Raw genomic sequence first — 57,671 nt, forward strand, 5'->3', positions numbered from 1 at the left:
CCTATCAAGAATGCTATGGTTATCCACCCTTATGTCCGCGTTAATTGGACTTGGTTCTATTCTGACTATTTCCTCCAGTAACACTGTAATTCAAACTATTGTTGAAGATGATAAACGCGGACGAGTCATGAGTTTATTTACCATGTCCTTTTTAGGAATGGTTCCATTTGGTAACTTATTTGCTGGATTTTCTGCCGATCGTATTGGTGCTACCAATACTTTACTTATTGGTGGAAGTTTTTGTATTATCGGCTCGCTATTATTTGCCAGACAGTTACCTAAACTCAGACAAGCAGCCCGTCCAGTTTTGCAACAAAGAGGTATATTATCCCAGACAAACACGTAGAGACGCTCGCGGGAACGTCTCTATTTCAAACTATGAATTTACGTCCTTTGCCATGTCCATGTAATCAGCCGGATTTCCGGTTGACTTGGAGTCTTTGTTGATTTCCTGCGCAGGAGAATTCACATCCTTTGCCATATCCATATAGTCAGCAGGATCTCCCGTTGGCTTGGCTACTGTTTGCTGTTCGTCTGACTCGGAAACTTGAAATTCAGGTTGAGTCACCTTTTCAGCTGCCATCGCACCTTCACCCTGACGATCGATTTCGCTGACGCTGTATTGCTGGGCAGCGGCATAATCTGCATCAAAATCTACTGTAGGTGCTTTTTCGACTCCAGTAGCTATATTCTCAGCTGCTAGCTGAGCATCTTGTGTAGGAGTTTCATTAGGGTTCGATTTAATTTCTTCTGGCATGGGTCACTCCTATTGAAATTATTTTATGTTGTAAGGCAATCCTATCAATGCGATCGCCTACTCTCATAACCCCACTAAGATAGATTTTTCTCTCATCCTTCTCTTACTAATGTCTCTGCTGTCTCTGCTACTAAAGATATAAATTCCCACTAATTAAAACTATCTCTCTCGGAGGGCGAATTGCGTCCCCCAACTCTGATAACCCTAAGCTTGAGAGTTTAAATTAACTGGGATATCAGCAATGACATCAAGCTTCAATCCAGATCGGTCTCAAGCGCTTTCTGCCGAGACTCAAAACATCATAAAAGCTTTTGATGCCTTAGACACCGACGCTAAGTTGGCTTGGTTTTATTTGGTTTACAAAAAGATGGGAGATTCAATCACTCCAGCTGCACCAACTGCTGCCGAACCTGAACTAGCACCAAGACTACTAGGAGACTTTTACGAATTGTCAGACGACGAGCAGCTTGCAATTATGCGGCAAATTGTCAACAAAGAAAATACAGACTATTCTCACGCCTACGGTGCGTTGAAAGAAAATAATCAATTGATGGTTTGGTATGCTTGGGCTCAAGCTATGGGCGATACTGTTGTCGGAATGCCTTCAAGCTATCAAGCATCTGAACCAATTAAAAATTTACTTTCCCAAACTGAAGGACTTGAATTTGAAGATCAGATTTCTATCTTCCGCACAATTTCAAGTAATATGGGTTACACAGATATTAAGCCTATAGAAACACAAGCTCAAACAGGCAAAACTTCTAGTCTTTAAGTTGTCATTTGTCATTTGTCCTTCGTCATTTGTTGTTGGTAAGACGTTTCTTATTTACGACTGTTCCTCCCTTTTTTAAGGGGAGCTAGGGGGAATCTTTTGATGAGTAGCACATGTTCCTCCCTTTTTTAAGGGGGGCTAGGAGAGATCTTTTGGTGAGTGGCACATGTTCCCCCCTTTTTAAGGGGGGCTAGGGGAGATCTTTTGGTGAGTAGCACATGTTCCCCCCTTTTTAAGGGGGGCTAGGGGGGATCTTTTGATGAGTAGCACAGTTTTTCGATCCCCCAACCCCCTTAAAAAGGGGGCTAAAAAAAAGCACACATGGAGCTATTAGCAAATTTGACGTAGCAAAAACAATTGGCAATTTGCATTTGTGCAATTGCGATCGCCACCCGCTAATGCGGGTTTTTTTCATGCAACAAAGTTCAATAAATTCCTCAAGATTGTCTACTAAGAAGCTGCAACTTGACCGATATCATCGGGAGTCAGGTGCGAGTGGATAACTTGACCGTCGCGAAACCAAACAATTCGGTGAGTTTGCTTTGCTACCTCTGGTTCGTGCGTCACCATAATAATTGTGATCCCACTAGCATTGAGTTCGCCAAATATCTGCAAGACTTCTTGAGTCGTGCGCGAGTCGAGAGCGCCAGTCGGTTCGTCTGCTAGGAGCAAAACTGGTTGATTCACAATCGCCCTAGCAATTGCTACCCTTTGTTGTTGTCCGCCAGAAAGTTGATTGGGCTTATTGTGAAGGCGATTTTCCAAACCAACACGCTTGAGTGCAACCGTAGCGCGATCGCGACGTTCGGCTGGTTTGATCCCAGCGTAAACCATCGGTAGCATCACATTTTCTAAAGCGCTGAGTTGGGGCAAAAGGTGAAACTGTTGGAAGACAAAGCCAATTTTGAGATTGCGAATATGTGCTAAGTCAGCATCATCTAACTGAGCAACATCCAAATTATCTAAATAGTAGTGTCCGCTGGTTGGGCGATCGAGACAACCAATCATATTCATAGCTGTAGACTTACCAGAACCAGACGCACCCATAATCGAACAATATTCGCCTTGTTCCACAATTAAATTGACATCTACTAGCGCCCGCACCTCTGTTTCTCCAAAACCATAAATCTTAGAGATATTTTCCAAGCGGACGATAACTGGTTTAGTAATACTTTTTAGATTAGTCATTTTTCAGTTAACAGTGGCTAGTGGCTAGTGGCTAGAACTACTCCTTTGTCTCCCTGGTCTCCCTTGTCCTCCTTGTCCCAAATCTTAACTATTTTTCAGGGCGATAATCGGGTCGAGTTGAGCGGCGCGACGGGCGGGAACTACGCCAAAGATTAATCCAACACCACCAGAAATCCCTACAGCTAGGGCGATCGCGGCAATGGGAACGCTGGGTTGGAGAGGGGTTAATACACCAACGATCGCCACACCACTGATGCCGATCGCCGTACCGATTAAGCCCCCCGAGACTGAGAGAATAATTGATTCGACTAAAAATTGTGCCAAAATTGCTTGGGGAGTTGCTCCAATTGCTTTGCGCAAGCCAATTTCTGGCGTGCGTTCGGTGACTGACACCAGCATGATATTCATGATGCCTACGCCGCCAACAAACAGCGATACACCTGCGATCGCTCCCAGCATCAGCGATAGCACTCCTGTCACCTGCGAGACTAATTCTTGAAAAGATTTGTTGGCAACCACTACAAAGTCTTTTCTACCGTGCAATCGCGTTAGTAAGTTAGTAATTTGAAAAGCTGCAACTCGCACGTTGTGTTTATCTTTTGCCGCAACTTGAATGTGGCTGATTGGTGTTCCAAACGCCGATCTTCTGCCATCAATTTGAGTTGCCATTGTCGTAATGGGAATGTAGGCAACATTATCTTCATTTTCTCCGGCAAAAGAACCCTTAGCTGTCATGACTGCAATCACCTGAAAGCTAGTGTTTTTGATTTGGATATCTTTGCCAATTGGGTTTTCGCGATCGAATAGTTTTTCTGCTAATTCTGCACCCAGAACGACCACGGGAGAACTTTGACGCATTAAAGAAGCATCAAAGAACCGACCGCGATCGACCATGAGATTTCTAATCTCTCGTAGTGCTGGTGTTGTTCCTTTGACTTGGGTATAAGTTTGATTGTTACGGTAAGAAATTAATAAGTTATTTTCAATGACTGGAGCCGCTGACTTAACCGCTGATGCTTGTTTTTTCACTGCTTCTGCATCCGATAGCACTAGCCCTCGTTGTTCGGAAATAAATCCTTCCGAATCGTCGCGACTAGAAAAAACCAACAGTCGATTTGGTCCGAAAGAATCGAGTTTGTTAAGAGTGTAGTTCTGCGCTCCCTGCCCTATACCTACCATTGCAATCACAGAAGCATTACCGATGACAATTCCTAACATAGTTAAGCTACTCCGAAGCTTATCAGCCGTCAGAGTAGCAACTGCCATTTTGATACATTCAATGGGATTCATGAAGAATTGGTAATTGGTAATTGGTAATTGGTAATTGGTAATTGGTAGTAGGGTGGACAACACCCACCACAGCTTACTCCTAGCTCCTAGACTCTTCATCCACGCCAGGAATGGCTTGACCGGGGGGAGGGGTAATCAGGACGCGATCGCCTCGATTCACGCCTTCGAGAACTTGAGCGTGAGTGCTGCTACTCGCGCCTAGAGCAACTTCGCGAAATCGGATGTGTCCTTCTCGATCTGGCATAAATACCCCTGTTTGACCGTTTTTCTTGGTGACAACTGCTGTCAGGGGTACGACAACTGCATCTTTAATTTTGTCGCTAAGGAAGGTGAGTTTGATATTCATGCCTGATTTGAGCTGGTTTTGCCCTGTTTGCAGGCTCACTTTGACGCGAAAGGAGGTGACATTATCTTCCCTGATTGCTCTGGGTGCGATTGTGCGGACGCGACCTTTGAAGGTTTTATTGTAGGCATCGGAACGGATTTCTACTGGCTGATTGGGGGTAATCCGCGCAATGCTGGATTCTGGGATTTTGGCTTCTACTTCTAAACCGCTGGAGAGTTCGGCGATCGATGCGGAAGTAGCGCCATCCGAGGAAGAAGCGGATGTTGTGGGAGTCACGAAGTCGCCTTGTTGAGCGTAGCGGCGCGTGATCGTGCCTGCAAAAGGTGCGCGGACTAAAGTGTTTGATAGTTGAGTTTGGTAGTACTTCAGTTGGGCTTCGGCTTGAGCGACTTCGGCTTCAGCTTGGGTAATTTCTTCGCTACGATACCCCTTCATTCGCAGTGTCAGCTCGTGTTTGGCAACTGCTAAACTCGCGATCGCCCGGTCGAGGTTTTCTCTGGCTGTACGTTCTTCTGTCAAAGCTTGGTCTAAATCGTCGCGAGAAATTGCTCCTTCTTTCGCTGGTCTGAGTTTGCGCTGCACTTGTTCCCGACGTAGCGTTAACTGCGATTTCGCTTCTCGGACTTGGGCTTCGTTTTCTGCTAATTCAGCTTTAGCCTGCTCGATTTCTTCGGGACGATTGCCAGTCTGCTTTTTCGCTAGTTCTGCCTTAGCTTTTGCTAAGCCTGCTTGATATTGTTTAACTTGTGCCTGAAATTCTTCGTTGTCCATCCGGGCGATGAGCGTACCCTTTTTCACCTGAGAGCCTTCATCGACATACAATTGCTCAATTCGCCCTGCATCTTTAGGACTGAGATTAATTTTTCTGACTGCCTGAACTATACCATTGGCTTTGATTTGAACTTTTAAGTCTTGAGATTCGACCATTACTGTTTGGAGATTGGCAAGGTCGATTTCAGGGGTTTGGGTACGGGCGATCGCAAAAGTAACGGCAGCACTGCCCAGCAATCCCAATGTGATGAATCCTGCCAGCCACGACTTACGGCGCTTAGCTTTTCCGAATGGTAAGGATACGGCTTTATTTGGCGCTTCAGGGTTAATCATAGATAAATAGTTTAGGTTTATGGTCTATGAATTTAGTTTTTATATTCAGTAAATATTCAGTTTTCTATTGTCCGCTTGCAGCACGCAACCTCATGACAAAATAAAAGGCTACGGGCAGGCGGGTCAGATTTACAGAATTAGCACAACAACTTTTGCCAAGGGTTGGTACGTACTCCCAAACTTTAGCAGTTGGGCGATCGCAGCCATCAGTGACAGACACGCCTCTACCTTACCTCAAGCTTCAAGTTCTATCTACTCCTTGAGGAGAAAGTTCGCTCTCGCAAAACAACGTGTATTTAATACCAAACTGATTCCGATCGCCACGCGATCGCGCCTTTTCACTTGGTGTTATTCGCTATGTTATTCGCTCTCAACAGCCTGTTTCACCTCGCTACAGTCATCTTTACTATTGACTACAGCCATAATTCCAGGGATTTGTCAGAGGCAGCATCAAGCTGTCGTTTATTTTAGAAAATTTTAATCAACGCTCAAATTTTTTATTATTTTTTGCGATCGAACTTCAACAAAACTACAGCCAATCTCACAATTATTAACATGACAACCCGATTTGAGTCGGGAAATATTCGTTGGGTTGTCATTGGTCATTGGTCATTGGTCATTTATTATTGGTGGTACATTAATGACCGCTCGATCGAGTTGCTGCGTCTTGGCTAATCTAGATCGCTAACCTATCGGACACCAACGACGGAGCGAGCAGAAAAAGTGTTCCCAACGAAAACCACTCCCTTATCCCCCTTGTCCCCCTTGTCCCCCTTGTCCCCCTTGTCCCCCTTGTCCCCCTTGTCTCCCTTGTCCCAATTTTGAATTTTAAACCTTCGCCTCCCCAATCAAGCGCTTCTCAAAGCAACAATCGGATCGAGTTGGGCAGCGCGACGGGCAGGAACGACACCAAAGACAACGCCAATACCCCCGGAGATACTGACAGCTAATGCAATTGCCACAGGTGAAATACCCGCTTGAAAGGGAGTAAACGCACTAATTAGTAAGATACCACCTACACCCAGGGCAGTTCCCACGATGCCACCAGCTGCCGACAACATGACAGCTTCAATCAGAAATTGAATCAAAACGTCGTGCTGGGTAGCGCCCAAAGCTTTACGCAAACCGATTTCTTGCGTGCGTTCGGTAACGGAAACGAGCATGATATTCATGACCCCGATGCCACCCACGAGTAAAGAAATACCTGCGATCGCTGCTAGCATGACCGTTAAAGCACTCGTGACAGTTCCCGCAATTTCTAGTACATCTTTTTGACTTTGAACGCTAAAATCGTCTTCTCTTGTGATTTTGTGCCGCAATCGCAGCAGGTTTTGAATTTGAAATTGAGCTGCTTCTACACTGGCATCGCTTTTAGCTGAAATCGAAATAAAAGTTAGACTCACTCCATAGGGAGAATTTTCGCCGACAATCCGGCTTGCCATAGTGGTAATTGGCAGCAACGCGCTATCGTCGTAATTGGTTCCTAAGACAGATCCCTTTGATTCCATCACGCCAATCACTAAAAAGCGCACGTCTTTAATGCGGACGTATTTACCAATTGGATCTTGGTTGATAAACAATCGTTTTGCTAAATCCGAACCCAAAGCAACAACTTGATTATTTCGCTTCACATCAAGCTGGGTAAAAAATCGTCCTTCTTCTGGATTGAAGTTACGAACAGCAGTATATTCTGGAGTCGTACCGACAACTGAACTATAGGTATTTTTGTTGCGATACGTGACTAATTCTCTTGATTGAAGCTGAGGCGCGACTTTAGCCACTGTCGGTACTTGGGTAGCGATCGCCTTGGCATCTTCTAAAACTAAAGTTTTTGGCAAATCTACCGTCGTTCTTTGAGCGTCCCGATTACCTGGGATGACAAATAAAACATTAGTTCCTAAAGATTCAAATTGTTCGGCAACAAATCTTTGCGCCCCCTGTCCGATTCCCACCATCGCAATCACTGAAGCATTGCCGATGACGATTCCTAACATGGTTAAGGCACTACGCAACTTATTAGATAGCAGCGTTTTCGTTGCCATCTTGCCACTTTCTAAAACATCCATTGTCAGTTATTGGTTATCTAATTATCAGCGATCAGTAGCTAGTGGCTAGTGACTAGTGGCTATAAAAGAGCCTAGCCACTAGTCACTAATCCTACTCACTTTCTTGTTCTGGTTGTTGGTCTTTTGGTAGGTCGAGAAAAACGCGATCGCCTTGTTTTAAACCTTGTAAAATTTGCGTTTGGTCTTGAATACTAGAGCCAATTGTGACCGGACGAAATTCGGGTTTGTTCTTTTCTCCTGGGACTAAAACCCCAGTTTTACCTTCTTGAGTCACGATCGATACTGTGGGTACGACTAAGGCATCGTTGAGATTTTGACCCAAGAATGTTAAGTCTACATTCATGCCAGATAGTAATTTATCTGTACCAGAATCAAGCGCTACTCGAACTTGAAAAGAAGTGACGTTTTGATCGACAACGGCTTCGGGAGCAACTAAACGGACGTGACCTTTAAAAATGCGATCGGGATAAGAATCAGCTACAATTTCAACTTGCTGTCCCGATTTAATTTGTCCAACATCAACTTCTGGAACTTCTGCCAAAACTTCCAAACCTTTCGCCAGCACGACAATCGAAGTTGAGTTGGCTAGCGATGAATTCGAGCTAGACGTGCCGCTAGATGCCGAAGTTGTGGGGGTTACAAAGGCTCCTTCTGAAGCATTCTTTTGCGTCACCAAACCCGTAAAGGGAGCGCGAATAATTGTATCGTTGAGCTTAACTTGAAGAGCTTGTAACTCACCTTGAGCTGCTTGCACGACTGCTTGGCGTTGGGCGATCTCTTCTGGACGACTACCGCTTTTTAGCAGCGATAGCTGGCGTTGTGCTTCCCGTAGGTTAGCTTGAGCGCTTTGGCTTTCACTGACATATTGATCTAACTCGTTTTGGGCGATCGCACCTTGTTGCGTTAATCTCCGATAACGTTCTAGTTTTTCCCGTGCGAAGTTTGCCCTAGCTTGGGCTGCATCTACCTGAGCTTGAGCGCGATCGATTTCTTGTATGCGATTTCCCGCACGGGCTTGCGCTAATTCAGCTTGGGCTTGAGCAAGTTTGGCACGTACTTGGATCAGTTGCGCTTGCAAGTCAGCATCATCCATTTTGGCAATAATCTGTCCGGCTTGGACGCGATCGCCTTGTTCTACTAATAAATTCTTTAGCACTCCTGCTACTTTAGGGCTGACATTGACGCTTTGGATCGGTACGACTTTGCCACTAGCATTAATCCGCAGCGTTAAGTCTTTAGCTTCAACTGGTACGGTTAACTTAGCCAAGTCGATCTTAGGTGTCGATCGATCTACGATGACGTAAGTTGCAGAACCAGCCACTACGACACCAGCAGCCACTAGCCTAACTAACCAACGCGCTGGATGCTTAATTTTACCAATCAGGGGAAGTTCTATAGGCTGGGTAGCGGTCATATTAGGAGCGAGGGATAAGGAGTGAGGGATAAGGGAAGAAGCAAAATTTATTAGGTGCAAGTCATAAATCATTTATACGCCTGCGCATTTGCCGCACGATCTTGCTGATATTGTTCCCAGTAATAAAGAAGCATTAATAACTAAAATGTTTCGTACACTTATTATCGTAACGACTGTTACCGTGTAATCATCTCTAGCAAAAGGGCGATCGCTCCCAATCAAGATTAGGGTTATCCGCTCTTTTTTGAGAGACAAGGGGGAGAAGAGAGCTGAGGAGGCTGAGGAGGCTGAGGAGCAGAGGGGCAAGAACTGTCAACCGTTAACCATCGACTGTCAACTGTTCACCAATTACCAACTACCAACTACCCATTACCAACTACCCTACACCTCACACCCTTTCTTTACTGACAACTGATAACTGACAACTGATAACTGACAACTGGTCACTGTCACTACTATGGTTTAAGCTAGCTGAAGGTTATGTTGCAAGATAATTGAGGCGTGTACCGTGCCAAGTCGTAAATCCTGGCTGTCTTTACTGGTGATTTTGGGTTTAGGGAGTGTAGCTCCCCCTGCACTGGGGCAGGCACTCGTTCCACATACGCTACAACTCGATTCAGCTCAGTTGGAGCGACAGGGATTGAGTTTGGCGCAGGAGGCTGCTCAGTTAGCGCAGTTTCAACAGTTTGAAATGGCTGTACCGAGGGCGCGACTGGCGACTCAGTTAGCTCCTAAAAACTATATGGCTTGGTTTCTCTTAGGGGGTTTGTACTTACAGACAAACAAATATAACGAGTCGATCGCAGCCCTGAATAAAGCGCAGGCGTTAGCCCCCCAAAACCCTTCCGTGTTGTTTGCAATGGGTTCGGCACACTTTCAAAAAGGCAATTACAAAGCAGCGATCGATAGTTTGCAAGCTGGTTTGAAACTCAAACCAAACGATAAAGAAGCATTATTTGATTTAGGTAATTCTTATTACAAAGTCGGGCAATTACCAGATGCGATCGCTCAATATGACAAAGCGATCGCCTTAGATAAAAAGTTTTGGCCCGCCATCAATAATATTGGACTAATTCAATACGAACAAGGCAATATAGACGAGGCAATGGAGCAATGGCAAGCAGCTTTAGCTGTTGACAAGCAAGCGGCAGAACCCCAACTGGCAATGGCAGTTGCTTTATATAGTCAAGGCGAACAAACAAGAGGATTGCAATTAGGAACAGCAGCCCTCAAAATTGACAGTCGTTATGGTGACTTAGAATTTCTCAGACAGAATTTGTGGGGCGATCGCTTGTTAGCTGATACGAAAAAACTGTTAGCTAATCCTAAAATTCAAGCCACAATTGAGGAACGCCAAGAGCAACAGCAGCAAGAAACTTCTCCGATTCAGATTTCTCCGCAGTAATTGCTGTTGTAGAGACGTTTCACGAAACGTCTCTACAATTCTTCTGTTTAATAGCGATCGACCGTCAAACTAGAATCCAAAATCAGATCTAAGTCGGTGTCAGGGTTAATGACAACTACATCAGCTTTTTTACGTCCTAGCACTGCTCCACCCGCAGCACCGACTCCCGTACCGATTAATACCTCTCCGGTAGAAATACGGCGATTGCCTGTCAGTCCACCTAAAGCTGCGCCAGCGGCAGCTCCCACGACTGCACCTTTGAGAATCGATCCCGTACTTACTCCCCTACGCAACTGGGTAGTTTCAATCACATCAGAGGAAGCATCAATTGATTGCCGTCTGCCATCATCAATAATTAGATTTCTGGCAATAAATTGAGAACCACCATCAGCAGGAACGAGTTCGCCTTCAATTAGACTTCCGGCAGGAACTAATACTGTGCCGTTGCGGTTAGTAATGTTGGCAGCTACCGTAAGAGTTAAGCGCATCCTCTCTTTCGGACTGATAACGATCTTTTCGGCTTCATCATAGCGCACGGGAATTCTTGCCCCAGCCCGAATAGTCGTGCGATCGCTAATCCTACTACTTCCTGGCGACGATGGGAACACCTGAGCCGTTGCTGGAGCTGTCATTACCATTGGTAGGGTAGCACTAGTACCAATAGTTAAAGCCATAAGAAAAGCTGTCCCTGTCTGCCAGGGTTTAAAAGTAAGCATATACTTATTCCTCTCCGCTATATATTGCTAAACCTGTTAAATCACAAGACTTGCGGAAGAATCATAAGGTTCCAAAGTCAGTTATCAATTATCAGTTATCAGTTATCGGTTATCCGTAACTTTTGACTTTTAACTTTTGACTTTTACTTATGGTTTTTCAAATCCCAGTACCCGTGCTTCAATTTGTTCTACGGTGCGAGGATCGGTTTGAAATGTTACCCAGCCTCGACGAGTTGAATGGCGAGGAAGGAAAGCAATTTCAAATTCGGCAGTTTCTTCTTCTCTACCATCACTGTTGAGCGTCACTTCAATTTGTACGGTTTCTGCTGTTTCATCGCCGCGATTTGTAGCAGTGACGGGAACGATAAAGCGATCGCTTTGCGGTTGAGGTTGACCGAGTTGTAGTTCGATATTTGGTGGAGTTTCACCTAGAGTTGCACCGTCATAAACTATGTAACCCAGCGTAAATAATACGAGAATGAGACTAATACCAAAAACAATCCACTCTAACCAATTTTTTTCTAGTTTTTTCATTGCAATAATAGCCTCCCAGCAGAAGCCCCCAAAGTAGAAGCGACTCCTAAAACAACGGTTTGAGCTAGACAAATGAAGAGAGTCGTATCGTCAAAGCGTCCGAAAAACCAGAGGATAGCCGCAGCTGCAAATAGAGCGATCGCGTAAGTGATAACCGCACCAAATAAAATATTTTTAATTCCCCTGATCTGGCTGAAGCGCTGGGAACCAGTAAAGTCACTATAAAATAGAATTAGCACGGCAAATAAGATTGAGAGTAAGGCAAGTCCTAGCAGTCGTGCTGTAGAAACCTCAATTGCAATAACAATAATTTCTTCTGTAGGAGCGAGATTGGCAGCAAATAATACTGCTCCACATAAGGCGATCGCAATTTGTCCGCCAAAGTCGCCTTCACCATCTGCCAAGAAGGGTACGGGACTAGAACTAGGTTGGGAATCTTCTCCTTTCATTCCCGTATCGCTTTCTTGCTTGCCTCCTCCTCCTAATTGGGCTGTACCGATAGATACACCAATAGCAACAGTCATAGCTTCTACAACGATTTTCCCACCAATCTCTGTCAGATTCATATCGGTATTAATTTGTCCTAACAGCCACAGCATGACGGCAGCAACAACCAATCCTATACCCATTTCCTCCACGGAATCGATCGCGACTTCTAACGCACCAGCAGATCTGCGCAAACCTGCATAGCGGTTGTATGCCAAGAGCAGCGTAAAAGTAGCCAGCACGTAAATTAACAAGCGTACGGGATGGACGATAAAGCCAGCCCACCAAACTTCCATCGTGTACAACAGGGGCAAACTAAACAACAGTCCCCCAGTAATGCCTCTGAGGTATTCTTGTAGCGACTTAGCAAGCGATCGCTCTAGTTTTAGCCGACGATTCATACTTATCGGGCTAATCAGCCTTTTTGGTGTTCTACAGCACAATTCTCTCAGTTATTTAGATACTTCATGAGAGCTGAAAGTTAGATTTTTGACCGAGAATTATATTTGTAGGAGCGCACAGCCGTGCGCCTCTATTGCTGTCCGCCCCAGATGTGCGCCCTCAAGAACGTTATTACTGCACCACTTCTCGCATATAACTGCCCCACAAACGCGCCGCCTGCACGCCATAACCAGACACAGGCGCATTATTATCGTTACCCAGCCATACCCCCGTAACGAGTTTTTCTCTGGTCAGAAACCCAATAAACCAAAGGTCAAAGTTTTGATTTCTGGCTGCTAAACCACTCGTACCTGTTTTCCCAGCCTCCTCTCCTATTCCGATATTTGCTGCCGTACCAGTGCCGCGTTCTACGACTCCGCGTAGCATGGAAGTTACCGTCTGGGCTACTCCTGGGCTAAGTATCCGCCGATTTGTGGTTTGGGTGCGATTGTAAGCATAAATCTCGCGACAGGTTTTCAAGTCTTGGCGATCGCCACAGTCGCTACTATCTAATATCCTCATAATCAGATGGGGACGGTTCCACACGCCATCATTCGCGATCGCCCCATATGCTCCAGTCATTTCTAGCAAATTAGTTTCGCTTTGCCCTAAGACTAAGCCTGGGACTGGTTGCAAGGGTGACTGAATTCCCAATCTTTGCGCCATGCGCATGATGCTATCTAGTCCGACATCTTGAGCAACTCGCAGGGCAATCGGGTTTTCCGATAGGGCTAACCCCGTCGCTACATCTAGCTCGTCACTACCGCGAACGCAGCCGCGAAATCGCTGTCCTTGCCAAGATACAGGCGCACAAGAATAAGATTTTTCTGGGGAAATCCCTTTTTCGATCGCCGCAGCATAGGTAAACAGTTTAAAAGCCGAACCGGGTTGGCGCTGAGCTTGAGTCACTCGGTTGAACTGACTGGTTTTGTAATCAGTGCCTCCTACCATCGCTAGCACCGCACCAGTACTAGCATCGAGGGTGACCACTGCCCCTTGGGAATAGCCAATATTTGCTCCAGCTTGCCGTACCGAGTTGCGTAAAGCTTCTTCTGCTTTGGCTTGCATATCTGGATCGAGCTGGGTTTCGACGATATAATTGCCTTCTGCTGCTAACTCTTTGCCCAAAATTGCTTGCAGTTCTTGAAAGATGGCATTGTAAAAGTATGGCGCAATTGTATTGGCTTGGGCTTCACAGACGCGAGAACTCACTTCAATTTGCGATCGCCGCGCCCGATTTGCTTCTTCTGTCGTCACCATTCCTTGCGCCAACATCCGACTAATAACGCGGTTGCGGTATTCAATTGCTTTTTGGTTGCTGCGCACGTCACCGCAAAAATTAAATCCGTTGGGAGAGGGTAAAATTCCCACTAAAGTCGCAGCTTCCGAAAGATTGAGTTCCTTGGCTGATTTATCGAAATAGAATCGCGCTGCATCTTCAAAGCCGTATGTATCCGCTCCCAGAAAGACGCGGTTGAGATACATCAGTAGAATAAAATCTTTGCTATAAAACGTTTCCAGCTTCAGCGCCACCACTGCCTCGCGCAACTTCCGTCCTAACGAGTCCTCTGCACCTACGTAACTGCGAAATATACTCCGCGATACCTGTTGGGTAACAGTACTTGCCCCTTGCTCGAATTCTCGACTACCGACGTTGACGACCGTAGCGCGTAAAATTCCAATAGGGTCAACGCCAAAATGCCAGTAATAGCGGCTGTCTTCTGAAGCGATGATCGCTTTGGGCAGATAAGTCGAAAAGTCCTGCAAGCTTTTCAAATCTGTATGTGCCGTACTGCGAGGTTGACGCAGCATCGTTTCTCCATCGCGGGCAAAAACGATCGTTGGACCCCCAGTTGCAGCAGGTAAAGGAGTGACAGAAAACTTCGTCCACTCGTACCCTACAATGAGCGCCAGCAATGCTGTCACGCCACCAATCCCACCTGCCACCCATTGCAGCGTGCGGACGTACTGAGGTGGAGGATTATGAAATTTCATCCGCACGGCAGCGGCAAGTTCTGGAGGACCGAGAGTGAAAACGTCACCGTGATGAAGTTCGATCGCGGCAACGCGGCGCTTACCCCAGTAAATGCCATTCGTAGAATTTTCATCTCGCAGGACGAAGGGCGATCGCCTCTTGCTAGTATCTCTAGCTAAGGACAGATGAATCTGGCTGACAACAGGGTTGCGAACGACAATATCGCAAGATTTAGCACTGCGTCCGATCAAATAGCGATCGCCTAGTAGAGGATAAGTCTCTGCTTTGTCTGTCCCCGCATCCTGTATCCACAATTCGGCAACTCTGGCGTTTGGCTTTAGGGCAAGCCCTGGAATCTGCACTTTAGCTTGAAGCGTTTTGACTACCTGAGTTGCTCGACTGAGCAATGTTTGCGGTTTTCGCGGTGGCTGGGGAGGGGTCATGTTCTACTCAGGCAGCAGGAATTAATTTTTTTAGCGTTGGCAGAAATTCTATCTATTATGCCAAATCTAGCGATTGTCATCGATCGTCGAGCGCGAGCAAGTCTCTGGTGAATTGTAGCTGGTAGTTCAATTGCGAGCGGCGATCGCTAGTGACTGCTCGTTACTTGCTGTCTTCGATCTTTCTCAATAACACAACGACTGCTACGGATTACGATCGCGATCGCTTCTGCTACCATTCTACTTAGCAGGTAAAAAATCTCTGACTTTCTACGCAGACTTACTCTAACGCATTTATAGTGCTTCTAAATATGTATATCTGCTTGGCAAACAAGTTTTGATTGAGTCGGTTTCCTTTGAAAATTTATTATATATCTTGACTTTTCATAGAAAATATGGTAGCATTTAACGAAATTTGTTTTTGACTTAATCAGAAATATTTAATCTGAGGTGTGAGTGGGATGAAGATCAAGTTTTTATCACTATTAGGTGCGGCATTTGCACTAACTCTATCGAGCCACGCCGCATTTGCTCAAGAAGCCGCTAAAGAACCCCCAGAGATTAAGCTTTCGGAAGAAGGGAAGAAAATCCTCTGCGAAAAGTTTCCGTTGAATTCTCGTTGTCCTGGTGGTCAGCCTTTAACTGGTGGTGCGCCTACTGGTACTGAAGCAGCTCCCGACGCTACTACTCCCGAGACTGCCCCAGCTCCCGACGCTACTACTCCCGAGACTGCCCCAGCTCCCGACGGCACTACTCCCGAGACTGCCCCAGCTCCCGACGGCACTATGCCTACCGATCCTGGTACTGCCCCAGCTCCCGATGGCACCATGCCTACCACTCCCGAGACTGCCCCAGCTCCCGATGGCACTATGCCCACCGATCCTGGTACTGCCCCAGCTCCCGATGGCACTATGCCCACCGATCCTGGTACTGCCCCAGCTCCCGATGGTTCTTCACCTACTACACCTGGAACTGAGCCAGCTCCTACAACTCCCTAGTTTGAGTTGGTAAAAGCAGGCATTTGTTAGCAATCTTAATGCTTTGATATTTAGTATGTAGAGACGTTACATGTAATGTCTCTACATTTTTTGTTTATCGCAATCTCTTAAGAGTAGAGACTTTCGGCAAACTTGCAATTAGGATGCAGACAATACCCAAATTGATCGACACATCTGCCAGGTTAAAAACAGGAAATCCAATTAGCCGAAAATCTAAGAAATCTACCACATAACCCGCAAAAAAGCGATCGATCCCGTTGCCTAACGCTCCTCCCAAAATGAAACCATAGCCCCATTGTTCCAGAGGTTTCATTGGTGGACCAAAATAAGCCCATACTATTAGCAGCACACTCACTATCAACGATAGCCAACGCAACCAACCCACTTCACCAGCAAACAAACTGAAGGCAGCACCAGTGTTTGTCACATAGGTGAAATGAAACACATTAGACCAAATTGGGTAAGTTTCGCCCAAGTCAAAACTTTGTACCACCCAGAACTTAGTTAACTGGTCTAAGATAAAACTGGCGATCGCTGCCATCCAGAAACGGCGATTTTTCATAATTTGGTCATTGGTCATTGGTCATCGATCATTAGTTATCAGTCACGGCAAATGACAAATGACGAATAACAAATGACTAATAAAACATTATCAGTCTCCAGCCATAAGCGATAATAGAGACAGCACAAACTACAGCTAGTTGTCCTGGGAGAGGATACCAAGAATACTGAAGTATAGGTTGAATTATAGATTGAGCTTGCGTGCTTGCCCAGTGGAAAATTTGGCTAGGCAACAAATATGCTAAACCGCAGAGGTGAATTATCAGCAAGCCACCTAGACAGCTACCAGCAAGACTCTCTAGTTTCATTGCATCTTGCCGAAACGCCAGTAAGCCACAAAACCAAGCTCCAGGAATAAAACCCAATACGTATCCAAAATTCAGTTCTCGCCAGTAGCCAAAACCGCCACCTTGAGCAAATATTGGCAACCAAACCAAGCCGAGCAATAAATAAGCAATTTGGGATAATGCTGCCGCACTTTTGCCACCCAAACAACCTACGAGTAGGACAGCACCAATTTGACAGGTGACACCTAGAGAGATTGTCTGTATCCCGCGCTCGTGCCAACTTACCGGCGCACTAGTTATATATGCTTCTACAAAAGTGCCACCAATAGTAAGAAGCAAACCAATCAAGGACCAAAGAAATTGGTTAGGAACAGCCACTAGCGATAAAAGCCAATAATAGAGATTTAGTTGACGCTTTTGTCTGAATGCAGCGCGATCGCAATTTCTGGCGTTGCACTGGCTATATTATCACGTTCATCTAGGCGATTGGTGGAACTCAAAGTTCTATTAAGCTGTCATCTAAATTATCTTTTCCCTTGTGTTGCAGCGCTCCGCAGTTTCAAGGTGCGATCGATGCTATGATAATGGCAATATTTGATACAAATCTGGAAGTGACAAACTCGGATACAAACCTGGCATTTCAGCACTAGCAAAAGGTGATAATCTACCTAAAGGAATATTTATAGTTACCATTAACCTTCACTTAACTGCCGAGTAATAACATATCTATAGTAAAAGCTCTATACTCCTCTAGGAGTATCCGTGCAAAGATTCCAGAAACAACAAATAGTATGCTTTCTCGCAATATTCGTGTAGCATCCCTTGCTTCGGCTGTGGTTTTAGTCTTGGGAGTAACTGCTTGTGGCAGTGGTAACCAGACTGCAAGTAACGCACCTGCCTCTCCTCAAGGAGAAGGTGCAAGTCCAGCAGCAAATACTACTACTGGCTCTAATTTATCTGGGACAGTCAAGGTAGACGGCTCCAGCACCGTGTTTCCCATTTCCGAAGCAATGGCAGAGGAATTTCAAAAAGCAAATCCTGGCGTTCAAGTCACGGTAGCTCAGTCTGGTACTGGTGGCGGATTCAAGAAATTCTGCAACAACGAAACAGATATTTCCAATGCTTCCCGTCCGATTAAAGCAGAAGAAGTAGAACTGTGTAAAAAAGGTAACGTTGAATATATTGAGTTACCAGTAGCCTACGATGGTATATCGGTCGTAGTAAACCCGCAAAACAAGTTTGCCCAATGCTTGACGATCGCTGAACTCAAAAAAATGTGGGAACCAGCAGCTCAAGGTAAAGTCACAACTTGGAATCAAATTCGCCCTGAGTTCCCTAACCAAAAACTAGGGCTTTATGGTCCTGGAACTGATTCTGGTACTTACGATTTCTTTACTAACGCTGTTGTGGGCAAAGAAGGTGAAAGCCGAGGAGACTACACTGCATCTGAGGATGACAATACCTTAGTACAAGGTGTGAGCGCCGATCCTGGTGGGCTTGGCTTCTTTGGTTACGCTTACTACGAGAATAATAAAGATAAGTTGGCATTGGCGAGCATTGACAATGGCAAAGGTTGTATTCAGCCAAGCGCAGAAACAATAGGTAACGGCACTTATCAGCCGCTATCTCGCCCAGAATTCATTTACGTGAAAAAATCTGCGGCAACCCGTCCTGAAGTCCAAGCATTTGTTAATTTCCACTTCGCACCAGAAAATCAAGAACTGGTGTCAGAAGTCGGATACGTACCGCTACCAAACGATTTAGTTGGTGAAGTACAAGCACGCTTTAAAGAAGGTAAGGTAGGCTCGATTTTTGAGGGCAAAGGGTCGCAGACAGGTGTTACCCTTGCAGATTTACTCAAACAACAGAAATAATAACCGCGATCGCAATTTGCCAATAAATCGAGACATGGGTGATAGGGAAAATTCGCAATTCACAATCGATCGCATCCTGTCTCCTGTCTCCTTCTCCTTGATAACTGGTCACTGGTCACTGGTCACTGATAACTGATAACTGATAATGAGGTATTTCCTGTATGTCTGCCACGTCAACGCCTGACGGGTCGAGCCTATGGCGACCAAAGCGGGCAGCAAGTAAACGAGTAGAAGCATTAGTGAAAGGCATATTTGCCACGTTTGCTTTTGTCTCAGTCGCCACCACAATCGGTATTGTCTTAACGCTAATTTTTGAAACTGTATCGTTTTTCAGCGAAGTACCGATTTGGCAATTTTTAACCGATCGCGCTTGGACACCATTGTTTGCCAACAAGCAATTTGGCATTATGGTACTGATTAGCGCTACTTTACTAACTTCTGCGATCGCGATCGCCGTTGCCTTACCGATAGGCTTATTAGCTGCTATCTGCTTGAGCGAATATGCTCCCGCGAGAATGCGCCGCTGGCTCAAACCAGCATTGGAAATTTTGGCGGGGGTTCCCACTGTCGTGTTCGGTTACTTTGCCCTGCTGACAGTCACGCCATTTCTACAAAAACTCATCCCTGGCTTACAGGGATTCAACGCCTTGAGTGCTGGATTAGTACTTGGTGTTTCAATTATTCCCCTAGTAGCTTCTTTAAGTGAAGATGCCATCTATGCCGTGCCTCGAAGTTTACGCGATGGCGCTTATGCTTTGGGAGCCACCAAACGGGAAACCATTGTTTCTGTAGTTCTCCCAGCTGCCCTTTCTGGAATTGTCGCTTCTTTCATCTTGGCAATTTCTCGCGCGATCGGCGAAACCATGATTGTCACCATCGCCGCCGGACAAAACCCCAGCCTTGGCATTAACCCCCTAGTACCAATCCAGACGATGACAGCCTACATCGTTCAAGTGAGTAAAGGCGATACCCCAGCAGGATCTCTAGCATATAAAACTATTTTTGCTGTGGGCATGACTCTGTTCCTCATCACCCTGGCTTTAAATATCTTTAGTTACTGGTTCGTTCGCCGCTTTCGGGAGAAATACGAATGACTACACCTGCACCCCAACCCATCGACAGAAGCGGCTTTGGCACGACGGGCAAATTCAATGTTTCGTTGTCCAAACGCTATAACTTTGACAAAATCTTTTCTACAGCCGCTTGGGTTGCCACCCTATTTGGCTTGGTCGTTCTTGCCGTTTTACTTGTAGACATCCTGATTGACGGACTCGGACGGATCGATTGGGCTTTTCTCACGAGTTTCTCCTCGCGTCGCGCTGCTGCTGCGGGAATATTAGCTCCCCTTGTCGGTAGTATTTGGCTATTAGTCGTCACGGCTTTAGTTTCCTTTCCCTTGGGAGTAGGAGCGGGCATTTACTTAGAAGAATATGCCAAAGATAATTGGTTCACGCGGTTAATTGAGATCAATATCGCTAACCTAGCCGCAGTTCCATCCATTATTTATGGCTTATTGGGATTGCAAATTTTTGTCCGGTGGCTGCAACCAATTACTAACGGACGCAGCGTTCTTGCGGGTGCTTTAACTCTCAGTTTGTTAATCTTACCCATCATCATCATTACCACGCGAGAAGCACTACGGGCAGTTCCAGATAGCTTGCGCCAAGCAGGTTTTGCTTTAGGTGCAACGAGATGGCAAGTGATCCGCGAACACATTTTTCCGATCGCTTTACCAGGTATCCTAACCGGAACAATCTTGGCACTATCTCGCGCTATTGGCGAAACTGCACCTCTGATCGTCATTGGAGCTGTCAGTTATATTGCCTTCTTGCCAGAGTTATCTCCCAAAGGATTGCAAAGTTCTTTTACAGCACTACCAATTCAAATTTTTGATTGGGTTTCTCGCCCTCAAACGCAATTTCACACTAATGCTGCTGCTGGCATCATCATATTGATGGTCGTGCTGTTAATTATGAATGCTTCAGCAATTTATTTACGCAACAAATTCCAACGAAATCGTCCCTAAGTCTCAAGTTAGAATTGGCTTAGACGAGGCGATCGCCATATCAACTGTCACTAGCTCTCTATATGCTATTCAACACCACAGTCACGGCAACCGATACAGTTTTACAAACTGATAATCTATCTGTTTTTTACGGTAATTTCAAAGCAGTGCGAGATGTCAATCTCAATATCTATAAAAACAAAATTACCGCTTTTATCGGACCTTCTGGGTGTGGTAAAAGTACAGTATTGAGGTGCTTCAATCGCTTGAACGATCTGATTCCAGGGGCGCATATTGAAGGTAGAATCACATTTCAAGAAACAGATATTTACGATCGCCGCGTCGATCCAGTAGAACTGCGCCGTCGCATTGGGATGGTATTCCAAAGACCAAACCCCTTCCCCAAGTCAATTTATGAAAACATTGCCTTTGGAGCCAGAATTAACGGTTATCAAGGCGATATGGATGAATTAGTCGAGCGAGCAATCCGTCAAGCTGCTTTGTGGGATGAAGTCAAAGATAAACTCAAACAAAGCGGTCTTTCTCTCTCTGGCGGACAGCAGCAAAGGTTGTGTATTGCCCGTGCTTTGGCGATTGAACCAGAAGTTATCTTAATGGACGAACCCTGTTCTGCTCTCGACCCAATTTCGACATTACGGGTAGAAGAATTGCTGATGGAACTCAAAGAGAAATACACGATTATTATCGTTACCCACAACATGCAACAAGCATCGCGGGTGTCGGACATGACTGCCTTTTACAATGCTCAAGCCACAGAAAAAGGTGGCAAGATGGGTTATTTGGTAGAATACAATCCCACTGAAGTAATTTTCCAATCTCCCGAACAACAAGCTACGCAAGAATACGTTAGCGGTAGATTTGGTTAAACCAATGAGTAATGGGTAGTTGGTAGTTGGTGGTTGTCTTGTCACTCTAACTTCTAACTTTCCCATCACTACGAGCAAATTTCCTCGCTATACTGCTCGATTGAGTATCCTTGACAAAATTGCTTACGATTGCTAGCAGTTTGAAGATTTTTAGATTTAATTGGGACTTAAATTAAAGCATATTGTTTTCTTTATGTGTTGGCGATCGCGTAGGGGCAATGTAGGCACAGAAAAAAATAAACTAGAATAGTGCTTCTCTAGGCTATTTTGAGGGCAAAATCGTTACAGATCTTCGCTCGCCGAGACATCCTCTGTCTTCATTAATCCCATGCCTGAAAAACGTAAACCTTCCCTTCTATTGACTTTGGGAGCTGCTGGCTTATTAATTGGTGGGGGAGCAACTGCTTACTGGGTATTCCTCCAAAGCCAAGGGCAATTAGAAAACCTGCCTGTGGGTTCTAATATTATCCCCCAAGATGCTTTGGTGGCTCTATCTATTTCTACAAATACCCAGCAGTGGCAGCAACTCCAACAGTTTGGTACGCCCCAAATTCAAGCCCAGCTCAAGACAAATTTAGCCCAGTTGGGCGATCGCCTCCTCACAGCAAACGGTTACAACTACCAGCGAGACATCCAGCCTTGGGTTGGTAAAGAAGTTAGCATTGCCTTTCTACCACCCTCCATACCAGCGACATCAAACTCATCTTTGCCACTGAATAGCGATCGCCAGCAGTCTCTAGTTATGGTGTTGCCCATTGCCGACCAAATTGCAGCAAAGCGGATTTTAGAGCAACCCAAACCGTCTGCACAAGGTAAAACTCGCCAGCGAAACTATAAAGGCGTTGAGATTAGAGAAACTCAAGGAGCTAAAGCGCAATATTATTCAGCCGCCGTCCTAGATGGGCGTTATTTAATCGTCACAGATCGTCCGCAAGCGACGGATAGAGCGATCGACACTTATAAAGGTGCGGCTGCTTCCCTAAAGCAAACAGCAGGTTACACCACTGCTTTTGAGCAGATCGCTACCAAACAGCGTTTTGCTCAACTGTACGTCAACGTACCCGTAGCTGCGAGAATTGCTGCTGCAAATCCCAGCCGCTCGTTTTCACCCCAAGGATTAGCTCAGTTGCAAAATAACCAAGGTGTAGCTGCTACTATTAATCTGGAATCAGAAGGAATTCGCCTCAAAAGTATTTCCTGGCGCAAACCCGACAGCCAACAAGTATTCGCTGTAGAAAACAATGCGGGCAAAATGCAAAGCCGCCTACCGGCAGAAACATTAATGATGCTCTCAAGCGGCAATTTACAGCGGTTATGGCAAGAATACGCCCGAGAAGTACAATCCAATCCCCAAGCACCTATCCGTCCCCCAGAACTGCGTAAAGGTGTAACCTCAGTTACAGGACTGGATTTAGACCAAGATTTACTCAGTTGGATGGATGGTGAGTTTGCTGTATCTATGGTTCCTGCGGCTCCCAAAGCAGGTGCGCCAGATAATTTTGCCCTTTCTTTAGTATTTTTAGTCCAAACCAAAAACCGCAATAAAGCCGAACAAGCTCTATTTCAACTCGAACGGGTGATGCGGAGTAAATATCAATTTCAAGTACAAGAAACCAAAATCAAAGATCGTACCGTGACAAATTGGATTGCACCTTACGGCACAGTGGCGACTCGCGGTTGGCTGGATGGAGATGTTGCTTTCTTCGCTCTCGGCGCACCTGTAGCAGAACGGCTGATTCCTCAGCCTCAAAGCAGTTTAGCAAGTGCCGCACAATTTCAACAGACAGTTCCTTCAGCTCTGAATGCCACGAACGGTCAGTTTTTTCTCGATGTGGAACCAACAGTCAAAGCCTTGCCCCTACCGCAGCTGTTTTCCGGTCAACAAATATTCTTCGACGCTACCCGTTCCATCGGTGTTACCTCTGCTATCAGCAGCGATCGCAGTATCCGCTACGATGTCTTTGTTGCCCTGAAGAAGATCGGGAATAGGGAGTCGGGAAAAGAGAGCTGAGGGAGACAAGGAAGACAAGGGAGAGCAATTCTAGCCACTAGCCACTCTCCACTGATAACTGTTCCCCAGTAGGATCGAAATAAGACTCTCGATGCTTGACAAAAAAATATAGGAGAATGCTGATTATGAATTTGGTTTTACTCCAGAATTGGCTGGACAATGCCTCGTTTGCCGTCCTATTTCTGACAATGTTAGTCTATTGGGTTGGAGCGGCTTTTCCAGGGCTGCGCTTTCTCCCAACTTTAGGTACGGCGGGAATGGCGATCGCCAATTTATGTATTGCTACTCTGTTGGGAGCAAGATGGCTAGAAGCTGGGTACTTTCCGATTAGCAATCTGTATGAATCTTTATTTTTCCTTGCCTGGGGAGTAACTGCGGTTCATCTGATCGCGGAAAGTAGCAGCCGTAGCCGTCTGGTCGGAGTTTTCACCGCTCCTGTTGCTATGGGTATCGCTGCTTTTGCAGCTTTGACTTTACCATCAGATATGCAGACCTCTGCTCCTCTCGTACCTGCCCTCAAGTCTAATTGGTTAATGATGCACGTTAGCGTCATGATGCTGAGTTATGCTGCTTTACTTGTGGGTTCTCTGCTAGCGATCGCCTTTTTAGTTGTCTCTGGTGGCAAGGAAATTGAATTACATGGTAGCTCTGTTGGCACTGGAGGTTATCGACAAAACGGCTATCGCCTCCAGCGCAATACCGATTTAACTCAACTCTCTCCAGCAGTTGCTGCCGATGCTTCTAATCCTTTAGTGCTAGAAACTAATGGAAACGGTAAAACTGCTGTTCTCAATGTTGTGATATCCTCTACTCCCGGCTCCGGTACGGGCGGGTTTAACAAAATTTTTGGCTCCTCGTCTCAAGGTAGCTCCGACAAACCCGCACCTACAACTGCCGACTCCCTCACACTCTCTCCCCAACGCCTCAGCCTTGCCGAAACCTTAGACAACATTAGCTATCGCACCATTGGACTCGGCTTTCCCTTACTAACAATCGGTATCATTGCTGGTGCAGTTTGGGCTAACGAGGCTTGGGGTTCTTACTGGAGTTGGGACCCGAAAGAGACATGGGCGTTGATTGCTTGGTTAGTATTTGCTGCCTATCTTCACGCCCGTATTACCCGTGGTTGGCAAGGTCGTCGCCCAGCCATTCTAGCTGCAACTGGCTTCGTTATCGTTTGGGTTTGCTATCTGGGTGTAAATCTTTTAGGTAAAGGTTTGCATTCTTACGGTTGGTTTTTTTAAGTGACAGACAACAAACCAACTAAGATGAGTCGTGCTAACTGGACTCCGCTTCACGCCCGCCTACATCGTACTCTGCGATCGCGTCATCTCCTAGAGAAGCATCAGCGATTGCTCGTAGCTGTATCTGGCGGGCAAGATTCCTTATGCCTCGTTCAGTTACTTTTAGATTTACAACCCAAGTGGGAATGGCAATTAGGCATCGCTCACTGCGATCACCGATGGCGTTCTGACTCTCAGGCTAACGCTGACTTTGTGGCGCGACTAGCTCAACGTTGGAAAGTCCCATTTTATTGTCATACAGCCGAGCAGCCTCTACTCAATGAAGCAGCCGCACGACAATGGCGCTATCAAGCTCTAGCGGCGATCGCCCAAACGCATAATTACCCGTATATCGCTACGGGACACACAGCTAGCGATCGCGCCGAAACCTTACTATACAACTTAATTCGCGGCAGTGGCGCAGATGGCTTGCAAGCTCTAACTTGGCAACGCCCTCTTCATGTAGGGACACAAAGCTATGCGCCCCTACTGGTGCGTCCCCTGTTAGAAGTTACGCGAACTGAAACCGCTCAATTTTGCCAAGAGCGGCAACTTCAGGTATGGGAAGATACAACTAACCTGGATCTTAAATATGCCCGTAACCGCATCCGACAAGAATTGTTGCCCTACATCCAAACCCACTTCAACTCGCAAGTAGAGCTAACCCTAGCTCAAACTGCAGAGCTTTTACAAGCAGAAGTCGAATATCTCGAACGAGCAGCCGATGAGTTGCGACAGCTTGCTGTCGATTGGGAAGACAAAGGGATAAGGGGACAGGGGGACAAGGAAGCAAGGGAGCAGAGGGGCACAGAGGCAGAGGGGCAGAGGAACAATCCAAAATCCAAAATCCAAAATCTAAAATTTCCCGACTTCCGAACGCCAGTTTGCTCAACGGGGGACACCCCCGCACGCAACTGGCTCCTCCCGACTCCCGACTCCCTCATAAAAATCGACCGCCGCATTTTACAAACAGCCCACATCGCTCTACAACGGCGCGTGATGCGGCAGATTTTGCAGCAAACTTTACGTTGCTCCCCCAACTTCGAGCAGATTGAAAAACTCATGGCTTTGATTGCTGCTCCAAATGGAACGCAAACAGATCCTTTTCCTGGCGGGGCGATCGCCACAGTAGACAAAGATTGGATTTGGTTAAAGTAAATTAAACATAGTGCAGCATGGCAGGAATCAGCTACCAGAAAGCCACAATATAAAATGCTGATGGCGTTAAGATTTTGGCTTTTGACTTTTTTTATGAGTTTCTCGTAATTTTGGCGCGAATTTGAGCGATCGCTGCTTGTGGTGGTTCGCTAGCTTCTATGCTCAGTATGCCCGCCACTCCTTGTAATTTCTGTCGCAGTCCATCCAAACTATCTTGTACTGGTCTGAGGATTTCTTCATAAAGATTTATCCTACCGCTACAATCGGCAGCAAGCGATCGCAAAGATAGCAACTCTTGCTGCCAGGTCTGTAATTCCTGCCACCGTCTTTCTTGTTCCTGCACCTGCTGGTCGAGCATTCCCTGCTCTAAGTCAAATCCAGAGCGCATCTGCTCGATTTCCTTTTCTAGCTGTTGCAGTATTAGGGATTGCTGTTGTTTTTGCAACTGAATTTGACTTAATAGCGGATCTAAATCTAATTTGTAATCTTCTTCTCGATTGCCAACTGGAATTCCCCGCCGTCTCCACAAAACAGTTTGGTGTTGTCGTAAAGTTTCTTTGCGATCTTGTAAATTTTGGCGTTGACCCATCAAGGTTTGCAGCAAAAATTCATAACTGTCTTGTTCGTCTTTTAGTTCTGCTTCTATATTCGCCCGTTCCCCATCGCTGGCAGCTCGGCTCAAGCGCCCCTTAATTTCGTCAATTGCCTGTTGATTAGCTCTTAGTTCCTCTTCTTGCTCGTGAACGAACCGACAAGCATTCTCCCAATCTCGCCGCAAATCTTGTAGCACTTGTTGCAGTTGATCTAAAGGCATTTGTTCCAATGCGGCAGAATCAACTTGCTGGCTAAAGAGAAAATCATCTACGGGTTGGATCAAACGATTCAGTTGCTGATGTAAATCTTCTTGATGTCGTTGATGTGCGTTGAGGGTTTGAGCGTATTCTTGCTTGGCTTGCAGCACCATCGCTTGCGCTTGTAGTTTGACTTTTCGCTGTTCTAGAGATTTTTGTGATTCCCACCACTGCTGTTGACCTTGCTGTAACCTCTGAGTTTGGCTATCGACTTCTAACTGCTGCTGGTCGATCCCTTGCTTTTGCTGTTCTAGTTTCTGCCAATGTGGAATCAAGGTTGCTTGCTGGGTCTCTACCAATTCTAGAACCAAGCTTAGTTCTTGCCTTACTGCTGTAGTCGGTGGTAAGCCTTGAGATAAGCGTTCGAGCAATTCTTCAACTTGGCTAACAGTTGTTTCGTCCAATCCTGCCGACTGGCTGCTCTGTAATCGCCTATATTCCTCCTCAATGTGTTCCAACTCTTCCAAGCGTACTTCCATTTCTTCGTGGCGGCGGGACATCTCATCTCTTTGAAAGGTGAGAGATTCCTTCCACTGCTCGATTTCTTCTTCCTGAAGCTTCGCTTTTTCGATTTGTCGGGAGAACCCACTTAAGATGCTAACTAAAGGTCGCCCTGCTTCTTGAATGCGTTGTACTTGTCGATTGGCATTTAAGTCAGCTAGTATCAGCGCTCCAGCATTGAGATTGTTTGCTTCCTCAGCTGCAACAATCTCTTCTCCCTGTACAGAAGACCAACTCTGGTCGGCTCTTTGAAATGCCAGCAGCTTGATTTCTGTCTTCAGACCCATAAAAGCTTTTTGCTTTTGTACTTCTGCTAAATACAGCACACCAGTCGTCCTCTTGTTTTACCAATGCCTCAGCTGCGAACCGATCTTGCTTGTAATGCTTGACTCACTTTGGTTAAATCTCCATTGTGGTCAAAACCCCATTTTGGTTAAAGCTAATATCAGCAGGCGCAGAAATCTCCGACTCTATTTTGGACTGAGTACAGTCAATGTCACTTCCGAGTTATTGCTTAACTTCTTCACTTCTTCTTTGTTAAATTCTGTTACAAAATTGGCGACTAGCGATTAGTCGTCATTTGTCATCTGTCATTAGTCAGAGTCAATGTTAGCCAACTGATGACTGATGACTATAAAAGGGAAGAATTAATGAAGGGGTATACGCGATTACATAGGAGCTTCATCAGCTAAATGCAGGGTAACTTAAGTGAAATTGATATTCGCAGTATTTTACAACTCATTGAATTAGGACAGCAAACGGGGGAATTGTTTGTTGAAGCCTACAGTCCTTCTAGTAACGTGAATCACGCAGATCCGAACTTTGCTTTGCGTTACAGGAGTTCGTACCCGCGATCGCAGTGTTGGTTTATCTTTTTTCTCAACGGTCAAATCGTCTATGCCACAGATGGCGATCGCAGTTTATCTCGTCTACGCGATTATCTACGACACTATCGAATCGAGATCGACCTAGAGCAAATTACAACTTCCACGTTCGCAGCTAATACCACCCTAGAGTATGCCTATCTTTGGACATTGCTAGAAGATCGCGTTCTCACCCCGGCTCAAGCTCGTAACATCATCCACGGCATTGTGCATGAAACCCTGTTCGATCTACTAAGTTTGCATCAAGGTTTGTTTATTTTCAAGCGAGGAGCTGCCCTATCACCGCACTTGACGATTTTAGCCAGTACTTCTTTAGCAACCAAGATCGTACAGCAGGTACAGGCATGGAAGCAGTTATATCCTCAGATTCAATCTCCCGATCGCTGTTTGACGATCGCCAATCTCAAAGGATTACGTCAAGGCTTGCCAGCAGCAACCGCCAATCGACTAGAGACTTGGATAGATGGTAAAACTTCTCTCCGCCAACTAGCACGCTATCTCAATCGAGATATTTTAACGGTAGGCAAGGCGGTTTATCCTTGCGTGAAACACGGTTGGATACAAATTCACACGCCAAAAATAACTGGGATAACAACTGATAATCCTCATTTGTCTTCTGGTATCAAAACGCTAACAATCACATGCATCGACGATGCGATCGCTATTTGCCAAACTGTAGAAACTATCCTACAGCAGCAAGGATTTACAGTCATGAGCTGTAGCGATCCGCTTCAGGCATTTAGTCTGCTGTTTCACCAGCCACCAGATTTAATTCTGTGCGATATTGTCATGCCCACACTAGATGGCTACGAGCTATGTGCCATGCTGCGCTGCTCCAATGCCTTTCGGCAAACGCCGATTGTCATGCTAACAGGTAAGGATGGATTTATCGATCGCGTCAAAGCTAGAACGGTAGGCGCAACCGACTATCTCACTAAACCTTTCACCGATAGCGAGTTATTGATGCTAGTAGAAAAATCCCTGCCTAAGAAAGGTGTGAAGACAACTCACAAGTCATAAACTAGAATTAACTACTCATCAATTGCTAGTCCGGTCACTGGTCACTGGTCACTGGTCATTGGTCATTGGTCATTGGTTGTTAGTTATTACCACTCTGCTCCCTAATAACTGATAACTGTTCGCCTCTGTAGATTCACCGATTGCGGTAAGTTTTTAACTTAAATAGGATTAAGTTCTCAGTGGATTTGCGCTTGGATAAACGATTGAGGTAGAGCTAAGTTGATGCTGTAGTTTAGTAATCTAAGATTCTCTTAAAACACTAACTATCCAAATAATTTGTATTGCACTTAAAAGAATGACTTTTATCGCGTGTGTGGACACCATAAACACTGTGAAGTATCGCATAAGTTCCTTATGCGATTTCGATATAAGCTCATGCGAGAGTTCGATCTAAAAATCAGTTATCTTTGAGTTTGCTTACAATTGTTTGAGCCATTAACTTAAATTTTGCGAGTTCATGCAAGACACGATTGAAGTTGATTTTACACATATTTATACTAAATTTTGGCATGTTCGTAGCTCGATTAGTAAAGAACTTAGCTTACTGAATTGATGCATAATTTTTAGTTAACCACGGTGGTCGTGCCCACAGGCGGGACGTTGAAGCCAGGAGGCAAATTAACAGTTATGAGTACAGTGCTGGTCGTGGAAGATAGTCCTACTCAAAGAGAGATTATTATCGATCTTCTTCAGGGGAGTGGGTTGACGGTGATGATAGCCACTGATGGTATGGAGGCTTTACAGCATATGCAAGAAGCTTCTTGTCCCGATTTAGTGGTGTTAGATATTGTCATGCCTAGAATGAATGGTTACGAGGTTTGTCGCAAGCTGAAAACCGATCCAAAAACTCAAAATGTCCCAGTGGTAATGTGTTCCTCCAAAGGCGAGGAATTCGATCGCTACTGGGGAATGAAACAGGGTGCAGACGCTTACATTGTCAAACCATTTCAACCAAAAGAATTACTGGCAACAGTTAAACAATTACTGCGAGGGCAAGGGTGAGTGGCATGGTAGATCTGGACTTGTCAATGGGTGCTGACCAAGTTCAAGTTGCGTCAGAATTTCAGCAATTAGAGATTCGGGAAGGAGAACTACACCTACGCTTTTTTGTCACACCCACTCAAGAGCTGGCATTGCCAGCAATTATTGTTCGGGAGGTCATCTCAGCTCCTCTCGATCGCATTACACCAATTCCCAATATATCCAGCTTACTCTTGGGCACGATCAACTTACGCGGACGAGTGATCTGGGTAGCTGACCTCAGCCAAATTTTGGGAGAATCAACAGCCTTAAACACAGAGCGACCAGAAATTCCGGTAATTGCCGTAGAAGAGCAAGAAATACTCTTAGGGTTGGCAGTCGATCGCATTGTCGGGATGGAATGGCTGAGTGCGGAAAAAGTACAGCAGCCTACTCAAGTTGCAAACAGTATGGCTCCCTTTGTCCGTGGTGAGTGGATTTTAGATGAAGATACCCATCAGCGTCTTCGACTGCTAGATCACAAGGCAATTATATCGAGCGAACTTTGGGCAGCATGAAATCAAGGCAAGCAGAGGCAGCAAATGACATCAAGTACTAATCACGAGCAGCAATATCAACAAGCTCAAACAGCCTATATTCAAGGTAACTATGAGGAGGCGGCTACTTTTGTCGATCGATTGATCGAAGACTTTCCTGCCGATCCTAATAGTCGCCTCCTACGAGGTCACATTTACTGCGTTCTTCGGCAGTACGAAATTGCTAGAGAACAATATCAAACTGTATTACAACTGACACAAGATCCAGAATTGATCGATTGTGCGAAAAACGGCTTGGAGTCAGTTAAACAGTACGAAAGTTCAGAGCAGTATAGTAATGGCAGGATGCCAGCGTCAGAAATTGAAAATACTTTCTTATTGGGAGCTGACGCTGCCGAACCGCCGGACTACTATGCTACAGAGCAGTCGTCATATTCAGATTCTCCAAAGTCTTTTTCGCATCAATTTGATAGTCCGTTTTCCCAATCGCATCTTGACAGTACAAATGTTACCAGCAGTAGCAATTCTTCTATGCCTTTTGGCAATCCTTTTGTCTGGAATCAGCCAGAAAGTAATCTATCAGAAGATAGCAATTTAGAGTCGAGCCTACCAGATTTGAGCCAGCACGAGCTTTCTCATCCTCACAATTCAGACTTGTCTCACTTTCAAATCGAGCGCGAGTTTTCCGAGCGCTACGATCTTGACACCGAAAACAACAATGTTAGTCGCTCCGAGCGCAATTCAATCGAGGAGTTTGAACTTCCAGAGTCGGCTTCTGAATTGCTAGATTCTGGATTGTTATCTTCTCCTCTATCAGGAAGTGCCTCATCCTTATCGTCTGCGGACAGTCACGGCGAATTGAGCGATCGCGCCAGCAACAAGGCAGAAGTAGCTCAATTGGCATCGTCCATGCCCAATTTGCAAGCAGATGATACAGGCGATCGTCAATTATCTGCCAACAGTGGCGGCTTGGTAGGACAGTTCGAGCAAGCTCCTCTGGCGAAAAAGCAATGGCTTACGGCAAGCACTGTTGGTATTACCTCTGCTCTAGTCGTCACTGCTGCTGGCTTTGGCGGATCGATGCTGCTCAAAGGTGAAAACCAGCGTGCAGTCCAAGGTACGGGTATAGCTATGGCTCTGGTTGCTGGAGCTACAAGTTTTGCTAGCTCGCGCTTCATGGGACGACTGACGCTCAAACAAATTCAACACACCACAATGGATCTGCGCGGACAATTTAATACCGTGCGGACAGGCAATCTCGATGCTAGAGCTACAGTTTATTCTCAAGATGAGTTTGGACTGTTAGCTTCTGAGTTTAACGATATGCTACAAGGCATTGCTCAAATTACTACAGAAACGCAGCGCAAAGCACAAGAACAAGAACAGGCTAAAGAAGAATTACAACGGCAGGTGATCCGGCTACTAGACGACGTAGAAGGTGCGGCAAGGGGAGACTTAACTGTACAGGCTGAAGTCACTGCTGACGTTTTAGGAGCGGTTGCCGACTCGTTTAACTTAACAATTCAAAATCTGCGAGAGATCGTCGGACAAGTAAAACTAGCAGCTCGACAGGTCAGTCAAGGATCTGCCGACAACGAAACATTTGCCCGGGCGCTGTCCCAAGACGCTTTGCGTCAAGCTGAAGAGCTAGCAGTTACGCTTAATTCTGTACAAGTGCTAACAGACGCAATTCAACGTGTAGCAGAATCGGCGAGAGAGGCTGAATCTGTAGCGCGTTCTGCTTCCGACACCGCTCAAAAAGGCGGTGAGGCAGTAGAAAGAACAGTAGCAGGTATTTTAGAAATTCGGCAGACGGTAGCGGAAACCACTCGCAAGGTAAAGCGGCTGGCAGAATCCTCGCAAGAAATTTCTAAGATTGTGGCACTGATCTCTCAAATCGCTTCGCGGACGAATATGTTGGCACTTAACGCCAGTATTGAAGCAGCAAGAGCTGGAGAAGCAGGTCGAGGCTTCGCCATTGTTGCGGATGAGGTACGTCAGCTAGCAGATAGAGTTGCCAAGGCGTTGAAAGAAATCGAACAGATCGTGAGGCAAATTCAAAGCGAGACGGGTTCGGTAATGACAGCGATGGAAGAGGGAACTCAACAGGTTATTCAAGGAACGAAACTAGCCGAGCAAGCTAAGCGATCGCTGGAAGACATCGTGCAAGTATCCAATCGTATTGATGCTTTGGTTGGTTCGATTACTGCTGACACCGTACAACAAACAGAAACCTCTCGCGCCGTGGCAGCTGTGGTACAGTCAGTAGAGTTAACAGCACAAGAAACCTCTCAGGAAGCTCAGCGAGTTTCTGGCTCTCTGCAAAACCTCGTGCAGGTAGCAGGAGAACTACAGACTTCAGTAGAACGCTTCCGAGTGTAGCTATGGTGTTTTGAATGGTAGCAAAGGGCGATTCCATTTTGAATTTGGAATTTTGGAATGTAACAACCTAGATTCCTTAAAGTAATTCCAAAATCAAAAACTTTCAGTTAAATAGTACGAATAATGTTCTTAACTGAGCGTTTATAATTCTATTTTCGCCCAATTCTACTGAGTTTTGAGTGTAACACGAGTAGGAATGAAATTGTCTATTACTATTTTTTCACTTATTGTCAAGTATTGATTTATGGCTGCAACCTCAACTCAATACTATCCTCCGATCTCAAAACTCAAAATAATTTCTTAACTCAAAACTAATTCTCTTACCTGAAAACTTAGAACTCAAAACTCAAAAGAATTATTATGCTGCCGGAACAACAACAGCGGATTTTGGGCTATTTTCTCGAAGAAGCCAGCGACCATCTAAATACGATCGAGCAAGGCTTGTTAAATTTGCAAAGTACGCTTGCAGATTCGGAAATGGTGAATGAAATCTTTCGAGCTGCTCACTCAATTAAAGGAGGAGCAGCAATGCTGGGTCTGAATAGCATCCAGCGTACAGCTCACCGCTTGGAAGACTTTTTCAAAATTTTGAAAGAGTGTCCGTCGATTCAAATCGAGCAAACTCTAGAATCATTATTTTTGCAAGTTTTCGATAATTTAAAGGCACTTTTGGAGCAACTCCAAAATGGCTCTAACTTAAGCGATGGTGAAGCCAGCCGGTTAATGGCAGAAGTCGAACCGGTGTTTGCTGCTCTGGAACATCAACTGTCTGTACTGGTGGGACAAGCTGGTGGTAGTATGCATCCAGATGAATTATCCATGCCTGCGGTTACTGCGGATGCACAAGCAGCGATCGCTGCTTGTGCATCCGCTTTTGAGTACAGCGTCCCAGAAACACTCAGAGAGTTGTTACAACTATTTAAGCAGCCGGAGACATCTCAAACGCGCCAAGAACTTCAGGCGTGCTGTACCCGACTCGCTGAGATGGGAGTGGAATATGACTTATCTGGCTGGTTGACGTTGTGCGAAACAGCAGCAGGGGCGATCGCCAATACCGACAACTCCTATCGTACTCTTGCTCCAGTCATTATTCGCGAACTCAAACAAGCACAGGAACTCATTCTCGCTCACCGTGCAGATGAAATTACCATCTGCGAACAATTGCAATCGTTGTCGATTAATACTTTCTTGCTGGATTGGGAAGAAAACAATAGCAATAGTTTTGAGTTAAACGAGAATCAGTTTACTGAAAGTTCTCTCGTTTTAGGAGCGGATATCTTCACACCTCCTGCAATTGTTGATAATGAAGTCAAAACAGCATTCTCTACAGAAGAACAACTGGACAACTTGTCAGATGATGACGCTCTTAGCAGCTTATTTACTCCCAAGTCAGACAGCAATAATCAACTTTGGCAAGAAACAACCGATTTGTTAAATGTCATCAACGATCGCTCGGATGATATCTCGCTTCAAGATATTGAATCGCAAGCTTCTATTTCTTCTGAAGAAACTTTAGCACTCAATAATTTGTTTACTGAAGCCCAAGATATTTCTCTAAATTCAATTGACGAAGAACCTGCTTTTTTGAATTTGTTTAGTGCTACGACAGTAGGTTTAGATGACCTTACATCTCTGGAAGCAACGAACCCTACAGATAATTCAGAAAACGTCAATCTAAATCAGTTGTGGACAGAGGAAACTCAGAGCTTACCGCAGCTCGAAACATCATGCTCCGAAGCTGTTGTCGATAGTTCGGTAGAAGCGATCGCCGATACAGAAATACAGCTTGAATTAGGCAATGAATTCGCTATATCAGATGACTTGATTGCTTTTGTGCCACAAGTAGAATCTGAGTTGACTGAATCAGAGTTTGATTTATCCGCGATCGCATATCCCGCAAGTGTAACACCAATATTTACAACCGATGCTGATAATGATGTTACAGAATCATTGACCGAATGGAACAGTGAGATTGAACCAGTAGAATTAAATTGCGATTTAATTCCTGAAATAGATGAGAATTTAGGCTTAGAAACTGACAACATTGCTCCAGAGATCGATGAAGGATGGGATGATAGTAATGTAGGACAGTTAGAACTTGGCTTTTCTCCTATGGAGTTGAGCGGTAATTTTAGTTTTGAGACTGAATCCAGCTTAGAACCAATAACGTCAATAACCGATGATAGCAATCCAAACTTCATGGCAGGATGGGATACTAGCAGCGAAGCCCCAGAAATAGGTTTTGACTCTACACTAATGGAATTAAGTGACGATCTTGAATTGACAACCAATTCTAGTCTGGAGCTAGGTGAGAGTTGCGGTTTAGAAGTCGATTCCAGTCTGGAACTAGGTGAGAGTCTTGGTTTAGAAGCTGAGCCTAGTCTGGAATTAGGTGAGAGTCTTGGTTTAGAAGCTGAGCCTAGTCTGGAATTAGGTGAGAGCCTTGGTTTGGGAACGGAAGCTGATTCCCAGTGGAGTGATAGTAGCGCCACATCGATGTCGGAATGGGATACTGAGACTGAAGCATCTGAATTAGGCTTTGATAGTACTGCTGATTTGTTTACTTCTCCCACTTCAGAAGAGATAGCAGTAACAAACTTTGATTCTTCTTTCATGCTGGAAGAATCAACAGATGAGAGGCTTACAGAAGATACAGCATCGATCGCACAATGGGAAGCTAGTAGCGAAACTCTAGAACTAGGCTTCGACTCTGCCACAATAGAATTAGACCACACTCTCAACTTAGAATTAGAGTCCGATCTCGATTTACTCACCAACGAATCACTAACAACAGACGATTTCAGTGGTGCCGAGCTGATGACAGGGTGGGATACTAGCAGTGAAGCCCTAGCAATGGGAGTTGATTCCACTATTATCGAGTTGAGCGACAGTATCAGTTTTAACGCATCTAACTCAGAGTTATTTGCACAATCAGCATCAATGCCTGTTGATGACGAAAGTACCACTCCTGGTAAGACATTCGATGTCGAAGAAGATGAAGAAAATATCACTCCTAGTACAACATGGAATGTTGGGGAAAATGAACTAGGTATAGATTTTGATACCCATCAAATTGAAAGCGAAGCTCTTCCCAGCTTTGAACTCGAACCAAGTTTGGAGTTAGGCAATAACTTCAGCTTAGTAACCGAAGCTTCCACGGAAGATGGAGAATCGATCGCACAATGGGATACTGGTAGCGAAACCATAGAGATGGGCTTTGACTCTGCCACGGTAGAAGAATTAAATAATTCCTTCAATCTAGAATTAGAACCTAGCAGCGATTTACTCACCGACGCATCAGTCAATCTAGAATTAGAGCTTAGCAGTGATTTACTCACCGACGCATCACTGGCAGCGACAGACGATTTCAGCAGTGCCGAACTGATGGTAGGTTGGGATGCTGGCAGCGAAATAGAAACATCTTTCGATGATGAGGGTTCTATTACAAGCGCCGCCTGGGATGCTGGGGAAGCAGAACTTAGTTTGGATTACGATCTTACTCAAACTGAGAACGAAGATCTTCCCAGCTTTGAACTCGAACCCAGTTTGGAGTTAGGCGACAACTTCAATTTAATGGCTGAAATAGCTGAAAGTGATGCCGAGCTATTTTCTACCTCCACGGCGGCTATCATCGATGAGAATATTACAGAGTTGATGTCCGTAGTGGAATCCATCTGCCAAGATACAACTGAAAATGAGGACTTGCTAGGAGAAGCCCAAGCAGATTTTTTAGCTGACTCGCAGTTGGAAACAGATGACGATTTTCCCGAACTGAATGCATTATTGCATGAGGAAGAATCGGTCGCAAATGCGATCGCCACGGCAGAAGCTTTATTAGATTTAAGCTCATCTCCCATCGTACCTGCGATCGAGACACCTACTACAACACCAAGCAGTGAGGACGACTTTGGCGATTTGGACTTACTCTTGCAGGAAACTCCCAAAGTCGCAGCAGCTACTAGCACAGCTCCAAGCGATGGTGGCTTTGGCGATTTGGAACAGCTATTACAGAAGACTCCGGCGAAAACTACCAATGTAGTTGCACCTCAACTAGCTCCAGCAGCACCTCAACCAGCCGCTGCGTCCCCTAGCCCTCGCCGTCCCGCCTTCGAGCAGATGATGCGCGTGCCAGTCAAGCAACTAGATAGTATTGGTAATATGGTTGGGGAGCTAGTTGTATACCGGAATAGCTTAGAGCAAGATCAAGAAAGGCTGCGACAGTTCCTCGACAACTTGCTGCACCAAGTACAGCAGTTGGGTGATGTGGGTACGAGGATGCAGGAACTATACGAGCGATCGCTCTTAGAAGCATCCCTACTCAATAGTCGTCAGGGAGGAAAATTAATTTCAGTTCCAGATGGCAATTCTGCCTCAGTAGAGGAACGGCACGCCACTGGAGTCAACTTTGACGCACTAGAAATGGATCGCTTTACAGGCTTCCATACCTTAGCGCAGGAAATGATCGAGTTGATCGTCAGGGTACGCGAGGCTTCTTCAGATATTGAATTTGTCACGGGTGAAACCGAGCAAGTAGCGCGCAACTTCCGCCAAGTGACAACCCACTTGCAAGAAGGTATCACGCGATCGCGAATGGTTCCCTTCAGTCAAATTGCCGAACGGTTGCCTAGAGCCGTGCGTGATATTGCTCTCAAATACGGTAAGCAGGCAGAACTACAAGTAGAAGGCAACGAGACTTTGATTGACAAGGGACTCTTGGAGCAACTCTACGACCCCATGACCCACTTAGTCAACAATGCGATTACTCACGGGATTGAAACCCCAGATGAGCGAACTACTAAAGGCAAAGCTGCGGCTGGCAAAATTACAATTCGCGCTTTTCACCAAGGCAATCAGACCGTAATTACCGTCAGCGATAATGGAGCTGGGATCGATCCAGAAAAAGTGAAGGCAAAAGCGATCGCCAATGGGCTAATTACTCCAGCAGAAGCAGACAGCATGGATCGTTTGGATGTCTTTAACCTGATCTTCCAACCAGGTTTTAGCACCAAAGAGCAAGTAGACCAATTTGCCGGACGCGGTATTGGGATGGATGTAGTGTTGACTAGCCTCAAACAAATGCGAGGTACAATTCACACTGATTCCACTCTAGGCAAGGGAACAACCTTTACAATTCGTCTACCTCTAACACTGAGTATTTGTAAAGCACTTTGTTGCGTGAGCGATAAGGCTCGAATTGCATTCCCAATGGACGGTGTGGAACAGATGATAGACATTCCCGTGAATGATATCGTCGCTAACGCAGAAGGACAGACCTGCATTCCTTGGCGCGATTCCTTGTTGCCATTCCGACCCTTAAAAGAATTGCTCAGTTTCACTCGCCAATTAGGGAGAGGTAGCATTTATGGCAGCAGTCGCGACGACAATGCAGTTTCGATTGTGATTCTCCGTTCTGCCGACACATTCTTCGCGCTCCAAGTTGACCAGGTGTTAGGCGAACAAGAAATTGTAATTAAACAGTTTGAAGCACCTGCACCCAAGCCAGCAGGAATTGCTGGTGCTACAATTTTGGGGGACGGTCGGATCGTGCCGATCGCAGATGTATTGGAGTTAATCGATCTATCTGTAGGACGGATTCAGAAAGATGGTAGAGGTACTGTTTGGTCGCCCAGACATATTCCTGCACCGCCAATACCAGCAGCGCCAGTTAAAACAGAACCATTAGTACTAATTATTGATGATTCGATTACAGTCCGCGAGCTGTTGTCGATGACATTTACCAATGCTGGCTATCGTGTCGAACAAGCGCGTGACGGTCAGGAAGCTTGGGACAAGCTCCGCGATGGTTTACCTTGCGATTTAGTTTTCTGCGATATCGAGATGCCAAGGATGGATGGCTTAGAGTTGCTATCGCGGATGCAAAAAGAGGAAAGATTAAGTCAACTACCAATTGCCATGTTGACATCGCGGGGTTCCGACCGTCACCGCCAAATGGCACTCCAGTTAGGAGCTAGCGGCTACTTCACTAAACCATATTTAGAAGAAGCATTGCTTGATGGCGCTCAGAGAATGCTCAAAGGTGAGGTATTAATTGCTGTTAGTAGTGCTAGTAGTATGTAGGCAATTAAGCTAGTTTCAGTTTGCTAGAAGAGATGTGCTACGGCATATCTCTTTATTTATGTGTAGCAAAATAGAGATAACGAATTTATATTCTCTCCTTCAGCTTCCTCAGCTCCCTCAGCTCTCTTGCCTCCCTGCTTCCTGCTTTCTGGTATCCTTACTCATCTCCTAAATCTTTCCAGAATTGTTGCTTATTAAATGTGTATTGCGCTCCTAAAAAAGCAACAATCTTTTCAGTATCGTATTCGGCATTTTGCAAGCAAGTAGAAGCCCCTGGAGAGGGAGTTATATTAAATATAATATTTTCTCCGACTATTTTGGCTTCCCCCATTTCAAGATGCTTAGTTTTTGTATTAACAATTTGGGGTCTGATTCCTCCATAACCTTCAGCAAATTCTAATTCGTTCAGTTGTAAAGAAGGAACAATCTTACGTGCTTCTTTTAAAAATAATCTTTTACCGACTAACGGTAGATCGTAAATTAAATTCCTCAAAATATAATTGAAAATGGTTTTATCTGACAGTATATTTAAAAAGCTTATAATAGCATTGATACTGAATCCTGCTGTTTTAAGATAGTCTAAAACAGTAGCATATTTGCGATTCTCTAATAGTAAAGTGACTTTGGCGGTGGGACCAAATCTAGTCAGGCTTTGGTCGTGAACTTCCGGATCTCCATGAATAGCAGCAAAGGGAATTTTTTTCATTTGTACGGTGTAGACTTTGCCATTTAAAACACCTGGTGAAAAATAAAAATTTCCAGCTACGTTCAAAAGGGCATAATCTTTTCCATAACCTAGAGTTTTGGCAAATAAAAGACTATATGCTCCAGTGGCAAAAGCAACACTTTTCGCTGAAAATGTTCCTCGGTCAGTTTGTATATGGTATAAATTTTTCTCTCTTTTTAGAGACTTAACTTTTGTTGACATCATGATGTCAATTGGTTTTTGAGTTTCAATCGAGTTTTGCAAAAACGAGCGAGATAATGCCTGGAAATCTATTGTATAACCAGCTTCAGAATATAAAGCTATAATTTCTTCGTCGGGCTTTCTATCTTTAATAAGATTAGGTTCGATCGCCTCTATTTCCGGCTTTTGAATTAATTTTAATTGCGGAAATAACGATTGAAATTCTCTGTATCTATCTCGCAGTTCTTGAACTTGCTCTGCTCCAATACCTAAGACTAATTTATGGTACTTGCTATAGCTTTTTTGGCTGGTGTCGTTCCTTAAAAGATAGTTTCTGACTAAGGTTGCGGCTCGATTCACTTTTTGAGCTTTTTCTAGAGTATAGTTAGTTTCTATATCGCCAAAATGAAGCGTTTGGCTATTCATTGTTTTATGAGAATTGCATAAGCCAACTTCTGATTCTTTTTCTACTAAGAGAATCCGCTCTACATTAGTGTACTTACTTAAGCTATACAGCAAAGCAGTTCCAGAAATGCCAGCTCCAATGATAGCTACTTCATAAGGAATATTTCCAGATTGCACTGTTTGTTTGTCTCGATCTAATAACATTTCTCAGCCGTTGCGATCGCTCGTCATAATAGTTATTCTTTCATGTTAATTCATGGAGATATATTTTACACTCTACCAAAATGCTGCTATTTGTCATTGGTCATTAGTCATTTGTTAAATAGCTTAATTAAAGGATTAACAGCAGTTCCTGTCGTCCAGATAATCGTAGCTACTGGTAATTCTAGGGTGCGATCGCCGTGTTTGTATTCTACCCGTTGCGGATGCACGGCACTAATTTCAGCTTCTAACAACAATTCCACGGGTACGACATGCTGTTGTAAGGCTCGATTGGCAGAGGAGCGCAACTTATCCCGATCGCCTTTTAAAATCTCTTTACCGCGTTGAAGAATGACTACCCGGATTTCTTGTTTGTTACCACTAATTTGAGCATACCAATCGGGTAATAAGTCTGCTAAGGTAGCAGCTAGCTCTACTCCAGAACGACCATCACCCAAAACAGCAAACGTCAATAGAGTGCGGCGTTGTTCTATATCTTCTGTTTGAGTTGCTCTTTAGAGCAATCGCGTAGATGTCTCCCTAACGCGATCGCATCTTCTCCAGTGCGGAACGAAAAAGAATGCTCGCTTGCTCCTTCTACGCCAAAAGAACCCGTAGTGCTACCTAAACCTAAAACTAGATAATTGTATGTATAACCCAATTTAGACTCTAGATGGACTTGGCGATTTGGTAGATCGATCTATGCGATCGTGTCGCGAATAAAAGCAACTCCACTGTTATGCAACAGGTCGTCATATCTAGCCCACACCGAATCCGATTTCATTTCCCCACTCAAAAACTCATAGAGTAAGGGTTTAAACATGAAACTTCACTCGCGATCGATCGTCACGATGGGTAGAGAGCAATGCTGATGGCTTAAATGTAGAGCAGTAAATAAACCAGTAAATAAACCAGTAAAACCACCACCGAGGATGAGAATAGAACTTTTGGTTTCAAGCATCAGTAGGAATCTTACGTGAGTGCAAAATAGATTTAAAAACTAAGCATTAACTCGACTACGACTAACTTTTTGTTAAAAAAATAACTTTTTTTATAGCTAACTGTAGTTCAAATAGTTACAAACCAGATATTATCGGTGACCAGTGACCAGTGATTAGTTAATTCTCACTTACAACTTACCATTACCCATGACCAATTCAAAATCCACAATCTAAAATTAATTCACCAATAACTGATAACTGATAACTGATAATATGAGCCAAGCTCTACTTGATATCGAGAATCTCAAAGTTGCCTATCCACATCAACAAGATAGGGAGTCCCTGCAATGGGCTGTTAACGGCGTATCTTTGACGCTGCAACGGGGCGATCGCCTGGGTCTGGTGGGAGAATCGGGTTGCGGTAAATCGACTCTAGGACGGGCTGTAATGCGCCTGTTACCACCAGCCAGCCGCGTAAATGGTAAGGTGATGTTTGAGGAGCGATCGGTGCTAGATCTCACACCTACCCAGATGCGGCAATTTCGCGGAGAAGCAGTAGCATTGGTATTTCAAGATCCGATGACACGGCTCGATCCACTGATGACGATTGGCAAGCACTGCATGGAAACTTTGAAGGCGCATCAACCCCACCTGTCAGAACGAGAATTACGGGATAAAGCGATCGCCACTCTCGCCGCCGCGAAAATTCCCGAAAATCGCGCTCATCAATATCCACATGAATTTAGCGGAGGAATGCGGCAACGGGTAGCGATCGCCCTAGCTTTAATGCTCGATCCCAAACTAATTATTGCCGACGAACCAACAACGAGTTTAGATGTAACCGTAGCGGCGCAAATCTTAAAAGAACTGATGCGTCTATGTCGCGAGCGGGACATGGCTTTGTTATTGATTTCTCACGATCTGGCGCTGGTGGGAGAATACTGCGATCGCATTGGCGTAATGCACGATGGAGAATTAGTCGAAACTGGTTCTTCCCAAACAGTATTTCGGCAACCGCAACACGAATACACGCGATCGCTCTTGCAGGCGGCTTTGCATATTCATGGGGAGCAGGGAGTAGGGAGCAGGGAGCAGGGACAGGGAGCAGGGGAACAAGGGGGACAAGGGGGACAAGGAAGCAATTCCAGCCACTCAGCAACTACCAACTACCAACTACCAACTACCAACTACCAACTACCAACTACCAATCACCAATTACCAATTCTCAAAATCACGGATTTAAAACAGCATTACAGCTTAGAACGCAATTTTATCGAGCGGTTGTTTAAAGCTGAAGACCAGACAATTAAGGCTGTAGATGGAATAAATTTGGAACTTTTCCCTGGGGAAATTTTGGGATTAGTTGGGGAATCGGGCTGTGGTAAGAGTACTTTATCTAGGACAATATTACAGCTAATTCGCCCTACATCGGGAAAAGTAGAGTGGCAAGGCACGGATTTAACTACTTTGTCGCGACAAGATCTGCGTCTTTCTCGACGACAAATGCAAATGATCTTTCAAGATCCCCATGCTTGTCTTAATCCAACAATGACCGTGGGGCAGAATATTGCCGAACCTTTGTTCATTCATCAAATAGCTAATCCTGCAAAAGCAAAAGAGCAGGTCATGGCAATGCTGAAGCGCGTCGGACTAACTCCATTAGAGAATTACTACAGCCGCTATCCTAGCGAACTATCTGGCGGACAACAGCAGCGAGTCGCGATCGCCCGTGCGTTGATTACTCGTCCGCGACTGATAATTTGTGACGAACCTGTCAGTATGCTTGATGCTAGCATCCAAGCTCAGGTACTCGATTTAATGCTGGAATTAAAGCGAGAGTTCGATTTAACTTATTTGTTTATTACCCATGACTTATGGGTAGCTCGATTTTTATGCGATCGCATTGCTGTGATGAATAGCGGTCAGATTGTCGAAATCGATACGACTCAAGCTATCTTTAACAATCCTCAGCATCCTTATACCCAAACGCTGTTGGCAGCTGCACCGTTATTAGGGAGTCAGTAGGGGCGGGTTTGGAAACCCGTCCGTACGGGAGTAGGGAGTGGGGAATGTAAGAGCTGTGCGATCGAGTGGATGAGGGGTGAAGAGGTGATGAGAACGATTCGCGATGCAGTGGTTGCCGATTTGTCAGAAATTGTCGCAATTTATAATGCTGCAATTCCCGACCGATTAGCAACAGCCGATCTAGAACCCGTAGCTGTAGAAAGCCGCACGGATTGGTTTTTCGCCCATTCTCCAGCAGAGCGTCCGATTTGGGTATTAGAAATAGATGCAGCTATAGCTGGCTGGCTGAGTTTTCAATCTTTTTATGGACGACCAGCTTATAAAGCAACTGCGGAGGTGAGTATATATGTTGCTCCTAGCTATCGTCGCTGTGGCGTGGGACGACAATTGTTATCTTATGCGATCGAGCAAAGCCCCAGCTTGGAGTTAAAAACTCTATTAGGCTTCATTTTTGCCCATAACCATCCCAGCATAGAACTATTTGATGCGTTTGGCTTTCAGCGTTGGGGTTATTTACCCCAGGTCGCCAATCTTGACGGTGTAGAGCGCGATTTGGTCATAATGGGAAAGCAAATTCAGTTATCAGTGAAGCAAGAGAGCAGGGAGCAGGGACGAGCAGGGAGCAGTTAATTTCGACTGTCTGACTTGCGAATGCGCGATTTCATCTATATAAATGCCCCTTTTTCTAGGATACTTAAGGTTGATATAATTCCGAAGCAGTTCGATCGCAAAACTATCAGCACGCTATCAACTTAGTGGTGTGTTAGCAATTGGTATCGTTTATTACAGGTGTTCATGACTACACTGATTCCACAGCCTCAACAACCAACATATGGTTCCTTCAATCCTGAAACACGTCTCAAAGATATCCTCAAAACCATACCTAAAGAGTGCTTTCAACGAGATCGCCTGCAAGCATGGTCGCAGGTATTCATTAATATTTTTATGGTTGTGGTGGGTTATGTAGGTTTAGCGATCGCGCCTTGGTATTTGTTACCCTTTGTTTGGATTTTTACCGGTACAGCGTTGACCGGTTTTTTTGTGATTGCCCACGATTGCGGACATCGTTCGTTTGCTAAACGTCGTTGGGTTAATGATTTAGTAGGGCATACGCTACTATTACCGTTAATTTACCCTTTCCATAGCTGGCGCATCTTACACAATCACCACCACTTACACACTAATAAAATCGGTGAAGACAACGCATGGCAACCCTTTCAACCAGAATTTTATGCTAGTTTAGGTTCCCTTGGACAATGGGGCTATCGACTGATGCGGGGTGAATTCTGGTGGATGGCTTCTACCTTACACTGGGGAGCATTACACTTTAACTGGACTCGATTTGAAGGGAAACAGCGCGAACAGGTCAGGTTTTCGGCAATGTTAGTCATTGTTTTTGCCGCGATCGCATTTCCGCTACTTTTTGCTACTACTGGTTTCTGGGGAGTTATCAAATTTTGGTTTATCCCTTGGTTGGTTTATCATTTTTGGATGAGTACTTTTACTCTGGTACACCATACAGCTGTAGATATTCCTTTCTATCATCCTCATGAATGGAACGCGGCGCGATCGCAGTTGTCAGGCACTATTCATTGTAATTATCCCCAATGGGTAGAATTTCTCTGCCACGATATCAGCGTCCATATTCCCCACCACATTTCGACTGCAATTCCTTCCTACAAACTGTGGCAAGCTTATCGCAGCTTACAACAAAACTGGGGTGATTATTTACACCCAGAATCCAACTTTTCTTGGTCTCTAATGCAGGAAATTACGTCTCAATGTCATATTTACGACCCTGACAATTGCTACCAGTCTTGTCAGGAATTTCGTTTAGGGAACAGGAAATCAGGACAAGTCAAAAGCTAGAAGTCAGAAGTCAGAAGCTAGGAATGAGCGATCGTTGGTGAGTGGCTAGTGGCTAGTGATTAGTGGTTAGACTCAACTCTTGTCACCAGCCACCAGTCACTAGTCACCGATAACTGACAACTGATAACTGATTCATGTTAAGATGCATGTCAATTCTGAAAGCTGTGTTGAGAAGGAAAATTTAAGTATGGAAGCCGCATTATTGTTAGCAAAACTACCGGAAGCATATTCCATCCTAGATCCTCTAGTTGACGTTCTGCCCTTGATTCCTCTATTTTTCTTGCTGCTAGCTTTTGTTTGGCAAGCGGCTGTTGGCTTTAGATAAGCTAGGGCTAAACGCAGAGCTAACTCTTAATACGTGGAAGCAGGATAGGCATCGTCTACCCTGCTATTTTTTTCAGATGAATTGTTCAACAAATTTTAATGAGACAGACTTTGAAGGCTACTTTTCTTCACCCACCACGGCGAGAGCCAATTGACTTTTGAAATGCCGGACGTTCGGCGAGTCTTTTGACATAGCCAACAACTGCTGGGTATCCGCTCAGATCTAGCTTTAACATGATTGGAATGTAACTTAAGAGAGAGCCGACCGCGACATCAGCTGCACTAAACTGTTGACCGAGCAAATAAGATTGCTGCTCTAGAATTTGATTAAGAGTAGTCATCAGACGCGGCATTTCGCGATCGCGGTTTGCTTCCACAAAAATTCCTGGTCCCAGTGTGGCATTAGCAAATAAAATCCATTGGCTCAGCTGAGCGCGTTCTTCTAAGGACAGCTCGGCTTTTTCGTATTTGTCGGCAAGATAGGCGAGAATTGCTCCAGATTCCCACAGTCGGACATCTCCGTCTACAATTGCTGGAACTTTACCAAAGGGATTAATGGCAAGATATGCTGGCTGGAGATGCTCTCCTGCTTTCATATCCAGCATGACAAATTCGTAGGGAACTTCTAGTTCTTCCAAATACCATTGAACGATCGCGGCACGACTAAAAGCACCACCATAAAGCTTGAGCATGTTGGCAAGATTAAAATATTGTTACAAAACTCGACAATCACAGAACTTGATGGGTGTAGGCGTGCTGCTTCACATTGTCGTCTTTACTAACAACTCGTTTCGTGTTTAGTACGCGCTTGCGTTCTGTGGAATAATTAAAATCTTCACGAGTTGTGCCGAGAGGAATGAGAGCCTTAGCAACAGTACGGCTCTTGTAAGTACGAGCAGCAGCGATCGCCCGTTGTCCGAAGTCGTCGCTAAATTGGGCTGAGGTGGGAAAACCAGCAGGGATCTGTAATTTGTCCCCAGCTAAAACCGTTCCCAGGGTTGTAGCGCTAACCAGTTTGTAAGATGTGGGAATACCTTTAGCGATCGCTTCTAAAGCAGCAGAGGGTATCGGCTCGATAATTTCTAGTTCGCGCACTTCTCCCTCTTCCTTCACAAAGCATGTCGCTAATCCGATCGCAACGTAGTCTTCCGAGGATAGCTCGGGCGCGTTGGCATACACAGTAGCAGTAGTCATAACAAAATTCTCTCACAAATCCAAATACAGCAGTCACCGTGCTTGCATTTTATCAACTTGTCGAACGTATTGAAGAAAAGGGAGCAGGGAAAAGAGAGCTGAGGGAGTTGAGGGAGCTGAGGGAGCTGAGGAAGCTGAGGGAGCTGAGGAAGCTGAGGGAGCTGAGGAAGCTGAGGGAGCTGAGGAGCAGGAGGACAAGGGGGACAAGGGGGACAAGGGGGAACTCGGGGACCCCACGACCGAAGGGAGTGGGGATTAGGGGGCGAAGGGGGACAAGGAAGCAGGGGAGCAACTACCAACTACCAACTACCCATTACCCATTACCCATTACCACTCTCTACTGATAACTAATAACTGTGCCTAATTCCTAAATCTTCTGGAATTTATCTGCGGAAAGATGAATGATCCAGTATGAAGTGAGAATCATAGAGTGTGAGCATCGACTTGGGCGCTACTAATGCTTGACATAAAAAAGTCTAGGCGAAGACACCTAAGTAAGTGCCACAAAGATACAGCAGATAGAGTCTAGATAATTATAAGTTTATTTTATAGAGCTTGTGGCTCAACAGCCCAGCAACCATCATGAGAAGCCAATCGTTAGAAGCAGAAAAAAAGAATCGAAAATGCCGTCATCAACGTAATAGTAGCGGCATGGCTAATCAGTCGCCCATAGCCTCTCAAAACGGTAAACGGCAACCAGAACTAGCCTTATCCGATACCTACTTACGTGCATGTGCTGCGGAGAAATCGCAGCAGGGAAACTATGCCGACGCGATCGCGTTGTTGAGCCAACTGCTTTATCGCTGCCCTGGAAATGCGATTGACTACAACAATCGGGGATTAGTATACTTTCAAGCTGGTCAACTTCAACAGGCGATCGCTGACTACGATCGCGCACTAGAACTGAATCCCAATTTAGCAAAAGCTTATAACAATCGGGCTAACTATCACGCCGCCTGTGGAAACTTTCTCGCTGCATTGGCTGACTACGATCGCGCTCTAGATCTCAATCCTAGCTACGTGCGGGCGTTATTCAACCGAGGCATTACTCTGCGCGATTTGGAACGCTATGAAGAGGCAATTGAAAGTTTCGATCTGGCACTGTTACTAGGACAGCTAGAAGGACATATTTATGCCGAACGCGGTCGGACTTATCATTTGTGGGGTGATTGGAACTGCTGCATATCTGATTATCGCCGTGCTTTAGAGCTTCTACCACAGCACAACAGCTCCAATGCCGATCCTGCTATGCGTTTACGCACTCAGGTGGAAACTTGGTTAAACCAATTATTAACGATTGACAATTAGTGGTAATGCTAGCTGCTAATTGCCGGTCGCTAATTGCTATCTAGATTTGTCGAGCAAGTAGACTTGGCGCTGTCCTGGTTCGATTAAATTATTTTGCTCTTTCATCAAAGAATGGCTTTGACGGGGATCGAAGTAGCGGTTGAGGTCTTGACGCAAATGACCGACGCGCTGTTCTATCTGCTTGACTTCGGTATTAATTGCATTTGATTTTTGCTGCTGCGACCATAGATAGGGTGCTAACTGTACCAAACCGTACAGCGTTATAGCAGAAATGGCACAGTTGGCAAATAATTTTGCCGTATTTTCTAAAACTAACGTGCGATTAGGATGGCGTTGCTGGCGCTGTACGGTCTTTCTACGGCGCTCCTGGCGACGAGTCTTTTGTGGCTGTAGAGGTGGTCTAGACGGTTGAATGGCGTTCATAATTGCTCAAAAGGGGCGATGAAACAACTAGTCTTATACAGTCTGTAGATTGTGCTGTTTGTTTATTTTGATACAAAGAATCCCCAAAACCTTACTCTCACTCTGCTCTGGCTCCCAACCGTAGTTTTACGCAAACGTAGCTATACTTTCGGTCGTCGCACAATTAAAACTCGTGAATATACGGTAAATCAGTAGAGAGGACGCTTGGAGGTCAACAGTCGATCTTTGTAGAGTAACTGACTGGCGATCGCGAAACGGGGTTTTGCTAGTTGGTAGATGTTATGCAATCGAAGCTCGATTCAAACTGATTTAAATGATTTGAGATGGAGTTTTGAGTCGAGGAGCGATCCCCTGACTCAAAACTCAACTTGGAAGCAGTTGAACTATGAGTGTTTATTCAGTTAACAAACAAACCAGTAGTCTCTGCCTCACAATGTCATAGTTAACAAATGTACCTAAATTTCTACTTATACAGTTCGGTAGCTAGCCGAAAAGCTAGTAGACCAGGTAGTAATGCTACTACAAGGGCAACGAAAACTTGAGTATCTGATATATTCATTAAAAAGCCTCCTAGTCACAAAGTATTCTTACCAGATAGTTTCATAATTTCAAATGAATTTCCTCATCAGGGGAAGAGCTTGTTACAACTCTTAGTAAATAGGGTGTGGGAAGAATTCGGAATTCGGAATTCGGAATTAAGTGTGACTTGTGACTTGTCTTGCTCCCTCAGCTCCCTCAGCTCCCTCAGCTCCCTTTCTCCCCCTACTTCCTGATAACTAATGATTTCCCTGGGAATAGATTTTGGCACTTCTGGCGCTAGAGCCGTGGCGATTGATGCCGCAGGTAAGACTCTGGCAGAAGCCAAGCATGTTTTTACAGGGTCAAAATTAGCAACTGCACCCGCTCAATGGGAGACGGGATTGTTTTGCTTACTAGAGCAACTGCCCTTAGAACTACGGCAGAAAATAGAAGCGATCGCGATTGACGGGACTTCTTCCACCGTCCTACTGTGTGATGCGACGGGCAATCCAATTGTTACGCCACTACTCTATAACGACGATCGCGGCATTGCCGTCATGGACGAGTTACGCGCGATCGCTCCTCCCCATCACGTTGCGATCGGCGCTACGTCCAGTTTGGCAAAGTTGTTGTGGTGGCAAAAAGCTTGTAGGGGCGCATACCTGTGCGCCCCTACAAAAATATATTTCCTACACCAAGCCGACTGGCTTAGTTTTCTATTGCACGGACAGCTAGGAGTGAGTGACTATCATAACGCTCTGAAGTTGGGATATGACGTGGAACGGTTATGTTATCCTGATTGGTTATTGAAATTGCCTGCACTGCCAAATTTGCCCCAGATACTCGCTCCTGGCACGCCTGTAGGAGAGGTGACGGCAGAGGTGCGATCGCGGTTGGGTTTGCCTCAAGGCTGCGTGGTACGTGCTGGGACGACAGATAGTATTGCTGCGTTTCTGGCTAGCGGGGCGAACTCCCCTGGAGAAGCAGTGACATCATTGGGTTCGACCTTGGTACTCAAATTACTCAGTCGGACGCGGGTGGAAGATGCTCGCTCTGGAGTTTACAGCCATCGACTAGGCGATTTGTGGTTGGCTGGTGGGGCTTCTAATACTGGTGGAGCTGTGTTGCGGCACTTTTTTACAGATGCAGAGTTAGAAACGCTGAGCGGTGAGATCGATCCTAATTACGAAAGTCCCCTAGATTACTATCCTTTGCTCAAAGCAGGCGATCGCTTCCCAATTAACGATCCTCATTTGCCACCGCGACTAGAACCTCGTCCAGAAAATCCGGTTGAGTTTCTGCACGGATTATTGGAGAGTATGGCACGGATCGAAGCACGGGGATATCAATTATTGCAGCAGCTCGGCGCAACCCCCTTGAGATGCGTCTACACGGCTGGAGGTGGGGCGAAAAATGCGATTTGGAGTCAAATTCGCGCTAGACATTTAGGCGTGCCTGTGGCGCAGTCAGCGCAAGCAGAGGCGGCTTATGGTACGGCACTGTTGGCACAAATGTCATGCTGAAAGTCATGCTGAAAGTCATGCTGAAAGTCATGCTGAAATAATTAATGTTAGCGATCGCCCCATAACCTGCACGAACAATTTATGAACGATTCAAGTAGCCGACGACAGTACGCTCCTGCTACCCAACGCAACCGCAAGCCGATTCTGGAAGTGCTGCTGCAAGTTTTGCCTTCTACAGGTACGGTGTTAGAGGTTTCCAGCGGTACGGGAGAACATGCAGTTTATTTTGCCCCTCACCTTCACCCGCGTAATTGGATTCCGTCCGATCCAAATCCCTTAGCACGAGAGAGCATTGCAGCATGGCGAGAATCTTGTCCGACAGATAATTTATATCCGCCGCTGGCGTTAGATGCTAGCGATCCGGTTTGGGTGGTAGAAAGGGACGAACTGCCAGAATCTTTACATGATATAGATTTTCAACGCGATCCGATTGTGGCGATCGCCAACATTAACATGATTCACATTGCCCCTTGGTCGGCTTGTCTGGGATTAATGGCAGGAGCAAGGCGAATTTTGCCACCAGGGGGTATTTTGTATTTGTATGGACCCTTCAAGCAGGGGGGTCGGCATACTGCGCCCAGCAATGCTAATTTTGATGAAAGTTTACAGGCGCAAAATCCAGAATGGGGCGTGCGCGATTTGGATGATGTTGTCGCAGTCGCACGCAGCGAAAATCTTTCCCTACTTGGAACCTATACCATGCCAGCTAATAATCTTTCAGTAATTTTTCAGGCGTGAGTTAGTGTTAGGGAGCAGGGAGCAATTTCAAGTCGCAAATCGCAAGTCGCAAATCGCAAGTCGCAAGTCGCAATTAAGCCACGCAACTACCAACTACCAATTAGCAATTACCAATTACCCAATTTTATTCACGCTTTAGCCAACTCTGGCGTTGTTACTTTCTGAATTGGTGGTAGCTCCAGTTTGCGTTGTGGCAACATTTTGGCATAGCGATCGCTCAGATAACGGTTGAATTTCCGGTCGAGTTTTTTCATGGTTCGCTTCAACGGCTTATTCTCAAATCCAAAACTTACCTGACGCACGAAGGGTTTAATAATTGTGGCAATGCGTCTGACTCCCAATTTTTTATACTTGGTTTGGAAATAACCGTCTTCTGATAAATTCCACTTTTCGCGTAGGCGTTGTAAGCTGCCTAGAGTCCAAGCGTCACTCCAACGCAGCATATAAAAATGCAAATCCGTCCATTCTAGAGGTGGACCCGGTACGTATGTGACTAAGCTATCTGGTTCAAAATAAACCGTACCTCCCGCTTGCGCCACAGTCATACAAAAGTCGAGGTGTTCTTTGGTGTTGAGCATAGCTTCGTCAAGATAGCCAATGCGATCGAATATTTCTCTGCGGACTAAGGTGCAATGAAATTCTGCTAATTCAGTTTGAGTTCGTTTCAATTGAGGACGCAATTCTACCGCGTTATGTCCTTGTTTGTACATTTTTTCGCGTAGATGTCGTCTACCTTTCACGTCAGTAACAACACGACTTTCTCCACCCGCAAAGTGAACCCTTTGGTGGATAGGTTGTTTTTCGCACATTAAAGGACCAACTACAGTTGCTTCTGTTTCCTCAGCGCAATTAACTAAAGCTGTTAACCAGCCTGGAGAAACTATGACATCGTTATCAACAAAAACCAAATACTTAGTATCGACACGACTCAAACCAATATTACGTGCGTGATTGGGAGAAAGATAGTAATTCGTGCGAATAATGTCAAAACGTTTTTCTTGAGCTTGAGCTTCTAGATATCGTCGTACTTTGACTGGAGAATTTCCATCAACATAAATTAACTTGAAAGGAAAATCTGTGTGTGCGTAAATGCTTTCTAAAGATGCTTGAGTGCAGCTAAAGCGCTCGCGAGGTACGACAACGATTGTCACTATAGGTTTCATTACGATCGATTCCTCCGTATTAATGATTTGCTGTTAATAATAAACTTCGATCTGTCAAAGAGTGTTGGGGGAGTTTTGAATCTAATACTTGTTGATAAATTTCAATTAATTCATCGTTTAGCTTGTCCATATCATATTTTGCTTCTACCTGCGCTCGACCAGTTTTTCCCATACTTTGCCAAACTTCAGAATGTTCGATCAGAAATTCAAGTTTTGTGGCGATCGCCTCAATATCTCGTTCTGGAACTAAAAACCCAGATACGCCATCTTCCACTAATTCTGGAATGCCACCATGTAAAGTACTAATAACAGGTAAACCCATTGCCATTGCTTCTTTTAATGTATTGACTGGTGCATCTTGATTACCATCAGCTCCGGTCACGCTAGGAGCCAGAAAAATATGACAAGTATCGAGAATTTCTACAATTTCTTTCTGTTGCTTCCAGCCTAATAATTTGATAGCACGCTCGGCATTCAATCCAGTAATTAATTGCTCTAAGTCTGCTTTTAGTTCTCCATCACCAATGATGTAGTATTCGATATTTGGATAAGTTTGAGCGATTTGAGCAACTGCGGCGATCGCATACTCAATTCCTTTCTTTTCTACCAAACGTCCAGTCGTCGCAATTTTCACTTTGCCATCAGTAGGAAAAAATCGAGGTTTGTAAGCAAACTTACTACAATCAATTCCCGAACCGTGGACGTGAATTTTGTCTGAATCGCATCCTAAAGCAACTGCCTTATTTTTAAAAAATTCACAGTTAGCCAAGAAGAAATCTGTTTCTTGAAAGACTTCTTGATAAACGCGATCGCCCCACTTGGGTAAGAATTTACTAATATCTGCACCTCGAAATGTAGAGATTAATTTCCCTTCAATTAATCCGAGTTGACGAAACCACACGCCAAATACACCCAAAGTACTAAATTGACAGTGAATGATATCGTAGGATTTCTTATTAAGAAATGGGATAGCGCGATAAAGTAGCTTCAGCGATTTTGCTTGACTCAAATATCGAGAAGTATTCAATAATTGTAAACACACCAAAGGGTTTTTGTAGCAATTAATTGCTAGTAAAATCAACCCTTTCAGCCAACGCCATAGCTCATTTTCCGGTCGAGTGGGTGCGTAAAAAGTTCGTTCTAATAGTTGATATTGTTCGACTAAAGGATGCACTTTAGATAGATCTTTGGGAGCGCCATCCAAGGAATAAATATCAACTTCATGACCGCGCTGGATTGCGCCAACAATTTGATTTAGAATAAATGGCTCTGATAGAACAGGAAACCGAGCGACAAAAAATGCGATTTTCATATTTAGTAAAATTTTCTTTTGTAAAAATCTTTCTCTAAACCTGCATTAGTTTTTGAAGGTTCTGAATTGATTTTTTTCGATTTGATTTTTCATCTAACATTTGCTTGTAAATTGCCACTAACTCATCGTTCAATTTGTTCATATCGTATTTCGCTTCTACCTGCTCTCGACCAGCTTTCCCCATACTTTGCCAAACTTCAGGATGTTCGATCAGAAATTCGAGTTTTGTGGCGATCGCGTCAGCATCGCGCTCTGGAACCAAGAATCCAGATATGCCATTTTGAACTAATTCGGGAATGCCACCATGTCTAGTACTAATAACAGGCAAACCCATTGCCATTGCTTCTTTTAATGTATTGACTGGTGCATCCTGATTGCCGTCAGATGCCGTGACACTAGGAGCCATAAAAATATGGCAATCATTGAGAATTTCGATAATTTCTTTTTGCTGCTTCCAACCTAGTAATTTAACGACATGACTGACATTTAATTCGCTAATTAATTGCTCGAAGTAGGCTTTTAGGTCACCGTCACCAATAATATTGTATTCAAGATTCGAGTAGGTTTTGACTAACTTAGCAATGGCACGAATACCATATTCTATTCCTTTCTTTTCAACCAAGCGTCCTGTTGTGACAATTTTAATTTTTCCACTAGTAGGAAAATAACGCGGCTTAAAAGTAAATTTACTACAATCCAATCCCGAACCATGAACGATAATTCTTGTTGGATCGCAGCCTAAACCGATCGCGCGATCGCGAAAGAATTCGCAATTTGCCAAGAAAAACTCACCTTCTCTAAAGAGCCTATTGTAGACATCAACACCGTTTTCTTGAACGTATTTACTAATATCAATGCCGCGAAATGTGGTAATTAACTTACCTTGAATAATATTAGCGTCGCGATAAGCAAGAGCAATTGGCGCTAGCGTACCGAATTGACAATGAATAATGTCATACGATCCATCTTGAAGTAACGCGACAGTTCTGTAAAAAGATTTTAACGTTGCGACTTCTGCATCATATTTACCAGGCTGAAAAAATTGTAATGTTTTCCAAGAACCTCGATTCAGATTCTTCAGAAATAAACCTAACCCTTTAATCAAACGAGGAAAAAACTTCTCTGGCACTGTTGGCGGAAAATAAGTACGCTTCATTAACTGGTATTCTTCAACCACAGGATGTATCTTACCCGTATAGTTTTTAGGCAATCCATTAATTGGATGAATGCGGACATCATGACCGCGATCGATTAAGCCAGTAATTTGATTTAAAATAAAGGCTTCTGATAAAATTGGAAAGCGCCAAACAATGAATGCGATTTTCATAGTTGTGTTATCGGTCATTAGTCATTGGTCATTGGTCATTTGTGAATCAGGCATTTTAACCCGACTAAGAAAATATCTGTGTGGGTATTGCCCACCCTACATCTGATTTATGGCTCGAGTCGTTTTGAGTAGTTAGAATATTCATTGCTTGTAAAATTGGTGGATGGCGATCGCCCGGATATTGCAGACAACTTACCATTCCTTTTTTGACTAATATTCGTTCCGAAACATCCGAATTCATATTAAAAACATGACCAATTAAACGAGCGATCGTTTCTTCGCTTGCCATAACTAAACCAGTCGTCAACTGCTGGGAATTAGCGATACTTCTTCTACCAATGACTGCTTGCCAAGCTTCGGGAATATCTTCTCGCAATACCTCAAACTGTACTGTTTCTGGATGGTGTTGCAGAATTTGTTGCACCGTAATGTGGTAGGAGTCAAGTATGCTATTGAGGCTAAAGTCAATTCGCACTTGTTTGAGAAACCTAGCTATGTTTTGAGTTTGTGCTGCATTTGTCCCAGAAGGTACGAGCAACAGCCGTAAACCTTTACCCCCTTCTTGAGGCTTGGGTAAGTGTTCTCCTACATGAGTATTTAAATTCATTGCTTCCAATTGCCCTGACTCCAGAGAACCGTCAGGAAAATTGAGAACGCTGATACCGCAATTAGACTGCTGAATGCAATGATAGCGATCGGGTGTAATTCCTAAAGCTGTACTTATTAAAGCGCGGTTGGTTCCGCCATGAGTCACTAGTAAAACAGTTTGTCCCCTATGGCGCGGGAATATTTCTTGCCAAAACTCTCGTACCCTTTGATATAAATCTAGGGCGGGAAAGAATTTGTCAAGTTGTTTGCTGTTAGTTGTTGGTTGTTGGTTGACAATCAACGCTGAGGCTACACTGCGTGAAGACAGTTGACAGTTGACAGTCAATGCTGGCGCTACACTGCTCCCTAGTCCCCCTTGTCCCCCTTGTCTCCCTTGTCCCCCTTGTCCCCCTTGTCTCCCTTGTCCCCCTTGTCTCCCTTGTCCCCCTTGTCCCCCTTGTCCCCCTTGTCTCTCCACACTTCCAGAGAATTCCATCCAAAACTCATGGGGGTGTTGCTTCCAAAGGCGATATTCCTGGGCGAAGTTTTCGCGCACGTATTGAAAAGCTAATCCTTGCCACGCCGGAAGATCGGTTTCGCGTAACTTGTTCGTTACCCTTAATTGGGTATGAGGGGAGGTGACTTTTATAATTTTTCGGGCAGTTTCTTGCGCCCGTTTTAAGGAACTGGAGTAGATGGCATCAAATACCACTCCTTTGAGAAAATCGCCAGTTAAACGCGCGTCGCTGCGCCCTACTTCAGTTAATACTGACTCGTCGCTGCTACCTTGATAGAGACCAAGGGCATTGTAAGTACTCTGCCCGTGGCGTACTAAGATAACGCGGGTTGCTCGATCTTCCTCATGCTTCGATCGCATAAGTATCTCCTGTTTGCTCGCTGTCAATAATGCTTTGCATCTGGTACAAGGTGGCATAATGTCCGCCCAGACGCATGAGTTCGCTATGCGTCCCCTGTTCTAAAATGCTGCCCCCTTCAACGTAGAGGATGATATCTGCATGTTGCACTGCCCTGAGATTGTGGGAGATTGTAAATGTCGTCTGCCCCTCCGTGAGTTTTTCTAAGGCTGCGTTGACGATTTGTTCGCTGGCACTGTCTAAACCTGTAGTTGGTTCGTCTAGAATCACAATTGGTGCTTGACGGATCGCCGCACGGGCGATCGCAATTCTTTGTCGTTGTCCGCCCGATAGCGTCCCACCCCGTTCGCCCAAAACTGTTTCGTAGCCCTGGGGCAGTTGCATGATAAATTCATGAGCATTGGCAAGACGGGCGGCTTGTTCTACTTCTTTGCGAGAAGATCCTAGTTTCCCATAGGCAATATTTTCTTGTACGCTAACTGCAAACAAAACGCTATCTTGCAAAACTACGCTAATTTGCTGCCGCAGCGAATCTAGGGTGTATTCGCGTAAATCTTGACTGTCAATTAAAATCCGACCGGAATCGGGGTCATACAGACGGAGAATTAAACTCAGAAGAGTCGATTTACCACTTCCAGAAGGACCCACCACAGCTACTTGTTGCCCTGGCTGAACGGCAAAGCTAATATTTTTTAATATTTCCTTACCTGTACTGTAGCCAAAAGAGACATTCTCAAACCGGATTGCCCCAAAGAAAGGATGTGCTTTTTTTGCCCCTGGTAAATCGCGCACGTTGGG

General features: G+C 45.0%; 54 protein-coding genes (2 of these 54 cut by a window edge). 24 read left to right on the forward strand and 30 right to left on the reverse strand.

Features of this window, described 5'->3' with window-relative positions; genetic code table 11:
- Positions 1–346, forward strand: partial view of an MFS transporter gene (locus tag DSM107010_RS09860; protein ID WP_127022859.1) — the 3' portion only. It extends 926 nt beyond the left edge of the window; only the last 346 of its 1,272 coding nucleotides appear in the window; its start codon lies beyond the left edge, outside the window; the stop codon is at positions 344–346.
- Positions 347–376: 30 nt separating this feature from the next.
- Here DSM107010_RS09860 and DSM107010_RS09865 read toward each other — a convergent pair whose 3' ends face one another.
- Positions 377–757 carry a hypothetical protein gene (locus tag DSM107010_RS09865; protein WP_106167681.1) on the reverse strand — a complete coding sequence of 127 codons (381 nt, stop codon included), beginning with the start codon at positions 755–757 and terminating at the stop codon, positions 377–379.
- 241 nt (positions 758–998) lie between these two features.
- Here DSM107010_RS09865 and DSM107010_RS09870 point away from each other — a divergent pair, with 241 nt between their 5' ends.
- Entirely contained in the window at positions 999–1,529 is a 531-nt protein-coding gene (locus DSM107010_RS09870) for an orange carotenoid protein N-terminal domain-containing protein (RefSeq protein ID WP_015152253.1), read from the forward strand.
- A gap of 450 nt (positions 1,530–1,979) precedes the next feature.
- Here DSM107010_RS09870 and DSM107010_RS09875 read toward each other — a convergent pair whose 3' ends face one another.
- The 7 genes from DSM107010_RS09875 to DSM107010_RS09895 all read right to left on the reverse strand — a co-directional run bounded on the left by DSM107010_RS09875 (position 1,980) and on the right by DSM107010_RS09895 (position 8,937).
- On the reverse strand, positions 1,980–2,717 hold the full coding sequence (locus DSM107010_RS09875) for an ABC transporter ATP-binding protein (RefSeq protein WP_015152252.1): 738 nt from the start codon (positions 2,715–2,717) through the stop codon (positions 1,980–1,982).
- An 84-nt stretch (positions 2,718–2,801) separates the two neighbouring features.
- Entirely contained in the window at positions 2,802–4,106 is a 1,305-nt protein-coding gene (locus DSM107010_RS09880) for an ABC transporter permease (RefSeq protein ID WP_241994172.1), read from the reverse strand.
- The gene (locus tag DSM107010_RS09885; RefSeq protein ID WP_015152250.1) at positions 4,087–5,457 is read right to left on the reverse strand and encodes an efflux RND transporter periplasmic adaptor subunit; all 1,371 of its coding nucleotides are present in this window, start codon (positions 5,455–5,457) and stop codon (positions 4,087–4,089) included. The genes DSM107010_RS09880 and DSM107010_RS09885 overlap by 20 nt, the downstream gene beginning before the upstream one ends.
- 64 nt (positions 5,458–5,521) lie before the next feature.
- On the reverse strand, positions 5,522–5,677 hold the full coding sequence (locus DSM107010_RS38275; protein ID WP_158631759.1) for a hypothetical protein: 156 nt from the start codon (positions 5,675–5,677) through the stop codon (positions 5,522–5,524).
- Positions 5,678–6,146: 469 nt separating this feature from the next.
- Positions 6,147–6,305 (reverse strand): hypothetical protein, encoded by a 159-nt coding sequence (locus tag DSM107010_RS38280; RefSeq protein ID WP_158631760.1) that lies wholly within the window; start codon positions 6,303–6,305, stop codon positions 6,147–6,149.
- Positions 6,306–7,523 (reverse strand): ABC transporter permease, encoded by a 1,218-nt coding sequence (locus DSM107010_RS09890; protein WP_015152249.1) that lies wholly within the window; start codon positions 7,521–7,523, stop codon positions 6,306–6,308.
- Between the two features lie 91 nt (positions 7,524–7,614).
- Complete coding sequence (locus tag DSM107010_RS09895; RefSeq protein ID WP_106168581.1) at positions 7,615–8,937, reverse strand: efflux RND transporter periplasmic adaptor subunit; 1,323 nt, start codon at positions 8,935–8,937, stop codon at positions 7,615–7,617.
- A gap of 508 nt (positions 8,938–9,445) precedes the next feature.
- Here DSM107010_RS09895 and DSM107010_RS09900 point away from each other — a divergent pair.
- Positions 9,446–10,342, forward strand: a complete 897-nt coding sequence (locus DSM107010_RS09900; protein WP_015152247.1) for a tetratricopeptide repeat protein — start codon at positions 9,446–9,448, stop codon at positions 10,340–10,342.
- Between the two features lie 47 nt (positions 10,343–10,389).
- Here the strand turns inward: DSM107010_RS09900 and DSM107010_RS09905 are convergent, their stop codons facing one another.
- The 4 genes from DSM107010_RS09905 to DSM107010_RS09920 all read right to left on the reverse strand — a co-directional run bounded on the left by DSM107010_RS09905 (position 10,390) and on the right by DSM107010_RS09920 (position 14,937).
- Positions 10,390–11,058, reverse strand: a complete 669-nt coding sequence (locus DSM107010_RS09905) for a glycine zipper domain-containing protein (RefSeq protein ID WP_015152246.1) — start codon at positions 11,056–11,058, stop codon at positions 10,390–10,392.
- A gap of 147 nt (positions 11,059–11,205) precedes the next feature.
- Entirely contained in the window at positions 11,206–11,592 is a 387-nt protein-coding gene (locus DSM107010_RS09910; protein WP_015152245.1) for a hypothetical protein, read from the reverse strand.
- Positions 11,589–12,479: a TIGR02587 family membrane protein gene (locus tag DSM107010_RS09915; RefSeq protein WP_015152244.1), complete on the reverse strand. Its 891-nt coding sequence runs from the start codon at positions 12,477–12,479 to the stop codon at positions 11,589–11,591. Before DSM107010_RS09915 ends, DSM107010_RS09910 begins: the two co-directional genes overlap by 4 nt.
- Positions 12,480–12,651: 172 nt before the next feature.
- Positions 12,652–14,937, reverse strand: coding sequence for a transglycosylase domain-containing protein (locus DSM107010_RS09920; RefSeq protein ID WP_015152243.1), 2,286 nt, complete (start codon positions 14,935–14,937; stop codon positions 12,652–12,654).
- A gap of 458 nt (positions 14,938–15,395) precedes the next feature.
- Here DSM107010_RS09920 and DSM107010_RS09925 point away from each other — a divergent pair, with 458 nt between their 5' ends.
- Complete coding sequence (locus DSM107010_RS09925; RefSeq protein ID WP_127022862.1) at positions 15,396–15,932, forward strand: hypothetical protein; 537 nt, start codon at positions 15,396–15,398, stop codon at positions 15,930–15,932.
- 94 nt (positions 15,933–16,026) lie between these two features.
- Here the strand turns inward: DSM107010_RS09925 and lspA are convergent, their stop codons facing one another.
- The gene (lspA, locus tag DSM107010_RS09930) at positions 16,027–16,512 is read right to left on the reverse strand and encodes a signal peptidase II (protein WP_015152241.1); all 486 of its coding nucleotides are present in this window, start codon (positions 16,510–16,512) and stop codon (positions 16,027–16,029) included.
- 58 nt (positions 16,513–16,570) lie between these two features.
- Positions 16,571–17,158, reverse strand: a complete 588-nt coding sequence (locus DSM107010_RS09935; RefSeq protein ID WP_015152240.1) for a biotin transporter BioY — start codon at positions 17,156–17,158, stop codon at positions 16,571–16,573.
- 413 nt (positions 17,159–17,571) lie between these two features.
- Here DSM107010_RS09935 and DSM107010_RS09940 point away from each other — a divergent pair, with 413 nt between their 5' ends.
- Entirely contained in the window at positions 17,572–18,654 is a 1,083-nt protein-coding gene (locus DSM107010_RS09940) for a PstS family phosphate ABC transporter substrate-binding protein (protein WP_015152239.1), read from the forward strand.
- On the opposite strand, the gene DSM107010_RS42150 is transcribed toward DSM107010_RS09940, so the two are convergent.
- The gene (locus DSM107010_RS42150) at positions 18,638–18,766 is read right to left on the reverse strand and encodes a hypothetical protein (protein ID WP_256498649.1); all 129 of its coding nucleotides are present in this window, start codon (positions 18,764–18,766) and stop codon (positions 18,638–18,640) included. The genes DSM107010_RS09940 and DSM107010_RS42150 overlap by 17 nt on opposite strands.
- A 49-nt stretch (positions 18,767–18,815) precedes the next feature.
- Here DSM107010_RS42150 and pstC point away from each other — a divergent pair, with 49 nt between their 5' ends.
- The 6 genes from pstC (at position 18,816) to tilS (ending at position 25,998) form a co-directional block, all read left to right on the forward strand.
- Complete coding sequence (gene pstC, locus DSM107010_RS09945) at positions 18,816–19,748, forward strand: phosphate ABC transporter permease subunit PstC (protein WP_015152238.1); 933 nt, start codon at positions 18,816–18,818, stop codon at positions 19,746–19,748.
- Complete coding sequence (pstA, locus tag DSM107010_RS09950) at positions 19,745–20,680, forward strand: phosphate ABC transporter permease PstA (RefSeq protein ID WP_127022865.1); 936 nt, start codon at positions 19,745–19,747, stop codon at positions 20,678–20,680. Before pstC ends, pstA begins: the two co-directional genes overlap by 4 nt.
- A gap of 62 nt (positions 20,681–20,742) precedes the next feature.
- Positions 20,743–21,546 carry a phosphate ABC transporter ATP-binding protein PstB gene (gene pstB / locus DSM107010_RS09955; protein ID WP_015152236.1) on the forward strand — a complete coding sequence of 268 codons (804 nt, stop codon included), beginning with the start codon at positions 20,743–20,745 and terminating at the stop codon, positions 21,544–21,546.
- A gap of 328 nt (positions 21,547–21,874) precedes the next feature.
- Entirely contained in the window at positions 21,875–23,557 is a 1,683-nt protein-coding gene (locus DSM107010_RS09960; protein ID WP_015152235.1) for a DUF3352 domain-containing protein, read from the forward strand.
- A gap of 125 nt (positions 23,558–23,682) precedes the next feature.
- Positions 23,683–24,801 carry a c-type cytochrome biogenesis protein CcsB gene (ccsB, locus tag DSM107010_RS09965; RefSeq protein WP_015152234.1) on the forward strand — a complete coding sequence of 373 codons (1,119 nt, stop codon included), beginning with the start codon at positions 23,683–23,685 and terminating at the stop codon, positions 24,799–24,801.
- A gap of 24 nt (positions 24,802–24,825) precedes the next feature.
- Positions 24,826–25,998 (forward strand): tRNA lysidine(34) synthetase TilS, encoded by a 1,173-nt coding sequence (gene tilS / locus DSM107010_RS09970; protein ID WP_127022868.1) that lies wholly within the window; start codon positions 24,826–24,828, stop codon positions 25,996–25,998.
- A gap of 91 nt (positions 25,999–26,089) precedes the next feature.
- Here tilS and hmpF read toward each other — a convergent pair whose 3' ends face one another.
- Positions 26,090–27,676, reverse strand: coding sequence for a pilus motility taxis protein HmpF (gene hmpF / locus DSM107010_RS09975; RefSeq protein ID WP_015152232.1), 1,587 nt, complete (start codon positions 27,674–27,676; stop codon positions 26,090–26,092).
- A 366-nt stretch (positions 27,677–28,042) separates the two neighbouring features.
- Here hmpF and DSM107010_RS09980 point away from each other — a divergent pair, with 366 nt between their 5' ends.
- The 5 genes from DSM107010_RS09980 to DSM107010_RS10000 all read left to right on the forward strand — a co-directional run bounded on the left by DSM107010_RS09980 (position 28,043) and on the right by DSM107010_RS10000 (position 39,231).
- Entirely contained in the window at positions 28,043–29,254 is a 1,212-nt protein-coding gene (locus DSM107010_RS09980) for a response regulator (RefSeq protein WP_106169205.1), read from the forward strand.
- A gap of 627 nt (positions 29,255–29,881) precedes the next feature.
- Positions 29,882–30,256 carry a response regulator transcription factor gene (locus DSM107010_RS09985; RefSeq protein ID WP_041462305.1) on the forward strand — a complete coding sequence of 125 codons (375 nt, stop codon included), beginning with the start codon at positions 29,882–29,884 and terminating at the stop codon, positions 30,254–30,256.
- Positions 30,257–30,261: 5 nt separating this feature from the next.
- The gene (locus tag DSM107010_RS09990; protein WP_015152229.1) at positions 30,262–30,792 is read left to right on the forward strand and encodes a chemotaxis protein CheW; all 531 of its coding nucleotides are present in this window, start codon (positions 30,262–30,264) and stop codon (positions 30,790–30,792) included.
- 24 nt (positions 30,793–30,816) lie between these two features.
- Positions 30,817–33,153 carry a methyl-accepting chemotaxis protein gene (locus DSM107010_RS09995; RefSeq protein WP_015152228.1) on the forward strand — a complete coding sequence of 779 codons (2,337 nt, stop codon included), beginning with the start codon at positions 30,817–30,819 and terminating at the stop codon, positions 33,151–33,153.
- Between the two features lie 360 nt (positions 33,154–33,513).
- Positions 33,514–39,231 carry a hybrid sensor histidine kinase/response regulator gene (locus tag DSM107010_RS10000; RefSeq protein WP_127022871.1) on the forward strand — a complete coding sequence of 1,906 codons (5,718 nt, stop codon included), beginning with the start codon at positions 33,514–33,516 and terminating at the stop codon, positions 39,229–39,231.
- A gap of 157 nt (positions 39,232–39,388) precedes the next feature.
- Here the strand turns inward: DSM107010_RS10000 and DSM107010_RS10005 are convergent, their stop codons facing one another.
- The 5 genes from DSM107010_RS10005 to DSM107010_RS42160 all read right to left on the reverse strand — a co-directional run bounded on the left by DSM107010_RS10005 (position 39,389) and on the right by DSM107010_RS42160 (position 41,705).
- Positions 39,389–40,747 (reverse strand): FAD-dependent oxidoreductase, encoded by a 1,359-nt coding sequence (locus tag DSM107010_RS10005; protein ID WP_106167660.1) that lies wholly within the window; start codon positions 40,745–40,747, stop codon positions 39,389–39,391.
- A gap of 107 nt (positions 40,748–40,854) precedes the next feature.
- Positions 40,855–41,217 carry an FAD-dependent oxidoreductase gene (locus tag DSM107010_RS10010; protein WP_051033145.1) on the reverse strand — a complete coding sequence of 121 codons (363 nt, stop codon included), beginning with the start codon at positions 41,215–41,217 and terminating at the stop codon, positions 40,855–40,857.
- 17 nt (positions 41,218–41,234) lie between these two features.
- Positions 41,235–41,405, reverse strand: a complete 171-nt coding sequence (locus DSM107010_RS38285) for a hypothetical protein (protein WP_158631761.1) — start codon at positions 41,403–41,405, stop codon at positions 41,235–41,237.
- Positions 41,406–41,444: 39 nt separating this feature from the next.
- On the reverse strand, positions 41,445–41,567 hold the full coding sequence (locus DSM107010_RS42155) for a hypothetical protein (RefSeq protein ID WP_258183884.1): 123 nt from the start codon (positions 41,565–41,567) through the stop codon (positions 41,445–41,447).
- 6 nt (positions 41,568–41,573) lie between these two features.
- A complete protein-coding gene (locus DSM107010_RS42160) occupies positions 41,574–41,705 on the reverse strand; it encodes a hypothetical protein (RefSeq protein ID WP_256498647.1) in 132 nt (43 codons plus the stop codon).
- Between the two features lie 253 nt (positions 41,706–41,958).
- On the opposite strand from DSM107010_RS42160, the gene DSM107010_RS10015 reads away from it, so the two are divergent.
- The 4 genes from DSM107010_RS10015 to DSM107010_RS10030 all read left to right on the forward strand — a co-directional run bounded on the left by DSM107010_RS10015 (position 41,959) and on the right by DSM107010_RS10030 (position 45,904).
- On the forward strand, positions 41,959–43,710 hold the full coding sequence (locus tag DSM107010_RS10015; protein WP_106167659.1) for a dipeptide ABC transporter ATP-binding protein: 1,752 nt from the start codon (positions 41,959–41,961) through the stop codon (positions 43,708–43,710).
- A gap of 69 nt (positions 43,711–43,779) precedes the next feature.
- Positions 43,780–44,340, forward strand: coding sequence for a GNAT family N-acetyltransferase (locus DSM107010_RS10020; protein WP_051033144.1), 561 nt, complete (start codon positions 43,780–43,782; stop codon positions 44,338–44,340).
- Between the two features lie 165 nt (positions 44,341–44,505).
- Entirely contained in the window at positions 44,506–45,579 is a 1,074-nt protein-coding gene (locus DSM107010_RS10025) for a fatty acid desaturase (protein WP_015152223.1), read from the forward strand.
- Between the two features lie 187 nt (positions 45,580–45,766).
- The gene (locus tag DSM107010_RS10030; RefSeq protein ID WP_039714828.1) at positions 45,767–45,904 is read left to right on the forward strand and encodes a photosystem II reaction center protein K; all 138 of its coding nucleotides are present in this window, start codon (positions 45,767–45,769) and stop codon (positions 45,902–45,904) included.
- A 127-nt stretch (positions 45,905–46,031) separates the two neighbouring features.
- On the opposite strand, the gene DSM107010_RS10035 is transcribed toward DSM107010_RS10030, so the two are convergent.
- Positions 46,032–46,595, reverse strand: a complete 564-nt coding sequence (locus DSM107010_RS10035; RefSeq protein WP_015152221.1) for a glutathione S-transferase family protein — start codon at positions 46,593–46,595, stop codon at positions 46,032–46,034.
- Positions 46,596–46,632: 37 nt separating this feature from the next.
- Positions 46,633–47,097 (reverse strand): hypothetical protein, encoded by a 465-nt coding sequence (locus tag DSM107010_RS10040; RefSeq protein WP_106167658.1) that lies wholly within the window; start codon positions 47,095–47,097, stop codon positions 46,633–46,635.
- A gap of 38 nt (positions 47,098–47,135) precedes the next feature.
- Between DSM107010_RS10040 and DSM107010_RS38290 the strand changes: the two genes are divergently transcribed.
- Entirely contained in the window at positions 47,136–47,441 is a 306-nt protein-coding gene (locus DSM107010_RS38290; RefSeq protein WP_158631762.1) for a hypothetical protein, read from the forward strand.
- Positions 47,442–47,679: 238 nt separating this feature from the next.
- Positions 47,680–48,405: a tetratricopeptide repeat protein gene (locus DSM107010_RS10050; RefSeq protein WP_106168668.1), complete on the forward strand. Its 726-nt coding sequence runs from the start codon at positions 47,680–47,682 to the stop codon at positions 48,403–48,405.
- A gap of 36 nt (positions 48,406–48,441) precedes the next feature.
- Here DSM107010_RS10050 and DSM107010_RS10055 read toward each other — a convergent pair whose 3' ends face one another.
- Positions 48,442–48,828 (reverse strand): slr1601 family putative cell division protein, encoded by a 387-nt coding sequence (locus DSM107010_RS10055; protein WP_106168669.1) that lies wholly within the window; start codon positions 48,826–48,828, stop codon positions 48,442–48,444.
- Positions 48,829–49,291: 463 nt separating this feature from the next.
- Positions 49,292–49,387, reverse strand: coding sequence for a photosystem I reaction center subunit XII (gene psaM, locus DSM107010_RS10060; RefSeq protein WP_015152217.1), 96 nt, complete (start codon positions 49,385–49,387; stop codon positions 49,292–49,294).
- 220 nt (positions 49,388–49,607) lie between these two features.
- Here psaM and DSM107010_RS10065 point away from each other — a divergent pair, with 220 nt between their 5' ends.
- Positions 49,608–50,870, forward strand: a complete 1,263-nt coding sequence (locus DSM107010_RS10065; protein WP_106168670.1) for an FGGY-family carbohydrate kinase — start codon at positions 49,608–49,610, stop codon at positions 50,868–50,870.
- 81 nt (positions 50,871–50,951) lie between these two features.
- The gene (locus DSM107010_RS10070) at positions 50,952–51,608 is read left to right on the forward strand and encodes a DUF938 domain-containing protein (RefSeq protein WP_106168671.1); all 657 of its coding nucleotides are present in this window, start codon (positions 50,952–50,954) and stop codon (positions 51,606–51,608) included.
- A gap of 128 nt (positions 51,609–51,736) precedes the next feature.
- Here DSM107010_RS10070 and DSM107010_RS10075 read toward each other — a convergent pair whose 3' ends face one another.
- From DSM107010_RS10075 to DSM107010_RS10100, 5 genes are all read right to left on the reverse strand, one after another.
- A complete protein-coding gene (locus tag DSM107010_RS10075) occupies positions 51,737–52,771 on the reverse strand; it encodes a glycosyltransferase family 2 protein (protein WP_106168672.1) in 1,035 nt (344 codons plus the stop codon).
- A 19-nt stretch (positions 52,772–52,790) separates the two neighbouring features.
- Complete coding sequence (locus DSM107010_RS10080; RefSeq protein ID WP_106168673.1) at positions 52,791–54,083, reverse strand: glycosyltransferase; 1,293 nt, start codon at positions 54,081–54,083, stop codon at positions 52,791–52,793.
- A 34-nt stretch (positions 54,084–54,117) separates the two neighbouring features.
- A complete protein-coding gene (locus DSM107010_RS10085; RefSeq protein ID WP_106168674.1) occupies positions 54,118–55,410 on the reverse strand; it encodes a glycosyltransferase in 1,293 nt (430 codons plus the stop codon).
- A 64-nt stretch (positions 55,411–55,474) separates the two neighbouring features.
- Positions 55,475–56,875 (reverse strand): histidine phosphatase family protein, encoded by a 1,401-nt coding sequence (locus tag DSM107010_RS39545; protein ID WP_199755470.1) that lies wholly within the window; start codon positions 56,873–56,875, stop codon positions 55,475–55,477.
- Positions 56,859–57,671 carry the final stretch of an ABC transporter ATP-binding protein gene (locus DSM107010_RS10100; RefSeq protein ID WP_106166176.1) on the reverse strand. Its footprint extends 1,041 nt past the window's final position, so the window shows 813 of its 1,854 coding nt (coding positions 1,042–1,854); its start codon lies beyond the right edge, outside the window; its stop codon occupies positions 56,859–56,861. The genes DSM107010_RS39545 and DSM107010_RS10100 overlap by 17 nt, the downstream gene beginning before the upstream one ends.

The organism is Chroococcidiopsis cubana SAG 39.79, assembly GCF_003991895.1.
In the GTDB taxonomy this organism is placed as follows: domain Bacteria; phylum Cyanobacteriota; class Cyanobacteriia; order Cyanobacteriales; family Chroococcidiopsidaceae; genus Chroococcidiopsis; species Chroococcidiopsis thermalis.

Bases quoted from the DNA above. Each gene is read 5' to 3' on its own strand.
- DSM107010_RS10050 (WP_106168668.1), top strand. From the start codon at position 47,680: ATGAGAAGCCAATCGTTAGAAGCAGAAAAAAAGAATCGAAAATGCCGT.
- DSM107010_RS09875 (WP_015152252.1), bottom strand. From the start codon at position 2,717: ATGACTAATCTAAAAAGTATTACTAAACCAGTTATCGTCCGCTTGGAA.
- DSM107010_RS09960 (WP_015152235.1), top strand. From the start codon at position 21,875: ATGCCTGAAAAACGTAAACCTTCCCTTCTATTGACTTTGGGAGCTGCT.
- DSM107010_RS10065 (WP_106168670.1), top strand. From the start codon at position 49,608: ATGATTTCCCTGGGAATAGATTTTGGCACTTCTGGCGCTAGAGCCGTG.
- DSM107010_RS10005 (WP_106167660.1), bottom strand. From the start codon at position 40,747: ATGTTATTAGATCGAGACAAACAAACAGTGCAATCTGGAAATATTCCT.
- DSM107010_RS09870 (WP_015152253.1), top strand. From the start codon at position 999: ATGACATCAAGCTTCAATCCAGATCGGTCTCAAGCGCTTTCTGCCGAG.
- DSM107010_RS09920 (WP_015152243.1), bottom strand. From the start codon at position 14,937: ATGACCCCTCCCCAGCCACCGCGAAAACCGCAAACATTGCTCAGTCGA.
- DSM107010_RS10040 (WP_106167658.1), bottom strand. From the start codon at position 47,097: ATGACTACTGCTACTGTGTATGCCAACGCGCCCGAGCTATCCTCGGAA.
- DSM107010_RS39545 (WP_199755470.1), bottom strand. From the start codon at position 56,875: ATGCGATCGAAGCATGAGGAAGATCGAGCAACCCGCGTTATCTTAGTA.
- DSM107010_RS10085 (WP_106168674.1), bottom strand. From the start codon at position 55,410: ATGAAAATCGCATTCATTGTTTGGCGCTTTCCAATTTTATCAGAAGCC.
- tilS (WP_127022868.1), top strand. From the start codon at position 24,826: ATGAGTCGTGCTAACTGGACTCCGCTTCACGCCCGCCTACATCGTACT.
- DSM107010_RS10075 (WP_106168672.1), bottom strand. From the start codon at position 52,771: ATGAAACCTATAGTGACAATCGTTGTCGTACCTCGCGAGCGCTTTAGC.
- DSM107010_RS10070 (WP_106168671.1), top strand. From the start codon at position 50,952: ATGAACGATTCAAGTAGCCGACGACAGTACGCTCCTGCTACCCAACGC.
- DSM107010_RS42160 (WP_256498647.1), bottom strand. From the start codon at position 41,705: ATGCTTGAAACCAAAAGTTCTATTCTCATCCTCGGTGGTGGTTTTACT.
- pstA (WP_127022865.1), top strand. From the start codon at position 19,745: ATGACTACACCTGCACCCCAACCCATCGACAGAAGCGGCTTTGGCACG.
- DSM107010_RS09925 (WP_127022862.1), top strand. From the start codon at position 15,396: ATGAAGATCAAGTTTTTATCACTATTAGGTGCGGCATTTGCACTAACT.
- DSM107010_RS09905 (WP_015152246.1), bottom strand. From the start codon at position 11,058: ATGCTTACTTTTAAACCCTGGCAGACAGGGACAGCTTTTCTTATGGCT.
- DSM107010_RS10035 (WP_015152221.1), bottom strand. From the start codon at position 46,595: ATGCTCAAGCTTTATGGTGGTGCTTTTAGTCGTGCCGCGATCGTTCAA.
- DSM107010_RS10020 (WP_051033144.1), top strand. From the start codon at position 43,780: ATGAGGGGTGAAGAGGTGATGAGAACGATTCGCGATGCAGTGGTTGCC.
- DSM107010_RS09910 (WP_015152245.1), bottom strand. From the start codon at position 11,592: ATGAAAAAACTAGAAAAAAATTGGTTAGAGTGGATTGTTTTTGGTATT.
- DSM107010_RS09880 (WP_241994172.1), bottom strand. From the start codon at position 4,106: ATGAAGAGTCTAGGAGCTAGGAGTAAGCTGTGGTGGGTGTTGTCCACC.
- DSM107010_RS10030 (WP_039714828.1), top strand. From the start codon at position 45,767: ATGGAAGCCGCATTATTGTTAGCAAAACTACCGGAAGCATATTCCATC.
- DSM107010_RS09915 (WP_015152244.1), bottom strand. From the start codon at position 12,479: ATGAATCGTCGGCTAAAACTAGAGCGATCGCTTGCTAAGTCGCTACAA.
- DSM107010_RS10080 (WP_106168673.1), bottom strand. From the start codon at position 54,083: ATGAAAATCGCATTTTTTGTCGCTCGGTTTCCTGTTCTATCAGAGCCA.
- DSM107010_RS09985 (WP_041462305.1), top strand. From the start codon at position 29,882: ATGAGTACAGTGCTGGTCGTGGAAGATAGTCCTACTCAAAGAGAGATT.
- pstC (WP_015152238.1), top strand. From the start codon at position 18,816: ATGTCTGCCACGTCAACGCCTGACGGGTCGAGCCTATGGCGACCAAAG.
- DSM107010_RS09990 (WP_015152229.1), top strand. From the start codon at position 30,262: ATGGTAGATCTGGACTTGTCAATGGGTGCTGACCAAGTTCAAGTTGCG.
- DSM107010_RS09865 (WP_106167681.1), bottom strand. From the start codon at position 757: ATGCCAGAAGAAATTAAATCGAACCCTAATGAAACTCCTACACAAGAT.
- lspA (WP_015152241.1), bottom strand. From the start codon at position 16,512: ATGACCAATGACCAAATTATGAAAAATCGCCGTTTCTGGATGGCAGCG.
- DSM107010_RS10055 (WP_106168669.1), bottom strand. From the start codon at position 48,828: ATGAACGCCATTCAACCGTCTAGACCACCTCTACAGCCACAAAAGACT.
- ccsB (WP_015152234.1), top strand. From the start codon at position 23,683: ATGAATTTGGTTTTACTCCAGAATTGGCTGGACAATGCCTCGTTTGCC.
- DSM107010_RS09940 (WP_015152239.1), top strand. From the start codon at position 17,572: ATGCTTTCTCGCAATATTCGTGTAGCATCCCTTGCTTCGGCTGTGGTT.
- psaM (WP_015152217.1), bottom strand. From the start codon at position 49,387: ATGAATATATCAGATACTCAAGTTTTCGTTGCCCTTGTAGTAGCATTA.
- DSM107010_RS10015 (WP_106167659.1), top strand. From the start codon at position 41,959: ATGAGCCAAGCTCTACTTGATATCGAGAATCTCAAAGTTGCCTATCCA.
- DSM107010_RS09895 (WP_106168581.1), bottom strand. From the start codon at position 8,937: ATGACCGCTACCCAGCCTATAGAACTTCCCCTGATTGGTAAAATTAAG.
- DSM107010_RS09890 (WP_015152249.1), bottom strand. From the start codon at position 7,523: ATGGATGTTTTAGAAAGTGGCAAGATGGCAACGAAAACGCTGCTATCT.
- DSM107010_RS09995 (WP_015152228.1), top strand. From the start codon at position 30,817: ATGACATCAAGTACTAATCACGAGCAGCAATATCAACAAGCTCAAACA.
- DSM107010_RS10000 (WP_127022871.1), top strand. From the start codon at position 33,514: ATGCTGCCGGAACAACAACAGCGGATTTTGGGCTATTTTCTCGAAGAA.
- pstB (WP_015152236.1), top strand. From the start codon at position 20,743: ATGCTATTCAACACCACAGTCACGGCAACCGATACAGTTTTACAAACT.
- DSM107010_RS09980 (WP_106169205.1), top strand. From the start codon at position 28,043: ATGCAGGGTAACTTAAGTGAAATTGATATTCGCAGTATTTTACAACTC.
- DSM107010_RS42155 (WP_258183884.1), bottom strand. From the start codon at position 41,567: ATGTTTAAACCCTTACTCTATGAGTTTTTGAGTGGGGAAATGAAATCG.
- DSM107010_RS09885 (WP_015152250.1), bottom strand. From the start codon at position 5,457: ATGATTAACCCTGAAGCGCCAAATAAAGCCGTATCCTTACCATTCGGA.
- DSM107010_RS10025 (WP_015152223.1), top strand. From the start codon at position 44,506: ATGACTACACTGATTCCACAGCCTCAACAACCAACATATGGTTCCTTC.